The sequence below is a fragment of the Enterococcus sp. AZ063 genome, from assembly GCF_051715045.1.
In the GTDB taxonomy this organism is placed as follows: Bacteria; Bacillota; Bacilli; order Lactobacillales; family Enterococcaceae; genus Enterococcus_D; species Enterococcus_D casseliflavus.
Genome location: NZ_JBIOTA010000001.1, coordinates 3,460,001 through 3,517,671 on the forward strand (window position 1 = coordinate 3,460,001; position 57,671 = coordinate 3,517,671).

At 44.6% G+C, this 57,671-nt stretch carries 54 protein-coding genes, 1 tRNA gene and 2 rRNA genes (2 of these 57 running past the window's edge); 12 read left to right on the forward strand and 45 right to left on the reverse strand.

Annotated features, from left to right (window positions below; translation table 11 throughout):
- The 15 genes from IGK61_RS16325 to pth all read right to left on the reverse strand — a co-directional run.
- Positions 1-457: ribosomal RNA gene (locus IGK61_RS16325) — 23S ribosomal RNA — on the reverse strand (it extends 2,458 nt beyond the left edge of the window).
- 179 nt (positions 458-636) lie between these two features.
- Positions 637-709 (reverse strand) — tRNA-Ala (locus IGK61_RS16330).
- Positions 710-785: 76 nt separating this feature from the next.
- Positions 786-2,344, reverse strand: a 16S ribosomal RNA gene (locus IGK61_RS16335).
- The 16S and 23S rRNA genes sit together here with 1 tRNA gene alongside, the layout of an rRNA operon.
- 662 nt (positions 2,345-3,006) lie before the next feature.
- Positions 3,007-4,500, reverse strand: coding sequence for a lysine--tRNA ligase (gene lysS, locus IGK61_RS16340; RefSeq protein WP_034858661.1), 1,494 nt, complete (start codon positions 4,498-4,500; stop codon positions 3,007-3,009).
- A 96-nt stretch (positions 4,501-4,596) separates the two neighbouring features.
- A complete protein-coding gene (gene dusB / locus IGK61_RS16345; RefSeq protein WP_005230757.1) occupies positions 4,597-5,610 on the reverse strand; it encodes a tRNA dihydrouridine synthase DusB in 1,014 nt (337 codons plus the stop codon).
- Positions 5,611-6,492 (reverse strand): Hsp33 family molecular chaperone HslO, encoded by an 882-nt coding sequence (gene hslO, locus IGK61_RS16350; protein WP_074536494.1) that lies wholly within the window; start codon positions 6,490-6,492, stop codon positions 5,611-5,613.
- A 142-nt stretch (positions 6,493-6,634) separates the two neighbouring features.
- Positions 6,635-8,743: an ATP-dependent zinc metalloprotease FtsH gene (gene ftsH / locus IGK61_RS16355; RefSeq protein WP_010749000.1), complete on the reverse strand. Its 2,109-nt coding sequence runs from the start codon at positions 8,741-8,743 to the stop codon at positions 6,635-6,637.
- Positions 8,744-8,816: 73 nt separating this feature from the next.
- Positions 8,817-9,362: a hypoxanthine phosphoribosyltransferase gene (gene hpt, locus IGK61_RS16360; RefSeq protein WP_005230750.1), complete on the reverse strand. Its 546-nt coding sequence runs from the start codon at positions 9,360-9,362 to the stop codon at positions 8,817-8,819.
- Positions 9,363-9,381: 19 nt separating this feature from the next.
- Positions 9,382-10,782 (reverse strand): tRNA lysidine(34) synthetase TilS, encoded by a 1,401-nt coding sequence (gene tilS / locus IGK61_RS16365; RefSeq protein WP_074536493.1) that lies wholly within the window; start codon positions 10,780-10,782, stop codon positions 9,382-9,384.
- A 100-nt stretch (positions 10,783-10,882) separates the two neighbouring features.
- Positions 10,883-11,326 carry a S1 domain-containing RNA-binding protein gene (locus tag IGK61_RS16370; protein ID WP_010748998.1) on the reverse strand — a complete coding sequence of 148 codons (444 nt, stop codon included), beginning with the start codon at positions 11,324-11,326 and terminating at the stop codon, positions 10,883-10,885.
- 74 nt (positions 11,327-11,400) lie between these two features.
- Positions 11,401-11,847: an FtsB family cell division protein gene (locus IGK61_RS16375; protein WP_074536492.1), complete on the reverse strand. Its 447-nt coding sequence runs from the start codon at positions 11,845-11,847 to the stop codon at positions 11,401-11,403.
- A gap of 83 nt (positions 11,848-11,930) precedes the next feature.
- Entirely contained in the window at positions 11,931-12,197 is a 267-nt protein-coding gene (locus IGK61_RS16380; protein ID WP_005230745.1) for an RNA-binding S4 domain-containing protein, read from the reverse strand.
- Entirely contained in the window at positions 12,184-13,815 is a 1,632-nt protein-coding gene (locus tag IGK61_RS16385; protein ID WP_074536491.1) for a polysaccharide biosynthesis protein, read from the reverse strand. The genes IGK61_RS16380 and IGK61_RS16385 overlap by 14 nt, the downstream gene beginning before the upstream one ends.
- Before the next feature lie 15 nt (positions 13,816-13,830).
- Positions 13,831-17,349, reverse strand: a complete 3,519-nt coding sequence (gene mfd, locus IGK61_RS16390; protein ID WP_438844965.1) for a transcription-repair coupling factor — start codon at positions 17,347-17,349, stop codon at positions 13,831-13,833.
- Between the two features lie 11 nt (positions 17,350-17,360).
- Positions 17,361-17,921: an aminoacyl-tRNA hydrolase gene (gene pth / locus IGK61_RS16395; protein ID WP_015510502.1), complete on the reverse strand. Its 561-nt coding sequence runs from the start codon at positions 17,919-17,921 to the stop codon at positions 17,361-17,363.
- A 355-nt stretch (positions 17,922-18,276) separates the two neighbouring features.
- On the opposite strand from pth, the gene IGK61_RS16400 reads away from it, so the two are divergent.
- The 3 genes from IGK61_RS16400 to IGK61_RS16410 all read left to right on the forward strand — a co-directional run bounded on the left by IGK61_RS16400 (position 18,277) and on the right by IGK61_RS16410 (position 21,397).
- Positions 18,277-19,260, forward strand: a complete 984-nt coding sequence (locus tag IGK61_RS16400; RefSeq protein WP_005230720.1) for an L-lactate dehydrogenase — start codon at positions 18,277-18,279, stop codon at positions 19,258-19,260.
- Positions 19,261-19,544: 284 nt separating this feature from the next.
- Positions 19,545-20,942 (forward strand): L,D-transpeptidase family protein, encoded by a 1,398-nt coding sequence (locus IGK61_RS16405; protein WP_074536490.1) that lies wholly within the window; start codon positions 19,545-19,547, stop codon positions 20,940-20,942.
- 155 nt (positions 20,943-21,097) lie between these two features.
- Positions 21,098-21,397 (forward strand): hypothetical protein, encoded by a 300-nt coding sequence (locus IGK61_RS16410; RefSeq protein WP_010748994.1) that lies wholly within the window; start codon positions 21,098-21,100, stop codon positions 21,395-21,397.
- Positions 21,398-21,459: 62 nt separating this feature from the next.
- Here IGK61_RS16410 and IGK61_RS16415 read toward each other — a convergent pair whose 3' ends face one another.
- Positions 21,460-21,828 (reverse strand): winged helix-turn-helix transcriptional regulator, encoded by a 369-nt coding sequence (locus IGK61_RS16415; RefSeq protein WP_016608452.1) that lies wholly within the window; start codon positions 21,826-21,828, stop codon positions 21,460-21,462.
- 97 nt (positions 21,829-21,925) lie between these two features.
- Between IGK61_RS16415 and IGK61_RS16420 the strand changes: the two genes are divergently transcribed.
- The 3 genes from IGK61_RS16420 to IGK61_RS16430 all read left to right on the forward strand — a co-directional run bounded on the left by IGK61_RS16420 (position 21,926) and on the right by IGK61_RS16430 (position 23,816).
- A complete protein-coding gene (locus IGK61_RS16420; RefSeq protein ID WP_420911907.1) occupies positions 21,926-22,804 on the forward strand; it encodes an aldo/keto reductase in 879 nt (292 codons plus the stop codon).
- A gap of 66 nt (positions 22,805-22,870) precedes the next feature.
- On the forward strand, positions 22,871-23,326 hold the full coding sequence (locus IGK61_RS16425; RefSeq protein WP_074536497.1) for a VOC family protein: 456 nt from the start codon (positions 22,871-22,873) through the stop codon (positions 23,324-23,326).
- Between the two features lie 160 nt (positions 23,327-23,486).
- On the forward strand, positions 23,487-23,816 hold the full coding sequence (locus IGK61_RS16430; protein WP_016608455.1) for an SdpI family protein: 330 nt from the start codon (positions 23,487-23,489) through the stop codon (positions 23,814-23,816).
- A gap of 33 nt (positions 23,817-23,849) precedes the next feature.
- On the opposite strand, the gene IGK61_RS16435 is transcribed toward IGK61_RS16430, so the two are convergent.
- From IGK61_RS16435 to arcA, 8 genes are all read right to left on the reverse strand, one after another.
- Positions 23,850-24,545, reverse strand: coding sequence for a YoaK family protein (locus tag IGK61_RS16435; protein WP_074536488.1), 696 nt, complete (start codon positions 24,543-24,545; stop codon positions 23,850-23,852).
- Positions 24,546-24,608: 63 nt separating this feature from the next.
- Positions 24,609-25,124, reverse strand: a complete 516-nt coding sequence (locus IGK61_RS16440) for a VanZ family protein (protein WP_074536487.1) — start codon at positions 25,122-25,124, stop codon at positions 24,609-24,611.
- Positions 25,125-25,338: 214 nt separating this feature from the next.
- Entirely contained in the window at positions 25,339-25,845 is a 507-nt protein-coding gene (locus IGK61_RS16445; protein ID WP_005230706.1) for an arginine repressor, read from the reverse strand.
- Positions 25,846-25,922: 77 nt separating this feature from the next.
- A complete protein-coding gene (locus tag IGK61_RS16450) occupies positions 25,923-27,374 on the reverse strand; it encodes a YfcC family protein (RefSeq protein WP_010748979.1) in 1,452 nt (483 codons plus the stop codon).
- Positions 27,375-27,437: 63 nt separating this feature from the next.
- Positions 27,438-28,127, reverse strand: a complete 690-nt coding sequence (locus IGK61_RS16455) for a Crp/Fnr family transcriptional regulator (protein ID WP_005230704.1) — start codon at positions 28,125-28,127, stop codon at positions 27,438-27,440.
- A gap of 41 nt (positions 28,128-28,168) precedes the next feature.
- Positions 28,169-29,104: a carbamate kinase gene (arcC, locus tag IGK61_RS16460; RefSeq protein WP_005230702.1), complete on the reverse strand. Its 936-nt coding sequence runs from the start codon at positions 29,102-29,104 to the stop codon at positions 28,169-28,171.
- A 17-nt stretch (positions 29,105-29,121) separates the two neighbouring features.
- Positions 29,122-30,141: an ornithine carbamoyltransferase gene (gene argF, locus IGK61_RS16465; protein WP_005230693.1), complete on the reverse strand. Its 1,020-nt coding sequence runs from the start codon at positions 30,139-30,141 to the stop codon at positions 29,122-29,124.
- A 19-nt stretch (positions 30,142-30,160) separates the two neighbouring features.
- On the reverse strand, positions 30,161-31,384 hold the full coding sequence (arcA, locus tag IGK61_RS16470) for an arginine deiminase (RefSeq protein WP_010748983.1): 1,224 nt from the start codon (positions 31,382-31,384) through the stop codon (positions 30,161-30,163).
- 399 nt (positions 31,385-31,783) lie between these two features.
- On the opposite strand from arcA, the gene IGK61_RS16475 reads away from it, so the two are divergent.
- Positions 31,784-33,589, forward strand: a complete 1,806-nt coding sequence (locus tag IGK61_RS16475; RefSeq protein WP_074536486.1) for a M3 family oligoendopeptidase — start codon at positions 31,784-31,786, stop codon at positions 33,587-33,589.
- A gap of 47 nt (positions 33,590-33,636) precedes the next feature.
- Here IGK61_RS16475 and IGK61_RS16480 read toward each other — a convergent pair whose 3' ends face one another.
- From IGK61_RS16480 to IGK61_RS16520, 9 genes are all read right to left on the reverse strand, one after another.
- Entirely contained in the window at positions 33,637-34,104 is a 468-nt protein-coding gene (locus IGK61_RS16480; protein WP_438844966.1) for a TspO/MBR family protein, read from the reverse strand.
- A gap of 126 nt (positions 34,105-34,230) precedes the next feature.
- Positions 34,231-35,586, reverse strand: coding sequence for a PTS cellobiose transporter subunit IIC (celB, locus tag IGK61_RS16485; RefSeq protein WP_015510511.1), 1,356 nt, complete (start codon positions 35,584-35,586; stop codon positions 34,231-34,233).
- A 7-nt stretch (positions 35,587-35,593) separates the two neighbouring features.
- Positions 35,594-36,097, reverse strand: coding sequence for a hypothetical protein (locus IGK61_RS16490; protein WP_074536485.1), 504 nt, complete (start codon positions 36,095-36,097; stop codon positions 35,594-35,596).
- A 15-nt stretch (positions 36,098-36,112) separates the two neighbouring features.
- Positions 36,113-36,427 carry a PTS cellobiose transporter subunit IIA gene (locus IGK61_RS16495; protein ID WP_074536484.1) on the reverse strand — a complete coding sequence of 105 codons (315 nt, stop codon included), beginning with the start codon at positions 36,425-36,427 and terminating at the stop codon, positions 36,113-36,115.
- Positions 36,428-36,449: 22 nt separating this feature from the next.
- A complete protein-coding gene (locus IGK61_RS16500) occupies positions 36,450-38,474 on the reverse strand; it encodes a BglG family transcription antiterminator (RefSeq protein ID WP_074536483.1) in 2,025 nt (674 codons plus the stop codon).
- Positions 38,475-38,538: 64 nt separating this feature from the next.
- Positions 38,539-38,856: a PTS cellobiose transporter subunit IIB gene (locus IGK61_RS16505; RefSeq protein ID WP_008380187.1), complete on the reverse strand. Its 318-nt coding sequence runs from the start codon at positions 38,854-38,856 to the stop codon at positions 38,539-38,541.
- A 287-nt stretch (positions 38,857-39,143) separates the two neighbouring features.
- A complete protein-coding gene (locus IGK61_RS16510; protein WP_074536482.1) occupies positions 39,144-39,983 on the reverse strand; it encodes a glycosyltransferase family 8 protein in 840 nt (279 codons plus the stop codon).
- 224 nt (positions 39,984-40,207) lie between these two features.
- Entirely contained in the window at positions 40,208-40,729 is a 522-nt protein-coding gene (locus tag IGK61_RS16515; protein ID WP_005233313.1) for an NADPH-dependent FMN reductase, read from the reverse strand.
- 36 nt (positions 40,730-40,765) lie between these two features.
- Entirely contained in the window at positions 40,766-41,371 is a 606-nt protein-coding gene (locus IGK61_RS16520) for an NADPH-dependent FMN reductase (protein WP_074536481.1), read from the reverse strand.
- 201 nt (positions 41,372-41,572) lie between these two features.
- Here IGK61_RS16520 and IGK61_RS16525 point away from each other — a divergent pair, with 201 nt between their 5' ends.
- Positions 41,573-42,427, forward strand: a complete 855-nt coding sequence (locus IGK61_RS16525; RefSeq protein WP_074536480.1) for a MarR family transcriptional regulator — start codon at positions 41,573-41,575, stop codon at positions 42,425-42,427.
- A gap of 59 nt (positions 42,428-42,486) precedes the next feature.
- Entirely contained in the window at positions 42,487-44,238 is a 1,752-nt protein-coding gene (locus tag IGK61_RS16530; protein ID WP_016608470.1) for an ABC transporter ATP-binding protein, read from the forward strand.
- 42 nt (positions 44,239-44,280) lie between these two features.
- Here IGK61_RS16530 and IGK61_RS16535 read toward each other — a convergent pair whose 3' ends face one another.
- Entirely contained in the window at positions 44,281-44,646 is a 366-nt protein-coding gene (locus tag IGK61_RS16535; RefSeq protein ID WP_074536479.1) for a hypothetical protein, read from the reverse strand.
- Between the two features lie 163 nt (positions 44,647-44,809).
- On the opposite strand from IGK61_RS16535, the gene IGK61_RS16540 reads away from it, so the two are divergent.
- Positions 44,810-45,142 carry a helix-turn-helix domain-containing protein gene (locus tag IGK61_RS16540; RefSeq protein ID WP_005230670.1) on the forward strand — a complete coding sequence of 111 codons (333 nt, stop codon included), beginning with the start codon at positions 44,810-44,812 and terminating at the stop codon, positions 45,140-45,142.
- A 5-nt stretch (positions 45,143-45,147) separates the two neighbouring features.
- Positions 45,148-45,624, forward strand: coding sequence for an ImmA/IrrE family metallo-endopeptidase (locus IGK61_RS16545; protein ID WP_074536478.1), 477 nt, complete (start codon positions 45,148-45,150; stop codon positions 45,622-45,624).
- 69 nt (positions 45,625-45,693) lie between these two features.
- Here IGK61_RS16545 and IGK61_RS16550 read toward each other — a convergent pair whose 3' ends face one another.
- The 5 genes from IGK61_RS16550 to IGK61_RS16570 form a co-directional block, all read right to left on the reverse strand.
- Positions 45,694-46,506: a metallophosphoesterase family protein gene (locus IGK61_RS16550; protein ID WP_010748973.1), complete on the reverse strand. Its 813-nt coding sequence runs from the start codon at positions 46,504-46,506 to the stop codon at positions 45,694-45,696.
- 4 nt (positions 46,507-46,510) lie between these two features.
- Positions 46,511-47,293, reverse strand: coding sequence for a phosphonate ABC transporter, permease protein PhnE (gene phnE, locus IGK61_RS16555; protein WP_010748972.1), 783 nt, complete (start codon positions 47,291-47,293; stop codon positions 46,511-46,513).
- On the reverse strand, positions 47,290-48,069 hold the full coding sequence (phnE, locus tag IGK61_RS16560; RefSeq protein WP_010748971.1) for a phosphonate ABC transporter, permease protein PhnE: 780 nt from the start codon (positions 48,067-48,069) through the stop codon (positions 47,290-47,292). Before phnE (IGK61_RS16560) ends, phnE (IGK61_RS16555) begins: the two co-directional genes overlap by 4 nt.
- Positions 48,041-48,832 carry a phosphonate ABC transporter ATP-binding protein gene (phnC, locus tag IGK61_RS16565; protein WP_010748970.1) on the reverse strand — a complete coding sequence of 264 codons (792 nt, stop codon included), beginning with the start codon at positions 48,830-48,832 and terminating at the stop codon, positions 48,041-48,043. Before phnC ends, phnE (IGK61_RS16560) begins: the two co-directional genes overlap by 29 nt.
- Positions 48,833-48,992: 160 nt before the next feature.
- Positions 48,993-49,925 (reverse strand): phosphate/phosphite/phosphonate ABC transporter substrate-binding protein, encoded by a 933-nt coding sequence (locus IGK61_RS16570; RefSeq protein ID WP_005230658.1) that lies wholly within the window; start codon positions 49,923-49,925, stop codon positions 48,993-48,995.
- 196 nt (positions 49,926-50,121) lie between these two features.
- Between IGK61_RS16570 and IGK61_RS16575 the strand changes: the two genes are divergently transcribed.
- Positions 50,122-50,793: a cyclic nucleotide-binding domain-containing protein gene (locus tag IGK61_RS16575; protein WP_005230657.1), complete on the forward strand. Its 672-nt coding sequence runs from the start codon at positions 50,122-50,124 to the stop codon at positions 50,791-50,793.
- 187 nt (positions 50,794-50,980) lie between these two features.
- Here IGK61_RS16575 and IGK61_RS16580 read toward each other — a convergent pair whose 3' ends face one another.
- The 6 genes from IGK61_RS16580 to IGK61_RS16605 form a co-directional block, all read right to left on the reverse strand.
- On the reverse strand, positions 50,981-52,852 hold the full coding sequence (locus IGK61_RS16580; protein ID WP_074536477.1) for a beta-glucoside-specific PTS transporter subunit IIABC: 1,872 nt from the start codon (positions 52,850-52,852) through the stop codon (positions 50,981-50,983).
- Positions 52,853-52,989: 137 nt separating this feature from the next.
- Entirely contained in the window at positions 52,990-53,832 is an 843-nt protein-coding gene (licT, locus tag IGK61_RS16585) for a BglG family transcription antiterminator LicT (protein WP_074536476.1), read from the reverse strand.
- A gap of 278 nt (positions 53,833-54,110) precedes the next feature.
- Positions 54,111-55,016, reverse strand: coding sequence for an EamA family transporter RarD (gene rarD, locus IGK61_RS16590; protein WP_074536475.1), 906 nt, complete (start codon positions 55,014-55,016; stop codon positions 54,111-54,113).
- Positions 55,017-55,172: 156 nt separating this feature from the next.
- Positions 55,173-56,609: an MDR family MFS transporter gene (locus IGK61_RS16595; protein ID WP_240934909.1), complete on the reverse strand. Its 1,437-nt coding sequence runs from the start codon at positions 56,607-56,609 to the stop codon at positions 55,173-55,175.
- Positions 56,606-57,046, reverse strand: coding sequence for a MarR family winged helix-turn-helix transcriptional regulator (locus IGK61_RS16600; protein ID WP_005230651.1), 441 nt, complete (start codon positions 57,044-57,046; stop codon positions 56,606-56,608). The genes IGK61_RS16595 and IGK61_RS16600 overlap by 4 nt, the downstream gene beginning before the upstream one ends.
- Positions 57,047-57,196: 150 nt before the next feature.
- On the reverse strand, positions 57,197-57,671 hold the 3' end of the coding sequence (locus tag IGK61_RS16605) for a tRNA dihydrouridine synthase (protein ID WP_005230648.1). Its footprint extends 512 nt past the window's final position; 475 of the gene's 987 nt are visible here — the last part of the coding sequence; its start codon lies beyond the right edge, outside the window — the gene reads right to left on this strand; its stop codon occupies positions 57,197-57,199.

Consider the following 57,671-nt stretch of genomic DNA (forward strand, 5'->3'; position numbering starts at 1 on the left):
AGATGGTCCTCCCGGATTCCGACGGAATTCCTCGTGTTCCGCCGTACTCAGGATCCTCCTAGGTGTTATCCAAATTTCGCCTACGGGGTTTTTACCCTCTTTGACATACTTTTCCAAGTATTTCGACTATCTGAATAGACTACCATATCGGAGTCCTACAACCCCAACAAGCAAGCTTGTTGGTTTGGGCTTTTCCCGTTTCGCTCGCCGCTACTCAGGGAATCGAATTTTCTTTCTCTTCCTGCAGGTACTTAGATGTTTCAGTTCTCTGCGTCTACCTCGACTGCGCTATGTATTCACGCAGACGTAACATCCTATAAAAGATGCTGGGTTCCCCCATTCGGAAATCTCTGGATCATAGCTTACTTACAGCTCCCCAAAGCATATCGGTGTTAGTCCCGTCCTTCATCGGCTCCTAGTGCCAAGGCATCCACCGTGCGCCCTTATTCACTTAACCTTTGACCTTACGGTCGGTTTTGAGTACTTCTTCTAGCGATAGAAGGTTGCTCAAGAAAATAAGCGTTGAACTTATTAAAAAACTCTTTTAACATTTCAACTCGGTGTGTGTTACTTGTTTTGATTATTTCTTCGATATCCAGTTTTCAATGAACAAAGTTTAACGACCATTGTCGTTAATGGAGCCTAGCGGGATCGAACCGCTGACCTCCTGCGTGCAAAGCAGGCGCTCTCCCAGCTGAGCTAAGGCCCCGGGTATTTACTTGAGAGTAGACCTCTCAAAACTGAACAAAGGCAAACGATGTGTAGTCTTCCAAAATATTCCTTAGAAAGGAGGTGATCCAGCCGCACCTTCCGATACGGCTACCTTGTTACGACTTCACCCCAATCATCTATCCCACCTTAGGCGGCTGGCTCCAAAAGGTTACCTCACCGACTTCGGGTGTTACAAACTCTCGTGGTGTGACGGGCGGTGTGTACAAGGCCCGGGAACGTATTCACCGCGGCGTGCTGATCCGCGATTACTAGCGATTCCGGCTTCATGTAGGCGAGTTGCAGCCTACAATCCGAACTGAGAGAAGCTTTAAGAGATTAGCTTAGCCTCGCGACTTCGCAACTCGTTGTACTTCCCATTGTAGCACGTGTGTAGCCCAGGTCATAAGGGGCATGATGATTTGACGTCATCCCCACCTTCCTCCGGTTTGTCACCGGCAGTCTCGCTAGAGTGCCCAACTTAATGATGGCAACTAACAATAAGGGTTGCGCTCGTTGCGGGACTTAACCCAACATCTCACGACACGAGCTGACGACAACCATGCACCACCTGTCACTTTGCCCCCGAAGGGGAAGCTCTATCTCTAGAGTGGTCAAAGGATGTCAAGACCTGGTAAGGTTCTTCGCGTTGCTTCGAATTAAACCACATGCTCCACCGCTTGTGCGGGCCCCCGTCAATTCCTTTGAGTTTCAACCTTGCGGTCGTACTCCCCAGGCGGAGTGCTTAATGCGTTTGCTGCAGCACTGAAGGGCGGAAACCCTCCAACACTTAGCACTCATCGTTTACGGCGTGGACTACCAGGGTATCTAATCCTGTTCGCTCCCCACGCTTTCGAGCCTCAGCGTCAGTTACAGACCAGAGAGCCGCCTTCGCCACTGGTGTTCCTCCATATATCTACGCATTTCACCGCTACACATGGAATTCCACTCTCCTCTTCTGCACTCAAGTCTCCCAGTTTCCAATGACCCTCCCCGGTTGAGCCGGGGGCTTTCACATCAGACTTAAGAAACCGCCTGCGCTCGCTTTACGCCCAATAAATCCGGACAACGCTTGCCACCTACGTATTACCGCGGCTGCTGGCACGTAGTTAGCCGTGGCTTTCTGGTTAGATACCGTCAAGGGATGAACATTTTACTCTCATCCTTGTTCTTCTCTAACAACAGAGTTTTACGATCCGAAAACCTTCTTCACTCACGCGGCGTTGCTCGGTCAGACTTTCGTCCATTGCCGAAGATTCCCTACTGCTGCCTCCCGTAGGAGTCTGGGCCGTGTCTCAGTCCCAGTGTGGCCGATCACCCTCTCAGGTCGGCTATGCATCGTTGCCTTGGTGAGCCGTTACCTCACCAACTAGCTAATGCACCGCGGGTCCATCCATCAGTGACGCAAAAGCGCCTTTCAACTTTCTTCCATGCGGAAAATAGTGTTATACGGTATTAGCACCTGTTTCCAAGTGTTATCCCCTTCTGATGGGCAGGTTACCCACGTGTTACTCACCCGTTCGCCACTCTTTTTCTTTCGGTGGAGCAAGCTCCGGTGAAAGAAAAAGCGTTCGACTTGCATGTATTAGGCACGCCGCCAGCGTTCGTCCTGAGCCAGGATCAAACTCTCATAATGATTTGTTTGAATGACCATACGGTCATTAAGCTCATAAAAATTAACTTTGCTAGCTATTGCTTGCATGTATTTGTTTCAATAAATTGAAACGTCCTACACATTGGTTCGTTTGCTTGCTTTGTTCAGTTTTCAAAGGTCTACCGTGCTGTGTTAGCAACTTTTATATCATATCAGAGCGACATTTGATTGTCAACTCTTTTTTAAAAGTTTTTTTTCGCTCGTTGTTTTTCAACTTCGTAGCGGCTGTCTCAGCGACTTTATTAGATTAACAAATGATTTGTTATTTGTCAACAACTTTTTTTAATTAATTTTGTTGATGTATCAACATCAATTAACTGTTTTAAAATTGCGACTTCGTTATAATATCATCTGTCGAGCTATGCGTCAACTACTTTTTTCAATTCTTTTTAGGAATTCATTTAGTCATTTGGCACATGTAATAATATACCAACTAAATCCCTTGCGGTCAATCATTTTCTATGGCTTTTTTCAATTTTTAAAAACCCGTCTAATCGCATTGGATCCAGCTTTTATCGTTCGCATTTAATCCGTTTTCTGGCAACTATCGTGGCGTTTTCCCCTCTAATTCCTCGCTGTTTTTCTCCCTGATCCAGCAGACAAGAAAAAAAGCCGCCCATCTCTTGCGAGTGGACGGAGTTTTTTTATCTCATTGTCGGGAATAATAAAACGTCGCGAATCGATTGCGCATCTGTCAACAGCATCACTAAGCGATCGATCCCGATCCCTAATCCACCAGTTGGCGGCATACCGTATTCAAGTGCTTCTAAGAAATCTTCATCCACCCCATGGGCTTCATCATTTCCTGCTTCGCGCTCTTTTTCTTGCCCTTCAAAACGTTCTCTTTGATCGATTGGATCATTTAGTTCCGTGAAGGCATTCGCAAATTCACGACCAACGATAAATAATTCAAAGCGGTCGGTAAAGCGTTCATCTTCTGGATTCTTTTTCGCTAATGGCGAAACTTCCACTGGATGACCGAAGACAAAGGTTGGCTGCTGTAACGTTTCTTCAACAAATGTCTCAAAGAATTCATTGATGATATGACCAACAGTCATGGCATCATTGATTTCAACATGATGTTCTTTCGCTAAGCTGCGGGCTTCTTCAACGGACATTGGTTGCCAGAAATCAACACCTGTTTGATTTTTGATTGCATCGACCATATGGATTCGTGCAAAGTCGCTAGCTAGATCGACTTCTTGCCCATCGTATTGGATCGTTGCCGTGTGCAAGACTTTTTCAGCAGCATTACGAATAATGCCTTCGGTCAGATCCATCACATCTTTGAAATCTGTATATGCAGTATACGCTTCTAACATCGTAAACTCAGGATTATGGGTCGTATCGATCCCTTCATTTCGGAAAACGCGGCCGATCTCATAGACTTTTTCCATGCCACCCACGATCAATCGTTTTAAGTGAAGCTCAAGAGCGATCCGTAAATACAGATCCATGTCTAAGGCATTGTGGTGGGTAATGAAGGGACGAGCCGCTGCACCACCTGCTTGATTATGCAATACTGGCGTTTCGACTTCGATATACCCATGACCGTCAAGGTAACGACGAATTTCGCTGATGATTTGGCTTCGTTTCATGAAACGATCAAAGCTTTCTTTATTACTGATCAAATCCAAGTAACGTTGACGGTAGCGTTGTTCTACGTTCGTCAAGCCATGGTATTTGTCAGGCAATGGACGCAATGCTTTTGATAAGATCACGATTTCTTTGGCTTTGATGGTCACTTCACCGGTATCGGTCTTCATGATTTCACCAGATACGCCGAAGAAATCACCTAAGTCTGCGTGTTTGAATACTTCGTAAGGTTCATCCCCTACTTGGTCTTTACGTACATATATTTGAATACGGCCTTCGCGGTCTTGTAAATGCGCAAAACCAGCCTTACCTTTTCCACGTTTTGTAACGATTCTTCCTGCAATGCTTGCTGAAAGATTCATTTCGGCTAATTCTTCTTTGGTTCTTTGATCAAATAACTCATGTAACTCGGCAGAATTATGGGTGCGTTCGAATCGCTTGCCAAAAGGATCAATGCCTTCTTCCCGTAGTTTTTCCATCTTTTCACGGCGAACCAACATTTGATCATTCAATTCTTCTTGTGTTTGTCGTTCCTCTGTCACGAGTTTTCCTCCATTCTTAACTTGGGTTTCCTTCTTATAATGCCAATGATGACACAAAAAATCAAGCCGAACTTTCGAATCGACTTGATTTGTTTCTTATTCCTTAAGAGTTGCTAGCGGCTGTTTTTCGGTCTTTTCCACAAATGCATCTAATAAATCAAAAATCGTCTGCTTATCTTCCGCTTGGTTGATAGCTGCCTTCACTTTGGCTGCCCGCGAAATACCTTTTAAGTAGTACGCAGCATGTTGACGAAATTCTCGCGAAGCGATTTTTTCCCCTTTTAGATCAGCCAAACGTTCTAAATGAAGTTTCGCTGTCGAAATTTTTTCTCGCGGTGTTGGTTCTGGCAATAACTCGCCTGTCTCCAAGTATTGCTTGGTGCGGTGGATCATCCATGGATTGCCTAACGCTGCCCGTCCGATCATCACTGCATCTGCACCGACTTCTTCCAACATTCGCTTGGCATCTTCAGGGGTTTTGACATCACCGTTGCCCATAAAGGGAATCGTGATACTTTGCTTCACTTGTTTCAACACGTCCCAATCTGCCGATCCTTCATACATCTGTACACGGGTTCTGCCATGCATACCGATCGCTGCGGCACCCGCTGCTTCTGCGGCTTGGGCATTTTCAACCGCAAAGACGTGCTGCTCATCCCAACCGATCCGCATTTTGACGGTAACGGGCTTGTCGATCGCACTGGAAACAGCATGGACCATTTCATAAACCTTGTCGGGATCTAAAAGCCACTTCGCACCAGCTTCTGCTTTGATGATTTTGTTTACAGGACACCCCATGTTGATATCAATGATATCGGCAGTTGTGTTTTCTGCGACAAATTGCGCTGCTTCTACTAAGGATGCTTTATTCCCACCAAAAATCTGAATACTAAGAGGATGCTCGGTCTCGTCAATAAACAGCATCTCAAGGGTCTTCTTGTTCCGCAGTTGAATCCCTCGATCGCTGATCATCTCACAGACGACTAAACCCGCACCAAATTCTTTGACTGTCACACGAAACGCAGAATTGGTGATCCCTGCCATTGGCGCAACGACGACGCGGTTAGGAATCTCAACCGAGCCGATCTGCCATGTCTGTCTATCTTTCACTTACGCTTCCGCCTCTTTCTTCAATGCCGCCAATTCCGTTTCATCAAAATGATACTTGTTGCCACAAAACGAGCAGACTGCCTCTGCCCCGTGGTCTTCATCGATCATCGCTTGGATCTCATCAGCCCCCAAGGTAATGATCGCCGTCGCAAATTTTTCTTTCGTGCAATCACAATGGAACTGGACGGGCATTTTTTCTAGTACTTCGATCGTCGTATCTGGCAACAATGTCGCTAAGATCTCTTCTGGTGATTGTCCTTCATCGATCAAGGTTGATACTCGAGGCAATTCTCCCAAACGTTTTTCGATGGCATCAATGATCTCTTCATTAGCACCAGGCATGATCTGCAGCATAAACCCACCGGCTGCCCGAATCGAATCATCGGTTTCTACTAATACACTCAGACCAACAGCAGAAGGAATCTGTTCTGACACTGCTAAATAATAAGTAAAGTCTTCCCCAAGCTCCCCAGAGACGATCGGTATTTGTCCAGAGAAGGGTTCTTTTAGCCCTAAGTCTTTGATCACGGTAAAAATCCCTTGGTCACCCACTGCGCCCCGAACATCCAATTTTCCTTGAGGGTTCAACGGCAGACTGATCTGCGGATTTTTTATGTATCCTTTTACGTCCCCACGGCCATTGCTGTCTACGACGATTGCCCCAGCAGGACCATTTCCTTGAATTTTGACGGTCAATTTGTCTTCCCCTTTTAAGGTACTGCCTAATAACAAACTTCCCACCATCGCTCGCCCTAAAGCAGCGGATGCAGTATTCCATGTTTCATGGCGTCGTTGTGCTTCGGCGATCGTTTCTGTTGCCGATACGGCGTATGCTCGGACGAAGCCGTCATATGCTAGTGCTTTTACTAAATAATCCTTCATCTTGATTCTCCTTTTTATTCATTAATGAATCATACTAGGAAGCGCCGCTTTTTTCAACTGAATGTGTTTGAATTTAAGGAAAGTCTTCTTAAATAGAAACAAAAAGGCACCGAGTTTCCTCGGTGCCTTGATACGTCTTATTTTAGGCGTTATCATCTTTGTTTTCTTGATCAGTCGGTTGGCTTTCGCTATTGCGGCGAACATCTTCCAATTGTTGATCAAAATCGTTTGATGGTGCATCTTCGCTGTGTTTTTCTGCAGCTTGCTTCTCTGCATCTTTTTCTTCCAGCGCACGTTTCGCTTCTTCAAACGTTTGGGCTTTTTCGCTAGGATACTCAGAGCTTTCGGTTCCTTCAGGCATTTTGCCTTCTTCAAACAAGGATTTGATTGCTTTGGCATCTAATGTTTCATGTTCAAGCAGTTTTTCAGCGATCAATTTGTGCTGCGCACGGTGTTCTTCAATGATTTCATGGGCTTTTTGATGGGCATCCATTAAAATCTTGCGAACTTCTTGATCGATTTCAAAGGCAACTTGTTCAGAGTAAGCTTTTGTTTGACCATAATCACGACCGACAAAGACTTGATGGTTTCCTTCATATTGAACTGGACCTAATTTGTCGCTCATTCCATATTCTGTCACCATGCTTCTTGCAAGCGCAGTTGCTTGTTCAAAGTCATTAGAAGCACCCGTTGATTGTACCCCGAAGATGATTTCTTCAGCCGTACGTCCACCAAGCAACCCAACGATTTGCTCAAACATATCTTCTTTGGTCATCAAGAATTGATCTTCTTTCGGCAAGGCGATCATGTAACCACCCGCACGTCCCCGAGGAATGATCGTTACTTTGTGTACCACACGGGCACGACTCAAGACTAAACCAACAATGGTATGTCCTGCTTCATGGTAAGCAACCATTTCACGTTCGCGTTTGTTGATGACCCGATCTTTCTTCGCAGGACCAGCGATCACGCGGTCTTCTGCTTCATCGATATCTGAAGCATCGATTTTTTTCTTGTTACGACGAGCAGCAACTAAGGCCGCTTCGTTCAAGACGTTTTCCAGATCCGCACCGGCAAAGCCTGGTGTTTGTTGGGCAACGACTTTCAAATCAACATCATCTGATAATGGTTTGTTGCGGGCATGGACACGGAGGATCGCTTCACGACCTTTCACGTCTGGACGACCAACCAAAATCTGACGGTCAAAACGACCTGGACGCAGCAACGCTGGATCTAGAACATCCGAACGGTTCGTTGCGGCAATGACGATCACGCCTTCATTCCCATCAAAACCATCCATCTCAACCAATAATTGGTTCAATGTTTGTTCCCGTTCATCATGCCCGCCACCCATACCGGCACCACGTTGGCGACCGACGGCATCGATTTCATCGATAAAGATGATGGCTGGTGCATTTTTCTTCGCTGTTTCAAATAAGTCACGCACCCGGCTTGCACCGACACCGACAAACATTTCAACGAAATCTGAACCAGAGATCGAGTAAAACGGTACGCCAGCTTCACCAGCAACGGCTTTGGCTAGTAATGTTTTCCCGGTTCCTGGAGGCCCCTCAAGTAAGACACCTGCTGGGATACGAGCACCTAATTCAACGAAACGTCGAGGATCTTTCAAGAATTCCACGACTTCGACAAGCTCTTGTTTTTCTTCTTCTGCACCGGCTACGTCTGAAAAACGTACGCGATTGGCTTTTTTATCCGCTTCTTTGGCTTTTGATTTGCCAAAGTTCATCACACGGCCGCCACCGCCACCGCCGCCACCTTGTTGGCTCATCATCATGTAGAAGAAGAAAATGATGATCACAAGTGGTAAGAAGCTAACCAAAAGCGATAACCAAATGCCGCTGTTGGATTCTTCTTCGATCGTGGTTTTGACCCCTTCTGCCGAGGCCAAACTGGTGACTTCGCTTAGTGTGGAATCATTCGGTAAAATGATCGTTGAAAAGCGGGTCGAACTCGCCTGTGTATTACCTAAAACAGACAAGCTGTTGTCATTGCTGACGGTTTGTTCTTCATTGTATTCACCCACGATTCGATACACACCGTTAGCGGGTTGAACAGTAAACTGTTTGATCTTCCCGTCTTTCAGCTGCTCTGTAAACGTGGAGTACTCGATCGTTGGGGTCTGCTGATTGCCATTTCCAAAAATGAAATATACGACCATGACCATCGCCAACAAGACAAGTACATAATATAAGGTATTTTTTACCATACCGTTATTTTTCTTATTCATGCGTACCTCCCTGGCTATTTTGTTTTATCAATCCTGACCATTTAATTGTATCACAATTGATTTAGAACAGTCACTAATTTGACTGATAAACACTAGGTTTTAAGACGCCAACGTAAGGTAAGTTTCGATATTGCTCTGCATAGTCCAGTCCATATCCAACAACAAACTCATTTGGCACATCGAAGCCGACATAATCTGCATCGATCTCAACGACACGACCTTCTGGCTTATCTAATAACGTTACGATTTTCACTGATTTCGCTTTACGGTATTTGAATAGATCCACCAGATAAGCCAATGTGCGACCGCTGTCAATGATGTCTTCAACGATCAAGAGATCACGGCCCTCAACATTTGTATCTAAATCTTTGATGATCTTGACTTCCCCAGATGAAATCATGGCATTGCCATAACTTGAGACATCCATGAAGTCTAACTCCAAGTAACAATCCATCTCACGAACGATGTCTGCCATGAAAGGAACGGCACCTTTCAGCACACCTACGACTAGAGGATTTTTATCCGCATAAGCCGCCGTTAATTCTTGACCAAGTTCCACACAACGATTTTTGATTTCGTCACGGGAAATCAAAATTTTCTCAATATCTTTATCTAGCATAAAGTTCTCCTTCCAACTCTTACTCCTGGTATTTATAAAGAAGTATGTAGTGTATTTTATCAGTTTCTGGCGCAATACTCAAATAGGAAAATGTATGAGGTAGTAAGGCAATCACCTCTTTTTCAAGGTTTGTGACGACCCAACTTTTTTCTCGCACTTCATTAGGAATTTTTGAATCGATAAAAAAACGACTGATCTTTTTGGTCAGACCACGCGCCAAGCGGATTCGGTCTCCCGGCTGGCGCTTACGCACCACCAGCTCAGAGGAATAGTTTAGCGGTAAATCTTGGGAAAACTCTGACCAATTTGTGATTTTTTTGGGAATATGCTGTTCATTTATCGGGAAATACCCAATCCATTCCTTTTCAGAAAGATAGATCCCCTCCCCTAAAACCAGTCGCTGACTGACTTCTGTCAACGGCGCTGCAGGCTTTTGGGGAACAGTAACAGGTTCCAATAACAATTGGTCATAACTGCGCCGCAGCTGCCACTGTTTGTGCAACGCCAATTGCCATTGCCCTTTCTTTTCATCCAGCAAACGCAATACCTGCGGCAGCTGTTTTTGATTGAGGGGCTGCTTCGTAAAAGCCTCTGCTTGCTGTAAAAAACCCGCATAGAAAAAATAGCGTTGCGCTGGCGAAAATGTCGGCAGCTGCTGCAGATCGATCACTAAGCGAGCAGCTTGCTGTTGAACGAACGCAGACAACCATTGCTGCTGCTCTTGTTGGATCAGCTGATTGGCGAACTGTACTTCTTCAGAAAGCTGTTGAAAATGCGGCAGCAGCTGCGGATTTTCCACTTTTAAGGCTGGCACTACTTGCTGGCGTAGTCGGTTTCGCAAATACAGCGGTTCGTGATTGCTTTCGTCTTCAAAGTAGGGAATCTGCTGTGCTTGCGCATAGTCGTAAATCGCTGCCTTGCTGACAGTAAGCAGTGGACGCAACAAGATCCCTGTGTGAAAAGGCTGCTGCTGTTTCATCCCGCCAGCCGATCGCAAGCGACCTTCTCGCATCATCTTCATCAACATCGTTTCTACTTGGTCATCACTGTGGTGAGCAGTCAGCAAAACATCATAGCCTTCTTGAGACATGACGTCGGCAAAAAATGTATAGCGAAAGTTTCGAGCGCTAGCTTCTACGCCGGTTTCTGGCGGATTTTCCCAGCACCGTTCATAAAAAGGAATACCGCGTTCTTGGCAGTACTGCCGTAAAAAAGCCGCTTCCTTGGCAGATGCTGGACGCAATTGATGGTTCACATGTGCCACACCAAAACATGGCTCTTTTTGCATTTCAGGAAACAACTGACAAAAGCTCTGCAACAAGACCATCGAATCGACGCCCGTCGATACCGCCAGCAAAAAGCGGCGTTTTTTTTCAGGATCGATGGCAGTGAGTTGCCCTCGAACGGTTTGAATGACCATCGTTTGACCTCCTTCTCATTTGGTAATCCCACAAGAAAGAAAGCTGAAACAAAACGAACCAACAGTTTTGTTCCAGCTTTTTCCAACTTGCTATTCATGTTTAGTTACGGCGTCCGCCGCGGCCACCGCGTTTTCCTTCTGTATTTCGACGTAATGACGAAAGACGATCATCACTATCTTTTAGAAAAGAACTCATCAATGAATCGAAGTCTTGTTTATTTACATTCGTATTTTGATTGCGTGAAAAAGATTTTTTCGGATTTGGTCGATTGAATTCTTTTTTCGGGTATTCACGTTTTTCTTCCGGTTTATCTTCTGCTTTGCGGATCGATAGGCCGATTTTTCCATCGTTGCCGATTGCCGTAACAAGTACTGTCACTTCATCCCCAACAGACAACACGTCGTGAATGTCTTTGACGAATCCGTTTGATACTTCACTGATATGCACCAAACCAGTTTTCCCTTCACCAAGATCAATGAACGCACCAAAATTTGTAATACCAGACACTTTGCCCTTTAGTTTCGCTCCAACTTCGATTGACATATAAAAAATGTTCCTCCTAATTTTTACCCATTTAAAATAATTCAAACTACTGCGCTGAGTAGGTATGACATTGCTTAATCTTGTGACTCTGTGGATGATGATTCTTGTCCGCTTTGCGAAGAACGCTCATTGGTGTTTTGAGAATCCGTCCCGTCTGGCAAGACTGGATAGATTTTTTCGCCATCTTTTGAGTAGAAGAATCGGCTGCGGGCCAATTTTGCCACATACTCATCGTCTTGCAACAAGGCAACGTCTCGCTCCAGTGAAGCCACCTTTTGTTCTGCCTCTTTTTGTTCGGCGACTGTTTCCGTCTTATATTCCTTTAGCTTTTGCAGGCGCATTTGATCGTTGAACATTTGAATCCCTACGATCGCAAATATCGCTAATGCCGCCACGAAAAACGCCACCAGCCGACGTCGGCGAAACACGACTTGCCGCCGCTCTTTTTCAAACTTGGCAAATTGCTCTTTCGCATAATCGGTCTGCAATAGTTCTATTTTTTTATTTGATTCTTTTGCCACCTGAACTCGCTCCCGTCGCTGTCTTTGTTTTTTACATTATACCAACATCCGCAAAGCTTGTCTAACTGAAAATGCCGTAAAAATCAAGCATTTTCTGAGATTCTTTCCTCTGAAACGATCTCATACATTTTTGCAGCGTCTTCTTTTTTCGTCGATTCATGCAATTCATTGACTTTTACTTCCAAGACCTTATTCCCGAATTGAATGCGCATGGTATCGCCTACTTTGACGTCACTGCTTGACTTGGCTAATTTGCCGTTGATCTGAATGCGTCCCTTGTCTGCCACTTCTTTGGCCACAGAGCGACGCTTGATGATGCGGGAGATTTTAAGAAATTTATCTAATCTCATGTTTTTCACCTCTTCTTAATAGTTTCTTTCCAAATGGAACTAACAGCCATTCGCGAATCGTTAACAATTTGATTTTGATCGCTGCCCCGATAAAGGCTGCGCCTCCCAGACCGACACCGCCTAGGCAAAAAAGCAGTGCCTGTAGTCGATGGGTCAAAGGACCATTCAATAAGATCGCAACGAAGCTATAATATAAGAATAGCACGCTTGCCATGATCCCTAAACAAATAAATAGTTTTTTTCCATAATTTCCTTCATGCCAAAAGTGATTGATGCTGCTTTGTGCTCGACGCTGTTCGGAAACCACAAAACAGTATAAGGTCGCGCCCAACCCCAACAGTGTACTGATACTCGCTCCTGCAGTCCCATACGAAGCAGTCAGCGGCCACATCGATAGACATTTGATCAAAAGACCGATCCCCGCAGCCAGCAAGCCGAAGGTATAGGTATTGCGACTTTGTTGAATGCTTTGATAGGCTTGGATCGTCGCCATCAGAGCGATAGAAAAGACAAACAATACCAGCGCCGCATTGCCAGAACCGTCTTTGAATAAGGCAAAGTTAATATAAGGCAGCAAAATCGCTAAGCCCACGGCGGAAGCCGAAGCAATCCCGATCGTCAGGCGCAAATACATTTTTGCCGACTTTTCAAACAGCTGCTGATTTTTTACCGTCAAATACTTGGTCAACGTTGGCAAAAACGTCGAGCTTAACGCCATCGCCACCACAAGACCTAGTTGGACGAGGGGTTGTCCGCGATCATAGATCCCTTTTGAAATTCGGGCTGCTTGTGCCGTCAGCCCCCCCGCTTCTAGCGCATTGGTCAATAAAAACGAATCCGCTAACTGGAACAAGATCAAATAGCCGCTATAAATCGTCAACAGACCGCCTTCTAAGAAGAACCGTTTCTTCAACGAGGCGGATAAACCAGCGGGATTTTCTCCTGTACTGGTGACTGGTTTATGCCATAGCGATAGGCGTTTGCCGTTGATTTGTCGGCTATAATAACTTAAGATCCACCACGCCGCAAGGCCCCCGACTAAGGCACCCATCATGGCGACAGTCCCCGTTTGATAAATCGTCCAGCCCAATTGCTGGAAAGCTGCCGCAGCACCTAAAATCACACCAACTCTAAGCAGCTGCTCTACGACTTGGGAAACTGCTGTCGGCACCATTTGCAAATTTCCCTGAAACATTCCTCGATAAAAGGTCAAAGGCGGGACAAATAAGAAGGTAAAAGAAACGACTCGAATCAAGCCCGCCAGTTGGTGGTCCCCCATCACTTGTGCGATCGGACCAGCAAATAAAAAGGTCACCGCCCATAAACCGATCGCAGACCAAAGCACGAAAGGCGTCAACGCTTGCAGCCGTTCCTTGCTTTTCAAAGGATCGGGTTCTTCAGCGACGATGCGGGAGATAAACTGTGGCAACCCTGACAACGCTAACGTCATCGCCAATCCATAAATCGGATAGACTTGTTGATACACATAAAACCCTTCGTCCCCTACCAGGTTCTGAAAAGGGACCCGATAAACGGCACTTAAGATTTTTGCGATAAAGGAAGCGATCGTTAAAATAAACGCCCCTTCCATCGTACGCTTCAATTGTGATTTCGGCATCCCTCTGGTTCCTTTCTAGCCTTGGCTGGCGTATTTTTGTTCCCGTAACGCTTTGACAAAATCTTGGATTTCTAATAGCCAGGTGCTTTCCTTCATCACTGGCGGAATCTGTAATTTGATGGTCATTTGCTCATGATCAACACCCATCGTGGCTTTTAATTTAGTAGCTTTCAATGCTTCAAACAGCTGCTCCACCGAATAATTTTTCGTGCCGACTTTACTCAAAATAAACGACACCGTCTGCTGCTGCTTACGGATAGTTTCTAACAAGGCACGATCGCCGTTCATCTTGATCTCGCCCACCGTTAAGAGATGCGCCACTTCTACAGGGTATTCACCGAAACGGTCTAACAGATCATCTTGAAGTTCATCAACTGCTTCTTGGGATTCCAGCTCACGAATTCGTTTGTAGATCTCGATTTTTTGCCGTTCGTCTTCAATATACGAAGTCGGTAAGTAGGCATCGATCCCCAGATCGATCTCGACGGTCGTTTTTTCTGTTTGGGTATTTTTCCCTTGTTTCCGAGTGACTGCTTCAGACAGCATTTGCGAGTACATGTCAAACCCGACTGCATCGATAAAGCCGTGCTGCTGCGCCCCCAATAGATTACCCGCTCCACGAATCGAAAGATCTCGCATCGCGATTTTGAAACCTGACCCCAACTCGGTAAAGTCCTTAATGGCTTGCAGCCGTTTTTCACTGACTTCATTCAACACTTTTTGCTGTTCGTACATGAAATACGCATAGGCGACCCGATTGCTCCGACCGACACGGCCGCGCAGCTGATACAACGTCGAAAGCCCCATGTAATCGGCATTTTCCACAAACAACGTATTGGCATTGGGAATATCCACACCGGTTTCAATGATCGTCGTCGTCACCAACACATCGTATTGCCCTTCAATAAAGTCAAACAGGGTATTTTCCAATTGAATCTCGGTCATTTGCCCGTGGGCATACGCGATTCGTGCGTCTGGCACTAACGCCTGCAGTTCTTCGACTTTTCGCTCGATCGTATCGACACGATTATAGAGATAAAACACTTGACCTCCCCGTGCCATCTCCCGTTGGATCGCTTCTCGCACTGCTCCTGGATTCATCTCCATCACATAGGTTTGGATCGGGTAACGATTTTCTGGTGGTGTTTCGATCACAGATAGGTCCCGTACCCCCAGCATCGACATATGCAATGTTCGTGGGATCGGCGTTGCCGTCAACGTCAACACATCGACTTGCGAACGCAGTTGTTTCAAGCGCTCTTTGTGTTTGACCCCAAACCGTTGTTCTTCATCGATCACCAACAAGCCCAAATCAGCAAACTCGACATCTTTTGACAATAATCGGTGGGTCCCCACCAAAATATCGACTTGCCCTTTGCGCACTTGCTCGATCGTTTCATTCTGCTGTTTTTTCGTCCGAAAACGACTCAGTACCCCAACATTGACGGGGAATCCTTCAAAACGATCGACCATCGTTTCATAGTGCTGCTGCGCCAAGATCGTTGTCGGTACTAAGAAAGCCACTTGTTTGCTTTCTTTGATCGCTTTAAAAGCAGCCCGCAGCGCCACTTCTGTTTTCCCAAAACCAACATCCCCAACTAACAAACGGTCCATCGGCTTTTCTTTTTCCATATCCCGCTTGATCTCTGCCGTGCTGCGCAGCTGATCATCGGTTTCCGAATACGGAAAGGCATCTTCAAACTCTTTTTGATAGGCATCGTCTGGTTGAAAGGCATAGCCTTTTTCTGATTCGCGTTTGGCATACAATAAAATCAAATCATCTGCAATGTCTTCAATTTTAGCCGTCACTTTGCGCTTGGTCTTCGCCCACTCGCTGCCACCTAATTTATTGATTTTCGGTGTTTTCGATTCGGAAGCCACATATTTTTGAATCAAATTCAATTGGGTGACTGGAATAAAGAGCTTGTCTTCGTTTTGGTACAAGATCGTCATGTAATCTTGGTGGACGCCATCGACTTCTAAGGTTTCCATGCCGATGTACTTCCCAATCCCATGATTCGCATGGACGACATAATCGCCCGCTTTTAACTCATTGTAGCTTTTGAGCCGTTCCGCATTGGTGACATTTTGCCTGCGGGCTCTTTTTTTGTTCATCTTTTGGAAAATTTCTTTTTCCGTAACCACCACTAGCTTGTCTTGCGGCATTTCAAAGCCGCTTTGCAAACGTTCCACCACGATTTGGGTGCGTCCTGTAAACAGGCGGTCTTGTTGCGTCTGCACGGCATAGATATCATGATCTCGCAGATCTTGCTCTAACTTCTTGGCCCGCTCTTGGTCACTGACCAGAAAAATCACCGTCTGCTGCTGCTTCTCCCAGCGATCGATTTCAACTTTCAAGAGACCCATTTGGCTGAAAAACTGCTGCATCGGCCGGTATTGGAATTGATGGATCGCTTGGAAGCGAATGTTCCCCATTCCTTTTTGGAATAAAGAAAAGAAGCTGGTCACAAAGGTTTCTTTTTGCAGCAGCTGATGGACATCGATCCCGAATTGCTGTTCAGAAAAGACCCGCAGCTCCGCTAATTTTTGGGTATGCCACTCCGCCTCTTCCCGTTCGATCTCACGATTGGTCTCCATGATCCGAGCATAATCATCGATCATCAAAAAGGCATCTTCAGAAAAATAATCTAAGACACTCGTTTGCTGACGATACAGTAAATCCGTGTAATAACGGGCACTTTCACCAGGAATCCCCGCTTGCCATTGAGAAGCCAACTGGCCAAAATAATCTTCTAAAAAGGCGCGATCGGTTGCTTCTTTGGTGACTGCCAACCGTTTGTTCAATAATTCTTGCAGCTGCTTTTGCCCCGCAGCTAAATCTTCCGCTGAGAAAACCAATTCGGTAGTGGGTAAAATAGCCACTTGCTGCAGCGTTTCCACTGAGCGTTGCGTTTCCACGTTGAAAGAACGCATCGAGTCGATTTCTACATCGAATAACTCGATCCGTACGGGATATTCGGCGTTTAATGGATAAATATCGAGGATGCTCCCACGAATACTGAATTCGCCAGGTTTGCCAATCATTGACTGACGTTCGTAACCCATCAAGATCAATTGTTGCGGCAAACGCTCTAAATCGATCTCATCGCCGATCTGCCATTGAAATTGATTGGCTAACCAGGTTTTCTTTTCAGGCAAATACTTTCGCAAAGCCGCCACCGGCAACACATAGATCCCCGTTTTCCCTTGAGAAACAGCATTCAGCGCTGCCACGCGTTCTTCTCTGGCTTCTGGTGAAGAAAAAGCCATTTCGGCTGACAACACTTCATCCACTGGAAAAACGTAGACATCTTCCGTCACATTGCGCAGATCTTCGGCTAGTTGATTTGTATAATAGAGATTAGGTGTCACGACGATCACTTGTTTTTGAAATGCCTGATACACACCAGTGATCGCTAATGTTTTTGCCGATCCAGCTAGACCGGTCAGTAATTGCCGGGGGGCTTGTTCACGTAAACCTGTATGCCAAACCGCCACTGTCGGCACTTTATTTATTAATTCAATTAAATCCATCTCGGCCCTCCTTAGTTAAATCGATTCATTGTGGCAAGAAAGTCGCCGTTGGTCAAGTAATCACTACTTGCCTCGACCGCTTTATCAATACTTTGTAAAACGATGGGCAGATCGTCTTTTGCAAAAGGACTCAGGACATGATTGACCACGGTTTGTCCTGGACGTGGACGATCGATCCCGATTTTGATACGGTCAAAGACTGTTGAATCCAAATGAGCGATCAAACTCTTGATTCCATTGTGGCCACCTGCACTGCCTTTTTGGCGCAAACGAATTTTCCCTAACGCTAAATCGAGGTCATCATAGACCACCACTAGTTCTTCTTGGTAGATGCCAAAATAGGTCATCAACGGGCCTACCGCACGACCGGATTCATTCATGAAGGTTTGTGGTTTGACCAAAAGGATTTTTTCACCCTTCAAGAAAAACTCTGCCACCTCTGCTTCAAAAGCCGACTTTTTAAAGGTTGCTTGGTACTTTTGTGCCAACGCATCCACTACCATAAAGCCAACATTATGTTTGGTTTTTTCATATTTTTTGCCAGGATTTCCCAAGCCTACAATCATTTTCATTTTTTATTTACGCTCCATTATTTCTAGTTTCAAGCTGATTCTTCATCTATTTTATCGGTTTTCTTATCCAAACACAAAATACTGGGCACACAAATGCGCCCAGTTCTTTTGCTTAGGTAATTATAACACGAAATGGACTGTTATGGTGGCACCCTCTTGCTCAGTTTTTATCTTTCTTAACGAATCTTAATAAAACCTTGATATATCTCCTTTTTGACGTAATAACAAAGAAAGCATTTACAATTGAAACAGCGATATTTTGTGTAATATTGTTGTGCAAATCACATGACAAACATACTTGAAAATGGTAGGATGATAGCGAGTAAAACAATTATGCGGAAGGAATGATACACAGATGACTGCAAAAACGAACAAAAAAGATCACCAAAAGGTAATTCTTGTTGGAGACGGTGCGGTTGGTTCTAGTTACGCGTTTGCGCTGGTGACCCAAAACATTGCGCAAGAAGTCGGAATCATTGATATAAATACAGCAAAAACAGAAGGCGACGCAATTGACTTGTCCCATGCTTTGGCATTTACTTCCCCTAAAAAAATCTATGCCGCTTCTTATGAAGATGCACATGATGCTGATTTAGTCGTTATTACTGCTGGTGCGCCTCAAAAACCAGGCGAAACCCGTTTAGACTTAGTTCATAAAAACTTGAAAATCAACCGTGAAGTAGTTACCCAAATCGTTGATTCAGGCTTTAACGGAATTTTCTTAGTTGCAGCAAACCCAGTCGATATTTTGACTTATTCTACTTGGAAATTCTCAGGCTTCCCGAAAGAACGCGTTATCGGTTCAGGTACCTCATTAGACTCTGCCCGTTTCCGTCAAGCATTGGCTGAATTGGTCGATGTCGATGCCCGTAACGTCCATGCCTATATCTTAGGGGAACACGGCGATTCAGAATTCCCTGTTTGGTCTCATGCCAACGTAGCTGGCCTACAAATCTATGAATGGGTCAAAAACAACCCAGACATCGATGAAGAAGCAATGGTCAACATTTTCTTCAGTGTTCGTGATGCAGCCTACACCATCATCGAGAAAAAAGGTGCGACCTTCTACGGGATCGCGGTAGCCTTAGCACGGATCACTCGTGCGATCTTAGACGATGAAAATGCTGTTCTCCCATTATCTGTGTACATGAACGGCGAATACGGCTTAAACGACTTGTACATCGGTGCGCCTGCAGTCATCAATGCCCAAGGGATTCAAAAAGTAATTGAGATCCCATTAACAGATGGTGAAAAAGACCGGATGGCCGCTTCGGCAAAACAATTAAAAGATATTCTTGATGAAGCTTTTGCAAAATTAGATGCGGAAGACAATCAATAATTTCTTTTCCCTCGTGTTAAATAGTCAATTTTAGTTAGTCAATTATGCGACTGAACGAATCCTCCAGCTCACTCTTTTTCAGAATCCTTTGATCAAGATGGCTTGCTGCCGATTCGTTCAGTTTTTTTATCGTAAGAAATGCGTTTCTACAGCTTGCCTAAAGATAGTTTAAGAATTTTCTATTTTTCATGGAAGTTTCATTTGCCATATTCGCTTTCCCGTGGGAATATGGTATGATTTAAGCGTTATTATCTATTATGCCATTAGAAAAAAGGAGTAGTTGAATGACTCGTTCAAACAAACATACTGACGCCAAGAATAATACGAAGAAAATTGTTCTGATCGTTGTGGCTGCTTTACTCGTCGTGATCGCTGGCGGCTATACCTACCGAAGTACATATTATGCAAACCGTTTTCTACCAAAGACTGAAATCGATGGGATCGACATCAGCAACAAAACCGTTGCCGAGGCCAACGACCTGCTGCATGATCGCTATTCACAAGAAGACTTTACCATCAAAGATGGTGATAGCGAATGGAAAACAGTCAACCTTGCTCAATTTGGTTTGCAGACGGATTTCACCGATGAGCTGCAATCTTTAAAAGATGAACAAAATCAGTGGAGCTGGGGAATGGCTTACGTTTCGGCTGCCGAAGAAAAGAAGCTAGACAATCTCTCAGTAGACCAAGACACCTTGACTAGCGAGACCAACACGATCCAAAAAGAACTCGAAACCTTAAATGAAGATCGTACCAAATCGGCTGATGCCACGTTGGAAAAAGGCGAAGACGGCTTTTCTATCAAACCAGAAGTTGACGGCGATGCCATCGATGTTGACAAAGCAGTGGCAGACTTGCAAGAAGCCATCGTCAGCGGCGAAAAGGAATTGAATCTCGTTGATTATGTCACAAAACCAAGTGTGACCGCCGATGATCCAGACTTAACGAAAGAAATGGATTCGTTGAATAAAATCGCCAAAGTAACCGGCAATTATACGATCAACGGAAATACGTTTCAAATCCCAAGAGAAACGATCATGGATTGGCTCTCTTATAAAGACGGCAACACAACGATCGACGAAGACAAAGTACGAAGCTATGTCACATCGATCGGCGAACAATACAATACTAGCACCAATTCTTCGACCTTCCAAAGTACCAAGCAAGGTGAAGTGACAGTCCCAGCTGGTACTCTTAGCTGGACGATCCAAACCGATGCGGAAACAGAAGCATTGATCGAGGCGTTAAAAGCAGGCGAAGACTTCACCCGCACACCGATCGCTCAAGGAAGCACCGATGCAGGCAGCCCGCTGTTTGGCAACACCTATATCGAAGTTGATCTAAAAAACCAACACATGTGGTATTACAAAGATGGCGAGTTAGTGTTGGATACGAAAATTATCTCTGGGAAACCAGCCACACCAACACCAACTGGCGTCTTCTATGTCTGGAACAAAGAAGAAGATGCAACCTTGACTGGTGAAGATTATGCGTCCCCTGTTGATTACTGGATGCCCATCGATTGGACCGGTGTCGGTATCCATGATTCTGATTGGCAGACGGAATACGGTGGCGATCTTTGGAAAACCCGTGGTTCTCACGGCTGTATCAATACTCCGCCAGGCGTGATGAAAGAATTGTACAGCAAAGCCGAAGTCGGTACACCCGTGATCGTGATTTAATCAAAAAAAGAATCAAACCTTTTTATAGACGAACCAAAAGCTGCAAAAGAAAGATCTTTTGCGGCTTTTTTGTTGTCTCCCAAATGTTCCTATTTACAAAGATCTCTTTAATTAATATACTTAATTAATCACTTCAATTAATAAGGAGAATCATTTTGGAAAAAGTCGTTTTTATTGATCGTTCTACTTTGGCTGGAAGTCTGATCAAAATTTTCGCCCGCAACATCCAATTGTTGTCCGAGGATCAAATCAGCGTAACTGTTGTGACACCAGAACGTCTGGCGAATTATCGTTTTGCGCAAGAAAAACTCGTTTTGGTCGATCCCTTGCTTTCTTTAACAGATCCGATGATCAAGCAGGCCATCCCACCACGCATCAAGCGCCTTTCGTTTCCCGTCAATCATTACAGCGGGATGAATACTGAAGCCATTCTAGAATTGATCCAACAAGCATAACCTAAAAAGGCGGACGGAAACCAATGGTTTCTGCCGCCTTTTCTCATGCCACTTCCCCTTTGTTAGACAATCGCTTCTTCTTGTTCTAACAAAGTAACTTGCTCTCCTTTGTCTTGCAGTGCAGCAACGTGCATCGTGCCCCACTGGCAAAGAGTATCCAATAAGCCGCCTAAGGTTTCTCCATATTCACTCAAGGAATACTCAACTTTAGGTGGTACTTGATTATAGGACTTGCGAGTAACGATGTCAGATTCTTCTAATTCCCGCAATTGCTGGGTCAACATTTTTTGACTGATGCCAGGGATCTTCCGCCGTAAATCACTGGGACGTAATGCCCCATGGCGCAAATTACAAAGAATGATTGGTTTCCACTTCCCGCCGATGACATCCATGGTTGCTTCAACACCGATATTATAAATTTTTTCTGCCATTTTTTTCACCTCATTACGCTTGATATCACACAAAGGTTACCAAAAGGTGGGTATCAAACAAAAAAGTACGTACTATACAGTATTACCACCTCATTATATGATAATACCAGAAAAAAATAAAGGAGATGTTTTTATGATCGAAAAATTATCAGATACCGTCACCCTGAACAACGGCAGCGAAATCCCCGGGTTGGGGTTAGGTGTCTTTCAAATCCCTGAAGCTGACACAGCAGAGGTCGTGAAGCAAGCGATTATCAATGGCTATCGCTTGATTGATACAGCAGCGATTTACGGCAATGAAACAGGAACAGGGGCAGGAATCAAACAAGGCTTACAAGAAACGGGGTTGGCTCGTGAAGAACTCTTTGTCACTTCCAAACTTTGGAACGATCATTTAACTTATGATGAAACGATCCACGCCTTCAATGAAAGTCTGGCCCGCTTAAACCTCGAGTATCTCGACTTGTACTTGATCCATTGGCCAGGAAATCAAGCATTTCAAGAGTCCTGGCGTGCCTTGGAAGACCTCTATGCGGCAGGAAAAATCAAAGCGATCGGGGTCAGCAACTTCCAGATCCATCATCTGGAGCAATTATTGGCCATTGCTAAGGTCGTTCCTGTTATCAATCAGATCGAGCTGCACCCCAAACTGACGCAACAAGACCTGCGGGCTTTTTGTGGCGAAAAAGCAATTGCGATCCAAGCTTGGTCGCCATTGATGCAAGGCAAACTGCTGAAAGATGACACCGTCTTGGCGATCGCCGACGCGCAGCAAAAATCAGCGGCACAAGTGCTTTTACGCTGGGCTATTCAACAAGGGATCTTAGTCAATGTCAAATCGACACACCCCGAGCGAATGATCGCTAATGCAGCGATTTTTGATTTCCATTTATCAGAAGCTGACATAGCCCGCTTGAACGCATTAAATGAAGACTTGCGAGTGGGTCCAGATCCAGACACATTCGATTTTCATTAACCAAACGATATACTAAACAAAACCTTAGGAGGAAGTATAGTGACAAACACAAACACAGGCTTTTCAATGGTTAACCACGTGGGAATCACCGTCAGCAATCTCGAACGTTCCATCCAATTTTATGAAGCATTAACGGGAAAGAAAATCGCCAATCAAGATACGATTGGCGGCAAACGCATGGCGCAAACGCAAGGATTAGCAGATACACTGATCAAATATGCCAATCTTCATTTAGACAATCTCAACATTGATCTTTTAGAATACGTCGAACCAAGATCCAACAAAGCTAGCTATTCCAATGAGCAAATCAGCGCGATGCATCTTTGTTTTGAAGTCGAAAATATTGATGAAGCCGTTGCTCGTCTAAAAGCCATTGGCGTTGAGCCTGACGGCACCCCCATCGTTTTTGAAGCACAAGACGGTTTGAAAAGCGGCTTTGGGACAGGCGTCGCCTACTTTACAGATCCAGACGGCACCAATCTTGAATTGATTGCACCAAAAGGCCCTTTTCAACGGGGATAAAAAAATGGATGGCGCTGCAAATCGCCATCCGTTTTTTTTGCTAGAAGCACGTATTTTTCGATTGTTCCCCTTCATAGAAGCGTTCATAGCGGATACAATAAGTATGTACTCATCTTTAGCAGCTTCACTTACTTATCCAACAAATCGCACGTGAAAGGTAGTGATCTCGATCGATATTGGACTTTTGTTGTTGATTTTTACGGGTATTTTTTTCATCGTCTTCTGGTGCTTTTACCGAGAAGAACCCAATTATGTATTCGGCTTTCGCACCAAGCGCAGTACAGCCAGTGTCAGCAATTGGCGTTTTGCCCAGCAGTGGTTCTCCTTGTTAGCGATGCTCTTTCTAGGCGGGGTCGTTTTATTGCAGCGCAACGAGCTGATCGCAGAGGCTTTTTACCAAGTAGCCGTTTTTGGCAGCTATCTTCTAGCAGCGTTACTCGTAGAAACGGCACTGTATCTCAAAGATTCACGCACAAGCACCAAAAAGTAAGACAAAAAAGACATTCCAGCGAATGTCTTTTTTCTATTGTTTATTTTGATGATGGATCGTGATCCCCAACACCAAGGCTAAAATCCCTGAAACCACCCAGATAGTGCGGTGGAATAAGAAAATCCCTAGCAAGCTGCTTAAGACTGCACCAAAAAAGAAGCCGCCGATGATCAAGGAAATAGAAATAATCTTAGGTGTCACTGATCGGTCCTTTTTAAACCAGCGCATGTACACATAATCAGCCAGTGAACGTAAGTTGCCGGTGGTCATCGTGGTGGCATAGGGCATCCCTGCCAATCGACGATAGGCGGCATATTGAATCGCTGCAAAAAAAGATAACCCCGAATCGATCATGACATTGGGTAATGATCGAGCAAAAAAGCCCAGAACCAAAATACCGATCGCTTCAAAGATTAATGCGGCATTTTGCCAAACGATCCAGCCCCCTGTCGGAAAATGATGCTGCAGATAATTCGTCACTACGATCCCCACTAAAAACATGAAGATTGGTGGCAGATATCGAAAGGCTTGTTCAAACTGCCCCGTTGAAAGATTGATCCCTAACAAAATGACATTCCCCGACTGCATACTTGCAAACACTTCCCCGTGAAACAAGTAGGTATACGCATCTAAAAAACCGCCCGCCATAGCAAGAAGAATCCCCACCGGTAAACTTTCATGCACGACAAACTCCGATTTGCTTTTGACACTGCTCAAACTTTTTTCCATTGGTTTCGCCTCTTGTTTTTATACTTTCTGACAGCTTACTGCTTAAAAAACGCCGACAACTCATTATGTTTTGCGGCGTTTAGGTGACTTTTTCGATAGCTGACAAATCAACCACCCCAAAAGAACGGCGGTCAGTGCTCCCGCTGAATCCAGCATGACATCTTGAAAAAGCGGCGTCCGTCCTCCCGTCAGCATTTGATGGTATTCATCGATCCCAGCGTAGCCGGTGGCTGCCAACCAAGCAAAAAAAGCGGCTAGCCAATACGGCTGTTTTCGAAAAACAAGCGTTAAGAACAAACTGCCACCTAGGACAAAATAGGTAAAGAAATGCGCACCTTTGCGAATGAAAAATTCCACAAATGAGAAATAGCCTTTTTCCGCAATACTGATCTCCGACCCAGCATAGGAAAAAGAGATCGTCTCCAACCAATCTTTCAATGGTTCGTTTTTTAAGATACGTGAAAGCAACCCGATTTGAGATTGCTGCTCATAGGTTTGTGAAGAGCTGATAAAGAGGATGACCATTACCGCAATTGCGATACAAAAGTAAAAGTTCGGTTCTTTCAGTAATTTTTTCATAGTTTTCACTCCTCATTTTCCTATCTTACCATTTTCATTTGGTGATGCAACTGTTTTTCCAGCAAACCGTGGAGACATTGCACACACAAAAAGAGTGCTTCCGTCAAGTTTAGAAGCACTCTTTCTTTTTAAAAATAGCCATCGGTATGAAAAGCCGTCACCCGTTTGGTTGTGAGATCTTTGGGCTTGTGACGTTCAGCTTCCTCAACGATTCTCAGGGCTGTTTTGCGTTTTTTTCTCCAGTAAATAATGACGAACCCATCTCGTAGCCTTCTACATAATGATTCAACCGCTCGACGACCTCTGCTGCCGCTTCTTGTGACGGCGTGATGATCAATAAAATATCAAACCCTGCAATGGTGCCGACAATTTCTGGCAGCTCCATTTCATCAAGATAATTAGCGATCACATCGGCGCCATTTTCAGCCGTATGAACGACAACTAAAAAGTCAATCTGCGTAATCTTTTTTAGATACTCATACATCGAAAACGCAATTCTGTCTTCTAGATCCTGCTCTTTGGATTCAAAGATTGAATAATACGGTCGCCCATTTTTGGCATACGTTTTAGCGATGTTCATTTCCCGCATGTCTCTAGAAATCGTGGCTTGGGTAGCTGAAACATTTTCTTTTTTTAATAAATTCATCAATTCTTCTTGAGACTCAATCCGATGTAGGACAAAAAGTTTTTTGATAATTGCTTGTCGCTCTTTTTTTTTCATTTACTTGATCCGCTCCTCTCAAGTCGCCTCGCTTACTGAAATAGTTGATCCGTCTCGTTCACTTCTTGAAACGCAGCTTACAAGAACAACATCGAGAAGATTAGAATGGCAAGATTGGAAATTCCGATAACCAGTAACGGTTTGCGCATAAAGCGAGTCCAAGTAGAATAGTTGACCCGAGCCAGCTCCAATCCGCCCATCACGACGCCAGAAGTTGGTGTGATCAAATTCACTAATCCGCAACCAGCAGTAAAGATCATGACCATGACGTTCGGATTGAGTCCGATGCTTTGCGCCAAGGCACCCATGATAGGGATCGATACATATGCCAGTCCTGAAGTCGATGGAATCAAGAACGATAAGAGCAGATACAAAATATAGGCGCCAATTACGAACAGGACAGGTGATAACCCTTCTAAAAGATGGGAAGCCCGATCCAAAATAAACAGATCCAAGTACGTCGTTTGCATAATGTAGGAAGCCCCCCGTGCCACAACGATGATCAAGACAACGGATAAAATGTCTTTGACCCCATCGATAAAGTTGGTCACGATTTCTTTTTCTGAGAATCCTTGAATCAACGCAATGATGATACTGACGTAGAAGAACCACATAGCCAAATCACCAAAATACCATTCACCAAAGCTGTTGCCGGTCAAAAAGGCGGTCCAACCGTCAAACACATGGATATCAAAGTCGCCCCAAGGAATCAAAGAAACCACCATGATCACAAAGGATAAGCCAAAAATCGTCAAAATCAGGCGATGCTTTTGCGTAAACGCCAAGGCTTCGTTCGTGTCTTTGACAAAATGCTCTTCCATTTCTTTTTGCTCTTGCAGCGATAAGATCGTGGAGCCTTTGTCGGCTTTAACTTTTTTGGCATAAGACATCACCACAAAGATACAATACGCGGTCGTGACTAGCCAAAGCAATGCGCCAACTACTAGGATCGTGCCATTATTCGGAGCAATATCGATGCTTCGTAAGGCATCCATTGCCACTCCCGTAGCAAAGGGGTTAACGGTGGAGCCGATCACACCAGCACCCGCCCCCAACATGACGGTTCCTGCTGCGACGATCGTATCAAAGCCCGATGCCACCATTGTGATTGCTAATAAGGAATAGAACGGAATCGTTTCTTCCGCCATTCCATAAGTTGAGCCACCAATTGAAAACAACACCATCAAAATCGGGATCAAAATCAACTCGTTGCCTTTGAGTTTTTTGACCAAATGCTGAATACCAGCTTCTAAAGCGCCTGTTCGTGTGACAATATTCAAAAAGCCACCCAAACAAAGAATAAACACACAGATCTCGATCGCATCACGAAATCCGTTAAAAGGCGCCATAAAGAAATCAGAAAACTTGGCACCGACGACTTGGCTGACCATCTCTTCTTGGCCTGCTGGTAATGAAGGTGCAAAGGGCTGACCGGCTAGTAGCCAAGAAGCGACCGTCAACGCAATAATGATCAGAAATAAGATACTGAAAGATGTCAGCGACTTTTTTTCTTTTTGCTTTTTTTTCATCTTCGTTCCTCCTCTATTGAATCAGTCTTAGGTGCAAATTGCCAACAGCTAGTCTGTCTGTGGTCAATTCGCAACATGGGAAAAATAATCTTTGTCATAAATAATGAGTTCTTTGTAACGATAATAAATCTTTCTTTTATGCACGAGCGCCTTGATGGTTTGACTGACCGTCTCTCGGGTCGTTCCACTGTATTTAGCAATATCATTGATAAAAACTGGAAAAGGAATGCGAATCTGCTCTCCTTGTGACTGTCCGTGCTCGATCATCAAGAGACCGATCGTATTGACGACTCTTGTCTGCGCGCTAGAGGTGACACAGTACTCCACTCGGCGTCTTTGCTTCTCCAACTGCTGGCTCATTTGCTGATTCAGCCACAGCAACTGACTTGTAGATGAAACAACCAGCGGTTCAAACAGCGACATCGCTGCAAACTGCACGACAATGTCTGTTGCAGCGAATGCCGATACATCATAGTTGTCTCTTTCAAACAAGCCAATCAAAGGAAATAACTGATCAGGCCCAACAAAATCTACATAACAATAGGAATCAGTTCCGTCGGTTTTTTCGATCCGTACGAGACCTTCGATCACGTGGAATATCCGATCTCTTACGTCGCCTTCATAAAAAAGCACTTGGCCTTTTTTGTACGTACGGCAGTAAATATGCTCCTTCAATCGCTGTTGATTTTCTTCTTCCAGCCATTGAAAGCTATTCGCTCTTGTTGACGGATCTTTTATTTGGTAGTCGATCATTTCTCTCACTCCAATGTTTTGGACTTGCTTTGCTACTTCGCTTATTTCCAGGTGATCTGTGTACCAGCGTCTTCAATTTCTGCCAGCTTATCTAAGGAAGTAATCACTGCCCGTTTCTCTGTGCCCATTTTGACAAAATTCAAAGCTGCTTGTACTTTCGGTAACATGCTTCCCGGTGAAAAATGCCCTTCATCGACATAGGTTTCCAATTCAGCGGCGGTCACATGATCCAACCACTGCTCATTTTCCTTGCCAAAGTTCAAAGCGATTTTTTCCACGCCCGTCAAAATGATCAGCTGATCCGCATCGACTAAACGAGCCAATTTTTCAGAAGCAAAATCTTTATCGATCACGGCTTCAACCCCCAGCCCATTATCTAACACGGGAATGCCCCCACCGCCTGCGCAAATAACGATCGTGTTTTGTTCAATCAGCGCCTTGATGCTGGCAACTTCTTGAATCGCTTGTGGTGCAGGACTGGCAACGACTTTCCGCCAACCACGACCAGCATCTTCCCGATAGATGGCATCTGTTGCCGCCATGGCTTCTTTGGCAGCTGTTTCCGTTAAGAAAGGACCGATCGGTTTGGTCGGATGGGCAAATGCTGGATCTTGCGCATCGACTGTAATTTCCGTAACCACTGTTACCACCGGCTTAGCCATTTGGGCTTCTTTCAACTGGATTCTCAGCTCATTTTGCAGCCAATAGCCAATACTGCCTTGCGTCATTGCCACGCAAGTATCTAAAGGCATCGCTGGGTTTTTGCTAGAATCACTGGCTTGTTGCTGCAAAACCAAATTTCCCACTTGAGGCCCATTCCCATGGGTAATGATCAAATGAACGTCTTTTTGGATCAGGGGAATTAAATACTCGACGGTCTGTTTAAGCCGTTCTTTTTGCCCTTTGGCACTAGCATCATCTGCTAGGATAGCGTTGCCGCCAAGGGCGACAACGATCGTTGGTTTCTTTTCACTCATCTGCTCACTGCTCCTTCTTACACTCTAGGAATAAAGAGATCGCCTAAGGTTACTGCCATGATTGCTTTGATCGAGTGCATTCGGTTTTCAGCCTCTTCAAATTGACGGCCCCAGTGACTGCGGAAAATGTCGTCTGTGATCTCCATTTCAGAAATGCCGAATTTTTCTTCGATCATTTTTCCATACGTCGTATTCGTATCATGGAACGCTGGCAAGCAGTGAAGCACGATCAAGCCATCGTCTTGTTTTCCAGTCGCCATTACCATTTCGCGGTTGATTTGGTAATCTTTCAACAGCTTCACCCGTTCTTCAAACTGGTCTTCTTCCCCCATTGAAACCCAAACATCGGTATACAGAACATCGGCATCTTTGACGCCTTTTTGAATATCGTCTGTTACCATCAGCTGACTGCCAGATTCTTTGGCAAATTTGTTGGCATAGTCTGTCACTTCTTCAGCTGGGAAAAGTTCTTTTGGTGCACAGATGCGAACATTGACACCTAAAATCGCCCCCGTCACTAACAAACTATTCGCCATATTGTTTCGGCCATCGCCCACATAGACTAACGTAATGTTTTCTAATGTACCGAAGTTTTCTTTGATCGTCATGAAGTCAGCGATCATTTGGGTTGGATGCCATTCATCGGTCAAGCCATTCCAAACAGGAACGCCAGAGAATTTGGCTAAATCTTCAACGACTTGTTGGCTGAACCCGCGGAACTCAATGCCATCAAACATACTGCCTAAAACTCTGGCGGTATCTTCAACGGATTCTTTTTTGCCCAGCTGGATATCATTCGCACCTAAAAATTCTGGATGGGCACCAAGATCGATGGCAGCCGTCGTAAATGCCGCCCGTGTCCGAGTCGACGTTTTTTCAAATAAGAGGGCGATGTTCTTGCCTTCCAAATAGCGATGAGAAATATTTTGCTTTTTCAACTGTTTCAAATAGATGGAAAAATCAATAAGGTATTCTAACTCGGCTTTCGTAAAATCTTTTTCTGCTAAGAAGCTTCTTCCTTTAAATACTTGTTTCATTAGTAATTCCTCCTCTAGATTAAATATCTTCTCTGATAAATGGCATGCTCATGCAGCGAGGGCCGCCACGGCCGCGAACCAATTCACTGCCGGAGATTTTATGCAATTTGATGCCGGCTTCAGTTAATTTTTGATTGGTGATCGTGTTACGGTCATAGACCACGACTTCGCCAGGTGCGATCGTCAAGGTATTGGAACCGTCATTCCATTGTTCCCGAGCTGCAGCGACCAAATCGTTCCCCCCACAGCGAATCAATTCCACTGCATCTAATTCTAAGTAGCGGCACAAAATGTTTTCTAACGTATCTTTTTCTTCTTTGATGGTTACGCCATCCCCGTCACGTGAGATTGAATAAACGGTCAGTTCTCCTTCAATTTCTGGATGGATCGTAAATTTGTCATAATCAACCATTGTAAATACCGTATCTAAATGCATGAATTTGCGTTCTTGACCAATATCAAAAGCTAAGACGTACTCAAAACTTGGTTCATGTTGGAACACATTACGAGCCAACTGTTCAATGGAAGTGGCATCTGTTCGTTGGGAGATCCCGATCGCTAACACTCGTTTTGACAGAACCAATTCATCGCCACCTTCAATTCGTGTTGGCTGATCACGGTCATAAAGCAAGTGCGGTGGCTGTTGTTGGAACATTGGATGATGAGCAAAAATGTATTTGCCATACAACGTTTCACGACGTCTTGTTTCTGAATACATGCGATTCAAGGAAACCCCGTTACCGATCGTCGCAAACGGATCGCGAGTGAAATACAAATTCGGCATTGGATCGATCAAAAACGGATACTGGTCATCCACAGCACCAGCTAGGCTTTGACTATGGGGCAATTTCAATTCATTTTTCGCTAGACCTGCCATCGTTTTATCGATGAATTGACGGTTATCTTCAAAAGATAAGAAATAATCGGTAATTTCAGCAATGATTTCTGGGCTTTGTAACGTTGTTTCTTCTAAATATTCCTTGATAAACTGCTCTTTGATTTCTTGACTAGTTAACGCTTCTGCTGCTAAATCTTCTAAATACAACACCTCCACATTATTATTACGCAATACATCGGCAAATTGATCATGTTCAGCCCTTGCTTGTTCCAAAAAGGGAATATCATCAAATAACAAGCGATTTAAATGATCCGGAACGAGGTTTTCTAATTCTCGACCAGGGCGATGGAGCATGACTTGCTTCAAGCGGCCGATTTCTGAAAAAACATGAATAGCATTTGACATTTCTTTACATCCTCCTTTGTTTTGATTACGCCTACATAGTACAAGAATGTATGCGCTTACCAAGCGACGTATTTCGCCTTCATTATGCAAAGAATTTGTCATTATGCAATAAAGAGTGAATATCTTCTTGCGAGCGTTTTTTTACTCGTTGTTATTTTTTTTTATGTAATATTTATTCAGCAATTTTTAAATAAGAATTTGATGAGAATGAAAAAATGATCGATTTTGTTCTTTTCTTTAATTTTGACGTCCCCGACCAATGCAGGAAAAGTTTACGAAAGAAAAGAACTTTTTCAACCAACAGCTTTCCTTTTTGATTAAAAAAATCCGATGGTTGCGACTAAACGTGGCTATGCTATACTTAATAAGATCGTAGGAAAAGAAAGGGGTTTGATAGGAATGACCTATTCAATCAATTGGGATCTAGAAACAATTTTTCCAGGAGGCAGTGATTCTGTTCAATTAAAAGAACGCATGAGCCAGCTGGAAGAAGAAATCAAAACTTACCGTGAAAAAGTTGACGCTTGGGTACCAAACGCTACAGACAATGCGACAAAATTAGAGGAATTAATCGAACTTTCTGGCACAATCAATCAAGGATTTTCACAATGTGGCAGCTTTATCAATGCCTTGCTTTCAGCGAATGTCAACGACAGCAAAGCCAAAATCCTGACTGGCGACCTCTACGCAAAACTGCCAGCACTGCAAGCAGCACAAACCGTTTTCTCGAAAAAATTGACAGAAATTTCTGAGGATGATTGGACTGCGTTACTTACAGCGGAAAACTTAGCACCAATCGCCTTTCGTCTAAGCGAAATTCGTCGCGACGGCAAAGAATTGTTATCTGAAGCAGAAGAAACCATCATCAACACGTTAAATTTAGATGGCTTAAATGCTTGGAGCCAACATTATGATACGATCGTTGCCTCGATCGAAATTCCTTTCCTTCAAGAAGACGGCACGACGATCAACTTGTCCGCTGGTCAAGCCTTCAATAAAATGATGGGTGATCCAGATCCAGAAGTTCGTGCACGTTTATTTGACACTTGGGAAAAGACTTGGGCAGAAAAAGAAGACCTCTTTGCAGATACCTTGAACCATTTAGACGGCTTCCGCCTTTCTACCTTCAAGCTTCACGGGGTCACTGATTACTTGAAAGAACCATTAGAATACAATCGTCTGCAAAAAGCGACATTGGATGCTATGTGGGGCACGATCCAAAAGAACAAACAGCCGATCGTTGATTTCTTGACCCGCAAAGCCCAGCTTTTCGGCAAAGAAAAAATGGAATGGCAAGATCAAGATGCGCCGATCATCCTTGGGGACATGGAAGAAAGAACCTACACCTTTGATGAAGCAGCTGACTTTATTTTGACCAACTTCCGTAAGTTCAGTCCGAAAATGGCTGACTTTGCCCAAGTTGCTTTTGAAAAAAGCTGGATCGAAGCAGAAGATCGTCCTGGCAAACGTCCTGGCGGCTATTGCACCAGCTTGCCAGAAACCAAAGAGTCACGTATTTTCATGACCTACAGCAATTCAGTCAACGAAGTAGCGACGCTTGCCCATGAGTTAGGTCACGCGTTTCACAGCAGCGTTCTTTGGGAGCTACCAGAATTAAACCGCAACTATGCCATGAATGTTGCCGAAACAGCAAGTACCTTTGCTGAATTGATCGTTGCTGATGCAACCCTCAAAGAAGCGACAACGAAGGAAGAAAAAATCAATCTATTGGATGCCAAAATGCAAAATGCGATCGCGATGTTCATGAACATCCACGCACGCTTTATTTTTGAAAACAGCTTCTATCAAGCTCGTCAAAAGGGCTTGGTTTCAGCGGAACAAATTACGGAAATGATGACAGCGGCGCAAAAAGAAAGCTATGCGGATGGGTTAGCGACTTATCACCCGCATTTCTGGGCAGCCAAATTGCACTTCTTTATTGATGATGTGCCATTCTACAACTTCCCTTACACCTTTGGTTACCTCTTTAGCATGGGGATCTACGCGTATGCCAATGAAAAAGGGTCTAGCTTTGAAGAAGAATACATTGCTTTATTGCAAGATACTGCTTCAATGACGACGGAAGAACTGGCGCAAAAGCACCTTGGTGTTGATTTAACAAAACCAGACTTCTGGCAAGCAGGGATCGACATGGTCCTAAAAGATGTTGCCAGCTTTATGGAATTGACTGAAGACTATATCTAAAAGAAAAAACCCTCTTCCAACACGACGTTTGGAAGAGGGTTTTTCTATCAGGCATTCAATAAAGTTAAGCCAATCGTTAAGTAGCCTGCGTACAGACACCAAATCAAATAAGGAATAAACAAGTACATTGCTTTTTTGTTGATGCGAGCAAAGAGGATCATACAAATAATCACTGATAGGACTAACAAGACAATAATGACCGTTCCTGCCCAGTAAGCATTCCAGCCAAAGAAAACGATACTCCACAAGAAGTTTAGTACTTGCTGGATCGCAAAGAAGATATAGGCATTCTTTTTAAGCGCTGGATTGACTTTGGCTACGATCAACAGATACAACGCTGTTCCCATAAAGGCATACAAAATCGTCCAAACGATCCCAATGATCCCACCAGGAGGGGCTAAAAAGGGTTTTTCCATTTGCGCATACGTTCCAGCGATGTCTCCTGCAAACAAACTCGAGATGATTCCTGTTGCTTCGATGCCGATCACACAGACCAGCCAAATCAAAAATTTCATGTTCTCCACTCCTTCTTTTTTTCATGACTCTCTCATTTAATCGTACCATCGAATCGAAAAAAAGCAGAATAGAACGCTTAAAAAAAGAAACGCCCGTGTGGACGTTTCTTTCTTGTTCCTTTCAATTTATGCTGCTTGCTCCCCTTCTTGGGCTTCTTGCTTGACTAGGCCTGCATCATAAGAACGAGCGAATGGGAAGTAGATCAAAAAGGCAACCCCTGCACATAAGAACGCACAAACTGCGGCTTTCCAATCGCCTCCACTTCCAATGAATGCGCCGATGCCGATTGGAGAAGGCCATGGCATTTGGGCGATCATCGGTCGAATGATCTCCAATTCGATCGCAAAATAGGCAATCGATGCGGATGCCATCGGTGCTAAGAAAAAGGGAATCGCTAAGAAAGGATTATAAATCAAAGGAATCCCGAAAATCAACGGCTCGTTAATATTGAATAATGCTGGAATGATCGAAGCTTTTCCTAACACTCTCAATTGTTTTGATTTTGCCAGATAAACCAAGAATAAAGCAAGTCCTAATGTTGCCCCAGAACCGCCAACAGTCACATACGCATTGTTAAACTCGCCTGCTAATGCAAAGTTGGCGCCTTCGGCATTCGCTGTCAAATTTCCTAAGGTGATCGGTGTCAAGACAGAGAAAATGATATTTGCACCATGAATCCCTACTAACCATAATGCACTGACTAAAAAGTAAATCACCATCAACCCTAACCAACTGTTGGTCAAATTGGTAACAAACCCAAAAGGTACCGCAATGATTTGGAAAATATCCGTTCCTGCTGCAACTAATGCGCCATTGATGATAAGGACCGTGAAGGCCACAACAAAAGCGGGAATCAATGCTGTAAAGGCACGGGCAACACCTAATGGGACTTCTTCAGGCATTTTGATGACCCATTTTTTCGTTACACACAAGCGGTACAACTGAACAGCCAACACCGCCATGATAATACCGGTAAATATCCCGGTCGTTCCTAAACGCTCCACCCCGTCGCCACCGATCGCCCAGCCATTGATGATGGCATTTTCTTGATCGGTGATTCGTGACATGCTGCCATCCACGATCATCAATTGTGGGATCGACATGAAAAAGGCAAACATCGATAGTAACGCCCCACTCATAGGGGCAAGATCCAGCTCTTCTTCTTCCGCATAGATCTTGGTGTATTCATAGCCGAGGACGATACAAAAATATAAGGCCAAAAGTCCCATTGTCGTGCTGTTTGCCAGCATATACAAATCACTGACTCTGAAAAAAGTATTATTGAAGAAATCTTCTAAAAAGGTAAAGGTCTGCGGCAGCACATTGATAACTAAAAACATCGAGCCAACGATCGTAAAAGGAATCGAAGCCATCCCAGCAGCCATGATGGCACGTACGATTTTGAACTGTGCCACTTTTCCTAACGGACCCATGACAGCCGTTTCTAAGAGACTGAACAACTTGCTATTTGATTGTTCCATATTGTAACTACTTCCCTTCAATGAGTTTTTTGTATTCTTTGATATATCCGTAATACGTATCTTTTTTGCGGCGGATCTTATTGACACGTTGCAAACATAACGCAGCTAATGTCAATCCCACACCCAGCCAGAGCGCAAGAACCCCTCGATTGATCAGTGTATTATCAAGAAAAGGAAAAACGAATGAAAACAGAGGAGAAAAGAAACAAACGACGTATAAAAGGAGATTCATCGTCAGTTGACAAAGATAAAACAAGCACGTCCATCGTAGGTTTTCTGCTATTTGCTCTGAGTGGTTGCCATAAAGACGCACGTATTCTCCAATTGCCAAAATAGCCAAAACCAACAGCGACAGCGGAAGAATCAAGAGTAGGGCATTGCTGGCAATCGCAGCCAATAACCAATAAAGATTTGCAAAGAAAAACACTGCTAATACATACCTTAGAAATAAAAAGCGATTAAACCGAAAATTTTTTTCTGCCATTTTTTTCTGTTGTTCTTGATTGGTCATTTGTTCCCTTCCTTTCTACCGCTCTCGCTGGTATAACGCCAGCATTTCAATCGCCACTTCTCGTAAAGTCATCGTTGTCATCAAGTGATCTTGTGCATGGACCATGATGATCTCCATGTCGATTTTTTCACCGCTGGCGTATTCTTGTAATAAGCCAGTCTGTGCCTTATGGGCCTCTACTAACGCTTCATTTGCTTGATCCAGTTTTGCTTGTGCTGTATCAAAAGTCCCTTGGCGCATCGCTTGAAAGGCTTCATGAACGATCGTCCGGGCATCCCCGCTGCTAAGAATGATTTGAAAAGCGGTCTCTTGTAATTTTTCTGATTCCATTGTTCTTTCTCCCTTACATGTGCTATATATGTGCTTCTAGGTGATACCCAATAAAACATTTCATAAAATGTTCAAAATCACCACTTGCTATGAGTGCATCTCTAAATGACTCATTTTCAATAATGGGTACTAACAGTTGACTGATTTTATTCAATTCCACTTGCCCCAATCGATCTGGAGAAAGCAAGAAAATCAGCTGGATCTGGTCATGCTCGTCATCCCATTTTATGCCATTTTTCACAATAGCAACGGCGGCATACGCATCATTGGTAATTGGTTCAATGGGGTGTGCCACCGCCAAATGATCAGAAAAAGCGACTGAACTATAGGCTTCCCGCAAAGCAAGCTGCTTACCTAGCGCTTCTTTCACTGAGCGTTTTTCCAAGTCTTCAATTTTTGTCAGCAACTGATCCATAACAGTCGCTTTGTCAGTCTCTTCCTCTATCCGCAGAAAAAGTTCTGAGTGAAAGCTGGTCTCAATCAATTCCCGCTCTTTGTCAGATAAAGATTTCGGCTGTTGTTTCAGTATGCTGCCATACTGTTTTTTGATTTTATATTGCTGCAACTGGCGATTGATTTTTTGGATATCTTTTTTATCTAAAAAGACACTGACGGTGACGATGGGGATATTTAAAACCACATCTGGTACTTTGATGGACGAGATGATCAAATCGATCCCTGCTAGTTTTTGTTCACTGATTTCGTAATAACTGATCATATCTTCAATCACGATTTTTGAACCAAGTTCGTGTTCCAAACGATTTTTTAACATTTGCGAACTACCGATTCCTGTTGCACAGATCACTAAGACCTTGGCTTTTTGTTGATTCGCTAAGCGTTCCATCGCAGCAGTTAAATGGATCGTCAAGTAGGCGAGCTCTCCTTCGGTCACTTTATAGGAGGCAAAGAAGGGAACATCAGAAAAATGCCGAATCGTTAGCTGAAAAAAGTCACTGTAATCTTTTTTGATGGTCTCTAACAAAGGATTTTCCATACTCGTACCGTTATTCAATCGTTGCAATAAGGGGGTGATATGCATCATCAGCCCTTCTATCAACAATGGATCTTCGGCTAAGCAAAAGCCGGTTTCTTGATCGATTTTATGCAAAACAGCTAAGAGCTGCTGTTTGACCTCGTTGTCATCTAAATCGATTTGTTCACGGATAGTTTCGGAAACTAGTTTGTTTTTTAAGTGAATGGCGATATAAAAAGCCTCTTCTGGCGGCAAAGCAATGCCCATCTGTTGGCGGATCTTCTCAACGATCTCTATAGCCGACTGGTATTCTGCTTCTTGTTCCAATTCAGGATCCTGCGGATGCAGCTGGATCTCAAAGCCCGCCTGCAGCCGTTTTATCGCTAAGCCTATATGCAGGACGATCGTATAGATCATAAAATCAGAGAGTTTCAAAAAGTATTTACGACAGGTGTCCAAAACGATGATCACGATTTCCTCGATCGCTATCCCCTCTAATAGATGTTTGTACATTGAGAATGCATACAGATTGTCTTGCAGGCGATTCATGAAAAAGTAATTCATGATGAAATGCCGCAGACTGTTTTCAGATCCTTCAACATAAATGCCTTGACTGGTTCGATGTTTCAACTCGATCGTATAAGGCTTTAATAATTGCTTGATTTCAACGATGTCGTTGGAAATCGTTGAACGAGAAACACATAGATCCGCCGCCAAGTCATCAACAAAAACAGGCTTTTGCCCAAATAACAATTGATTTAACACAAAATATTGGCGGTCATTGGCTTCATTGATCGTCGTAAGGTCGGCAGCTGTTGGTCTGGTGTTGGTTTTCTCTGTATAAAAACGATCAAAGGAACGCTGGTCGGTGATGTTCAGCCGATAGCCCTGCCCTTGCTTGGCACAAATTTGACCAACCTTATGGTTCTTCAGGATAAGGCCCAGACCTTGAACGTACTTACGAGCAGTCCGATCCGAGACCCCCAGTTGCTTTGCGATCTGTTTGCTGCTAGTGTATGTGTTGCGGTTTTGATAGAGCATCTTTAGCATGATGATTTCTTTTTTACTCAACATTATTCATCAACCTTTTTCATCAACCTATTTTCATCTAGCTACTTATTTGAACTGCTTTGAACTGCTATTTGATATTTTGTTCTACTACAGCAGCTAATTTTTCAATGCCCATTGGTATCGGTACATAGGCTTGGGGCGGAATATTTACGATGGGTCGCTGGTACTTGATGGCAGCTTTTTCAAGATTCGCAAAGTACATTTTGGTTTGCGGGCTGACTAAGTATAAGTCGTATTCATCTTTGGCGATCGTGGCTGCTCCTTGAGAGGCAGACGTTGCATCTAGTTCAATTTCTTTTCCTCGCTCTTTAAAATATTCCGTCGTTTTTTTGGCAATGACCGATGAAGACATACCGCCTGCACAGATGATTAATGCTTTTTTCATATAGTTTTCCTCCTTAACGATTACACTCAATTTCACTATCTATGTTCAGTAGCTGCTAAATGTTGGTGTAGAACTGATTTGAATAAAACAGTTGCTAACCTGATTTAGCATGGCAATGGGTTGATAATGCCATCATAATAGATAGCGCTTTCTTTTTGAACACAAGGTGTTTCCTTATCGATGCGGAAACAAACTAGATGCGTCTACTTGATTTTACAAGAATTCCCTTCAAAAAATGATCGAAAAAAAAGCTTTACTTGTCTTTTGTCCAAGTAAAGCTTTTTTAATCATACGCTCTTTGATTGTTCCTCTTCAAACTTCCGGCGTTCATTTTCTACATATTTGTATAGCGCCCCGTAGCGGCTGCGATAGCCTTTTTTCCATGGTTTCTCTTTGCCGCAAAAATGCAGCAGAACGGTATGTTCGATGACCCAATCCAAACTCCATTCCCCTAGGCTAATCGTCTCATACGTACGGTTTTTCCGTACATCATAGTTATAGAGCTGATCAGGAATCGCCAGCACCCGATCGCCATATAACCCATTCAAAATGTCTTGATCTGGCAAAAAGAGGTTCAAATGATTTTTCTCAATGAACGCAGCGATCTCTGTTTCTTTGACCTCTTGCCGCAGCTGTTGCACGTTCATCAGCAAAACGCCTGAATTATAGTAGCCTTCCGACTCATAATTGCGCAACCGGACTTTATTGATGACCGTCGTCACTTCTGTCAGCTTAGAATGGCTGGCGGCGGCATACAGAAAATTCCCTAACGTCAGCTCATACAAGGGGCGCAAATCATTGATGCACAAAATATCCGCATCCAGATACAGGATTTTTTCCACTTGCTGCGGCAAGTAATTTTGTGCCAATAATCGATAGTAGATCGACTCTGGATAGCGGTCACTGACTGGCGCCGTTTTAAAAATCGAGCCAGAACCGATGATGACGGGATGATAGGTCATCGCCAATTTTTGACAAAAGGCCTCCAGCTCTACACCTTGTTTCAATTCTTTTTCTTGTAAGACATAGACATCGAAAGATGCTGCTGTCGTATGACGTTTGATTGAATATAACGTTGTTTTTAATTGTTCGCTGAATCGATCATCAATCGCAAAAAGTAGATTCATGCTCTTGTTCACTCCTCTGTTACTGGTTGCGTGCTCGTTTTTGGAAAAATCGAACGCAGTTGCCCGCATCTTCTGTTCTTCTAGTATACCCGATTTTTGGTCTTTCTTTCAGTGAAACACCCTTGCCAATCGAACCCTTGATTGGCAGACGCCAAAAAAGCTGTTCCATCCATGGGATGAAACAGCAAAGGATCGCTTATAAATGATTGTGTCTTGAAAACAGATCAGCGAATCGTGGCAAAAGCTTTTGACCACAACAACAATTCATCTAGCATATCATTGACACCCGCAGCCATGTGCGCACCGGGTTTGAAGGTACTGAAATTTTCAAAATCAGTAAATAAGTTGAAGGCTGGGTTGGTCCGCACGGTGGCAACTTTTTGTTCAGCTAATACGTTGCGCAATTGTTCAGCGGCCCGAATCCCACCGCCAGAACCGTAGCTGACGATCCCAGCAGCTTTATCAAACCATTCTTCCCGGGCAGAATCTACGGCATTTTTCAAGGAAGCCGCAAAACCGTGGTTGTATTCTTGTACGATGAAGATATAGCCATCTAACTCAGCGATTTTTTTGTTCCACGCCATGTTTGGCTCAGCCGTTCCCATAAACGGTAAATCAAATGCCTTTACATCAACGATCTCAAACTGATGCTCTGACCGTTGAGTAGCAATTTCTTGAATATATGCTCCGACTTGCGGACTTACGCGTCCTTCTCTTGTACTGCCTAAAATAATACCAAATTTCATGATAGGTTCCTCCTAAGATTGTTTTCGTTTGTTTTTTTAACGATTGGCAAATGTGTCTGCCCAGTCCAATAATTCCGTCAACATGTCGTTCATTCCTGCAGTCATATGCTCGCCAGGGGTAAAGGTGGTAAAGTTTTCAAAATCAGTAAATAAGTTGAAGGCAGGATTGGTGCGCACCGTGGCTACTTTTTGTTCCGCCAAAATCAAGCGAACTTGCTCAGCGGCACGAATCCCTCCTGCCGAACCATAGCTGACGATCGCTGCTGCTTTGTTGAACCATTCCTCTCGAGCGCTGTCCAACGCATTTTTCAAGGAAGCTGATATGCCATGATTGTATTCTTGTACGATGAAGAGGTAGCCGTCTAACTCAGCGATTTTTTCGTTCCACGCTTGGTTCACTTCACCTGTACCCATAAATGGCAAGTCATAGTCTTTGATATCAATGATTTCAAACGAGCGGTCGCTATGCGCGCGTGCTGTTTGTAAAACATAATTGGCTACTTGCGGACTCACGCGGCCTTCTCTCGTACTGCCAACGATGATCCCGATTTTTTGCGCTTTTTTCTTTTCAGGGGTGCGATACACCTCTTTAATTACTTCTTTTTCAATTATTTGTTCTTTTTTCCCAAATCCAAAGACCATTCTTTTGTACTCCTTTTGTTGTGGTTTCTTTAACGATGGACTCAGCATACCAAACTTACTTTTAGTAAGTCAATCATTCTGCTTACTTTTTGTTAGAAAAAAATCTCAGCTGCTTCTTATTGACATTCGTTCGGTACCGAACTATAATCAACTCATCGATATCGTTAGGTACCGAACGATGAACCAAAAGGAGTGTACACCATGAGTACAATGACCGACCACTTAATGAAACAGCTTCGTTTTATCAGCGAAGCCAGCAATGCCTTTATGAGTCAAAACAACCAGCGCCTTTCTGGACAGCAACGTGTCCTGGCCGTTTTAAATTTAGAAGACGGCTTGGTGCAAAGTTATCTTGCAGAAGTCTTAGACCTGCGGCCAAGCTCTCTAGCGGAACTATTGAAGAAAATGGAAAATAGTGGCGATATTCAGCGCAAAGAAGATGCTGCTGACAAACGGATCAAACGAATCTACCTGACAGAAACTGGAAGAAAAAAAGCGGAAAAATTACTAGCACAAAAAGAAGCCACCAGCAGTCAGTCGTTTTTTGCTGGGCTCTCAGAGGAGGATCAAACCGAGTTTGCTCGTCTGCTTGAAAACATCGCCGCTGGGTGGGAGACGGACTTCCAACAGCAGGCACAACGCTTTATTGACCCAATGGATCGTTTGCAAGCCATGCAAGAGATTCGGGAAGAAATGATGAAGCAATGGGGCGGAAATTGGCAGGAAATGACGAATGACGAGCGTCGAAAAATGAGGCAACAAATGAAAGATACTTGGCAAGAAATGGGCGTTGACGAGCGGCGCCAAATGAAAAAACAGATCAAGGAAGCCATGCGGCAAATGCCGTTTACTGGACATCGCGGCATGTTTGGCAATCGACCATTTGAGCCGTTTGGGCCGTTTGGGCCGTTTGATAGTAGCGAGGCGAATGATCCACGGTACACATGGGTAAAAGGCAATTTTTTTGATGCCTACGGGTTTGGACAAGGCCGCAAAGCAAGACCGACTTCCACTTCTAAAGACGAAGCAGCCGAAGATGATTGGCAGGATTTCTAATAGCACCCAATTAAAAAGAAAAAGCGGTGAGTAATCTTGCTTGCTGCGGAGGAAAACGAATGGAAACAACGACACCAACAGTGAACAAAAACAAATTTAAAATGAAAGACTTTATCCACCTGATCGTCAGTGTCAATCCTAAGAAAGGCTTGTTTCTTTTAGGGATGCTCTTTAGCCTGATCACAAGTGCCGCCAGTTTGGTCGTGCCGCAGCTGACGAAAACACTGGTCGATGCCAGCGGCACCCCCACGTTCAGCACCTCCATGCTGGTCGTTTTGATTCTAGCCTTTGTGCTGCAATTAGGCGTAGGGACTTTAGGCGGCTTTCTCTTGCGCTATGTGGGAGAAAGTGCAGTGAAAACGTTGCGGGAACGTCTTTGGAAACATCTGCTGCATTTGCCAGTCAGCTATTTTGATGACCACAAGTCGGGGGAAAGCAGTTCGCGACTCGTCAATGATACTTCCGTGATCAAAGAACTAGTCACCTCGCAATTTCCCAGCTTTGTCACTGGCTTGATCCAATTGATCGGTTCGATGATCATCTTGTTTTTGATGGACTGGAAGATGGCTGCGATCATGTTCAGTGCGGTGCCTTTGATCACCTTGATCATGTGGCCAATCGGCAAGATCATGTCGAAACTAGGACGCCAGTTGCAAGCAGCGACCGCCGATTTCAATGCGGATGCCAGCGAAAAACTCTCAGAGATCCGTTTGATCAAAGCCAGCAACGGAGAAGCCAGTGAACAAGAAAACGGTCGGCGCAACATTGGGGCAATTTTTACCCTCGGGGTCAAGGATGCGAAAGTCAGTGCGATTTTGCAGCCAATCATGACGACGGCCATGCTGGGCTTACTCGTAGGAATCCTCGGTTATGGCGCGATCCGTGTGCAAGCCGGCACCTTGACGAGTGGCGCATTGATCGCTTTTCTACTGTATCTCTTTAATATTATTGCGCCTGTGACGACGTTTGCGATGTTCTTTTCGCAAGTCCAAAAAGCGATGGGTGCTACGGAACGGATCCAAGAAATTTTGGATACGCCGCTAGAACCAATTCAAGCAGCACCCAAAGCCGCCATCGATGGAGCAGTCTTACGGGCAGAACAGATCGATTTCAGTTACGATCCCAAACGGCCGATTTTGCAAAACATTTCTTTTGAAGCCAAACCTAACACCGTGATTGCTTTTGCGGGACCAAGCGGCGGCGGAAAATCCACGATTTTTGCTTTACTGGAACGCTTTTATGAACCCACCAGCGGGCGCTTGCTGATTGGAGATCAGCCGATAGCTGATATTGATCTGCAAAACTGGCGGGCACAGATCGGCTATGTTTCCCAAGACAGTGCGGTCTTTGCTGGTACGATTCGGGAAAACTTGCAATACGGATTGGGCCGAACACTGTCAGAGGAGGAATTGTGGCAAGGACTGGCATTGGCTTATGCCGATCAGTTCGTCCAAGAGTTCCCCGAAAAACTAGAAACACAAATCGGCGAACGCGGCGTCAAACTATCTGGCGGGCAAAAACAACGGATCGCCATCGCTCGAGCATTCTTGCGAGACCCCAAGCTGCTGATGCTAGATGAAGCGACCGCCAGCCTAGATTCTCAGTCAGAAGAAAAAGTCCAGCGGGCGTTGGATCATTTAATGGAAGGGCGCACGACATTAGTGATCGCTCATCGCTTATCGACCATCGTGGATGCTGACCAAATCTACTTTATAGAAAAAGGCACCATTACTGGTCAAGGTACCCATGCACAATTAATCAACAACCACCCGCTTTATGCCGCCTATGTCAATGAACAAATGATCAATTAAAGAATAAAAACTGCTTATTGACGGATAAGCAGTTTTTTTCTATTAGCCAACGGCTGAATGTTGCTTTTCTTCACGCGTTACAGGCACTTGATTTACTCGCTGTAATTCTTTCAGCACCTGATTTTCTGCCCGCAAAAAATCCCGCTCGCTTTGGGCAGTAGCAAGCTTTCCTTGATAGACTAAGACTTCTTCTTGGTAGGTTTTGGCGGTCTTTTGGACTTCTTCTTCTAACTGGTCGATTTTATGGGTCAATTCTTGATTGATCTGTTCATATTTTAGGTAAAGCTTTTGGGCATTTTCGATATTCGTTTGTTCCAAATTCGCTTTGCTGGATACTCGGGTAGCCAAATAAGTAAGTACACCAGTAATGAGTGACGGCAAGACAACTGTTACGATCGATGTATCCATGATCCTCCCCCATTCTTTTTGATACGATTCATATCATCTGTTTCCAGTATAAAAGATACGATTCGTATCGTCAACTGATGTGATATTTTTTATATCAAATAATACAAAAATAGATACAAATTATATCTAACGTGCTATACTACAAAAAAGGAGGCGATCACTCATGCTTGGCGAACGGCTAAGAACACTCAGACTACGAACCAACCAAACACAACAGCAGATCGCAGATCAGCTAGGGATCACCCGCGCAGCGTATTCGCATTTCGAAAATGATCGTAACGAACCCGATGGCGAGACCATCGTCAAACTCGCGGAGATTTTTCAAGTATCCACCGATTTTTTATTAGGCAGACAAGTCCCGGCAGGCTTCACGCCGCCCTCTGCAAAAGTTCAAACCGTTGCGGCCCATATTGATGATGACGTCACCGATGAGCAGATGGAAGACATCCTCAGCTATATTGAATTTATAAAACAGCGGCACGCCCAAAAGGAATGATGGAAATGGATAAAGTAGAAGAACTGATGGCCGCCTACCCAGACTTGCACTTTATTTTCGATAAAAATATGCCTGATGGTCAGCAAGGATTGTACATCGATCACCATATTTACTTGAACCCTGACCAATCACAAGAAGACCTCTTGAGCACCATCGGTGAAGAAATCGGTCATTATCTGACCAGTGCTGGCGACATTACCGCCCAAGACACCAACGAAAAACGCAAACAAGAACGCAAAGCCCGCGACATTGGTTCTGCGATCGTGGTCACGCCCTATGATATCATCGCTTGTTTTGAAGAAGGCTGCAAAACATTGGCGGCATGCGCTGATTATTTAGGGGTTCCCCCACAAACCTTCAAAGACGCGGTCACGTATTATGCTCGCCGCTTTGACGGTATCAAAACCGAAGAGAACTATACCTTGTTTTTCCATATCGACGGCACGATTGAAGTTGTCAAAACCTTTGGCAATCAAAGTTAAGCCTTTTTCACACAAAAACAGACGTTCCTTTCCTGCTGCTAAGTGCAGCGTTGACGGAACGTCTGTTTTTTATCCTTGCATGTTGACCCGCATCAATACACGGTTCGGTCGATAGTTTTCTGAGGATTGATGAACCAGCGCACCTTCCTCGAAACGATACAAATTGTATCCATAGCGTTCTTCAAAACGGACCATTCCATCACCTTCATCTTCCCCGACAAACGACATACTTGCCACAGTATAGTAAGGAATCCCTGCGATCGTTCCCGTAAACGCATGATGGGTATGTCCACTGAGAATACAAGAGATTTGATACTGCTGCAATAATGCCACCAAACGATTGGCACCGGCCCATGCCGGCGTGCTTGCTTGGTCGGGCAACAAATGATGGTGCGTCACAAAAACGATCTTTTTCTCTTTGAGCTGCGCCAGCGTGGCTTGCAGCCATTCAAACTGTCGCTCATCTACGATACCGTCGGCATAGCCATAGCAGGAATTATCGAAAGTCACGATCGCCAATGTCTCCGTTTCATAGACTTGATTAAAAGGCGTATCACTGGCGGTTTCTACTGACTTGCCTTGCCAGCCTTGGCGAAAATGCCGTTTGATATCATGATTACCTAGCGTTACTACGATGGGCACTGAGCCAAAGGCTTTTTCTAAATATTGCTTCAAAGAGGCATAATCGGCAGGCGCGCCATCTTCGGTCAAATCGCCGCTGATCACCACCAAATCGATCGCTGCTCGCGCCTTGGCATCTTGGATACACTCTTCAAGAGGAATCAAGGGATTTTGCATGGCTGCCAGCATTCCTTGATACCCTTCTTCACAAGGCAGGTAACTTTCTCGAAAATGGATATCTGATATATGCAATACATTCATAGGTTTATCTCAATTTCTTTCTGATGATTCCAGTCAACTGGTCTAATAAGAAGACGGTCACAACGACGCCCAACAAAATAATACTTACCTTGCTCCAGGTTCTGGTTTGAATAGCAAAAATCAATGGTGCACCGATCCCACCAGCACCGACTAACCCTAACGTTGCCGCACTGCGGACCGCAATTTCAAAATGATTCAATGCAAAAGAACTATAGATGGGTGCTAAGTAAGGGACTCGCACGAAAAACATCGTCTGCCAAAAGTTGGCACCGACTGCTTGCATCTCTTCCGTCAAGCGCTCATCCATGGCTTCCATTTCTTCGGTAAACAACTTGCCCAGCATACCGATCTGGTGGACACCGATCGCCATAACTCCAGCAAAAGGTCCTGGACCTACCACACGGACAAAAATAATCGCATAAACCAGCTCGGGAAATGCCCGCAAGATATTGCAGATCATTTTGCCGATTTTTGCGACCCAGGGTGTCGAGGTCCATAGGTTGGCGGCACTCAGCAAGGTCACTGGAATCGCGCAGACTGTTGCGATCATCGTTCCTAGACAAGCGATCCCGATCGTCAGTAACAACAAGCTCCACAGATCTTCCCCACTGCCGTCATAAAAGAAGGACCAGTCTGGCTGACTCAGCCCTTGCAAGACATCTCTTCCCATTGCTAAGGAAAAAGTACTCAATCCGGAATAATCCAGCGTCGCAGCGGATAAAACTAGTAAAACAGCAAAGAGTCCCCATAACAGCCAAGTCGTTTTCTTCACTTCTCTGATCATCATAGGAAAGACCTCCTTACCCGCTCACTGAGAAAATCAACGATCGCTACCGTCAGCAAAATCGTCAAGATAATGATCGAGACCCGCTCATAATTCAACAATGCCAATGAGGCGTTCAAGATGACCCCGATCCCGCCGGCACCCACATACCCTAACACCGTCGAAGCTCGAACATTGACTTCAAAGGCATAAAAAGTATAGCTGGCAAACTGGCTGATGACTTGGGGAATGATCGCCCAAACGGTCACTTGAAATTTATTCGCTCCTACCGCTGCTGCTGCTTCGATCGGCGCAAAATCAATGGTTTCGATCGCTTGGAACATCAACTGTGAAACCATACCAAAGGTAAAGACCGCAATGGTCAAAACACCAGTGGCTTCACCGATCCCAAAAATCGCTACGAACAATGCCGCCAACAATAGATTGGGGATCGTCCGCACCAGCCCTAAGAGAAAACGCATCGGCACCGAGACCCAACGGCTTTCTGTCACGACTGTTGTCGCCAACAGACTCACCGGTATCGCTGCGACTACTCCTAAAACGGTGCCTAAAAAGGACATCTGCAATGTCTTGATCAAGGGCATCATCAGTTGCGGTAGATAACTAAAGTCTGGGTGCAAAAAGCGAGCCATGAAAGCCGTCATCTGGCTGCGATTCGACCACACTTGTGCAAAATCAGCCCCTGTGATCCAGGCACTACTTTGAAAAAAGAGCAGCAATAAAAGAACCAGCAGCAGGTGTTTGTACCAATTAAAATGAACTGTTTCTTTCAGTTTCATCGATTTCTCCTGCCTTTTCTTCAAAAATTGCTTTGCCATAGATTTGTTCTAAACGCTGATCTGTCAAAGCGGCTGCGTTGCCGTCAAAAACGATCGCACCTGCTTTTAAGGCAATGATCCTTGTCGCATACTGACGAGCCAAGGGAATCGAATGCAGATTGATGACAATCGTTTTGCCCATTTCTTGATTGATCTTCTTCAGATCCTCCATCACTTTCTCTGTCGTGATGGGATCTAGTGATGCCACAGGTTCATCTGCTAAAATCACCGGCGCTTGTTGGACCAAGGCACGGGCGATGGATACCCGCTGCTGTTGCCCCCCACTCAACTGGTCACTTCTCGTTTGCAGTTTGTCTGACAAGCCGACAGTCGCTAGCGCTTCTTTCGTTCTTTCGTAGTCTTCTTTCGTAAACAACCCTAAAATACTTTTCCAGGTCCCGTAATACCCCAAGCGCCCAGACAAAACATTTTTTTGAACGGTACTGCGTTTGACCAAATTGAAGCTTTGCGAGATCAATCCGATTTGTCGACGAATCAAGCGCAATTCTTTTTTATTGGCTTTCGTGACTGATTTGCCGTCTATCCGGATATCTCCTTCAGTGATTGGCACTAAGCGATTGATCGAGCGCAAAAAGGTACTCTTACCAGCACCGCTCAAGCCAATGATGGCCACAAATTCACCTTGCTCAATCGTTACATCTATGTTCTGTAATCCTTTGACCCCATTTGGGTAGACTTTGGATACATTCTCAAAAGTTATCATCTGTTTTCTCCATTATGTAGGGACCGCGGCAAAGTTTCCCCAATCGGTCACGGTCTATTTCACTAAAAAATGCACTGGTACTGCGTATTCCACCTATTCCCCTAGTAAATCGCTGCACATCTCCGTGTCCTGTTATCCTTCTACCGCAATCCCTGATTTTTTACTCTGCTGCTCGTTGTGTATAATCGCGAATGGTATCGTAAGCAGAATCAGCTGCTTCTTCATACCCTTGGTGTCCCCACAAGCTCATTGCTTCGGCGCCTTCTTCATCATCTGCCATGTTCAAGAACACTTCTTTGATCTGCTCTTTTAGTTCAGCATCCATTGATGGTTGAACGGCAATGGCGTCATTTGGAATATCCCCTTCAGTCAAGTAAAGGACTTTTAGGTCTTTGAATAAGTCGTTGTCTGGAAAGCTTGACGCAAAGACATTTCGTGCCCCTTGGAACACAAAGGCGGCGTCCATCTGACCATTCAAGACTGCAGTGATCTCACTTGGAATATCATTCACCGTCGTTAATGTAGCATCCGTCGTTGGATCAACTCCTGCATCTTTCAACTCGGCAACTGGATAAATATAGCCGCTGGCAGAGTTTGGACTCAATGTGGCGATTTTTTTCCCTTTTAAGTCCGTCAATTCTGTCATGTCGCTATCCGCACGGACCAAGATTTCCCCTTTGAAGGTATTGGTTTTTTCCCCTTCTAATGGCAAACCCGTCTCTGGATCATAAGCACCTAATTGAGAAGTCAAAATCGCTTCAGCTGCATCCATGTCTTTGGCTTGAACATAAGCGGCTGGCGGCATGATCCCTAAATCAACTTGTCCAGAAGCCATCGCTTCTACGATCGTCGAATAATCCGTTGCTAACGTTACTTCTACTTCACGGTCTAATTTTTTTGATAAATACTCAGCAAACGGTTTTGCTTTGGCTTGCATCGAGCCGTCATTATTGGTCGGTACGAATTGTACCACCAGCTTTTCTTTTTCGGCTGCGGCACTGCTGTCGCTGCTGCTGCTCCCATTCCCACAGCCGGTCAATGCGGCAACTAACGCAATTCCTAACATTCCTTTAACAATTCGTTTCAATGGCATTTTTTCTCCTCCTAATGGTTTGAAGCTTTCTTACATTCAAATCATACCAAGTATCCCGTCAAAATGAAGTGACACATGTCCTATTTTACCTTATTTTTACATACAATTTACATTAGATTTTATTTATCGTTCGTGTTGAGTCAAAAGGGGAACTAAGCTATACTTAAAGAAAACCATTCAGGAGTGGCTGATTTCCATGAAAAAAATCGATGATACCGCACGCCTCAGTAATTACATTGACACATACGATCTGCAATCTTATATGGACAATGATTTGTTAGCGATGGCCACTTTGCATTCCTTTGAAAAAGAAGAGCACCTGATTCGAACAGGCACGCCTTCTGAATACTTGTATTTTCTCGTAGAAGGAACGGTGATGGTCTATTCCTTCTCTTCGGATACCCAAACGATTTGTATTGATTACGCCAAGCCAGCTGCACCATTAGGAGAAGCTTCCTCTTTATGGGAACTCTTGCCGAAAAGCAGTGTCAAAGCCGCTTCTGCTTGCGTCTGTGTCTGCATCCCTTTGAATCGCTACCGCAACACCTTGCAACAAGACGTCCGCTTTTTGCAAACCATCTGTCAGTTGCTCAGTTCCCGCTTGAATTCGGGGATCAACTTAGCGAATTCATTGACGGAACCTGTAGAGACACGGTTGGCCAAATTCATTCTTGCGCATCAAGAAAATCAACACTTCTCCTTTCAGTTGACCACCTGTGCGGCGATCTTGAATGTCAGCTATCGCCACCTGCTGCGAACCTTTACCAGCTTTCGGGAAGACAAGCTGATTGAAAAACAAAAACAGGGCTATGCGATTCTCGATTTCCCCGCTTTAGAGTCGCTTGCCGAAAATTTAAGCCATGTGTAAGGAGCAGTCCCCAAGAATGTTCGGGTTTTCCCTGAGTAAGCGTTCCTGATGTTGGTCTTGCTCTTAACTCGCGCTGTGACAAGCATTTTCTACCGTGTCAGGCAAGCGAGAAGGGCAACTGCGCCTTATTTTCTTACAAAAAACCCGATCCTTGCTGATATTCAGTCGAGGATCGGGTTTCTTTTGCTTATTTTACGATGGCTAAGAAGTCTTCTCCTTGCAAGACATCGGTTTGGTTCATATCCATCACATCTAAATATTGCGGGGTGTTCGTCACAACGATCGGTGTGATCGTGGATAAGCCAGCTGCTTTGATCGTATCTAGATCAAACTTCACTAACAAATCACCGCGTTTGACTTGATCGTCTTGTTTAACAAAGACCTCAAAGCCTTTGCCCTCTAGTTCCACAGTATCCATACCAATATGCATCAGAACTTCTGCTCCATCCGTGGTGGTCAAACCAACGGCATGGCCAGTAGGAAAGAGCGTCGTGATGGTGCCATCTGCTGGCGCATATAAAGCCCCGACAGTTGGTTCGATAGCGATACCTTTTCCTAATGCACCAGAAGAAAAGACTTGGTCTTTGACTTCTGCTAAGGGAACCACTTTGCCTTCTAACGGACTGCTGAGGATCACTCGTTCTTTAGACGAACTCTCTGTGGGTGCTGCTGGCTCTTTTGCTGGTGCTGCACTGGCATCAGTTGCTGGCTGATCTTCAAAACGTAAGAAGAAGGTCAAGACAAACGCTGCGCCAAAAGCGATAGCCGTGCCGATCGAAGCTGCGATCAGACCACTTAAATCTTTCGTATCTTGTGGGATAAAGGACGGCAGACTTAGTAAGCTGACTAACCCAAAGGTATAGTTTTCGACTTGGCTGAAGCCAATAAAGGCACCACCGAGGGCACCACTGATACACGCGGCGATAAATGGTTTTTTCAATGGCAAAGTCACCCCGTACACCGTCGGTTCTGTGATCCCAAAAATTGAGGTGATCGTTGAAGAAAGGGCCAAGCCTTTCAATTTCACATTTTTTGTCATAAAGAACACTGCTAGCGCTGCACCCCCTTGAGAAAGGACAGCTGGCAATAGCATTGGTACCATGGTATCGACACCGGTTTGGCTGAGATTCAACATGATGATCGGTACAAAGCCCCAGTGCATGCCAAACATCACAAAGACTTGCCATAAACCACCCATGACAGCGCCAGCGATCAGTGGGCTGAAGTGGTAAATGCTGTCATAGGCACTACCTAACAAGTTTCCTAAAATCGTTCCTAGTGGACCGACGACAATAAAGGTCAATGGCGCCATGATCAAGAAGACCGCTAAAGGCACACAGATGATCTGTAAGAAGCTAGGAATGACTTTTTTAAAGAAACGCTCCACATAGCTTTGTAAAAAGACCGCTAATATAATCGGAATGACGGAAGACGTATAAGCACTCGCACCAATAATGACCGGAAGGCCTAAGAAACTCAACGTTTGCCCAGCCAAAGCGGTAATGTCTGGATGAACCAACGCCATCGCTAAGGAAACCGCTAGAAATTCATTGGTACGAAACTTCTTCGCTGCAGTAAAAGCCAACATCACTGGTAAATAAGTAAACAGCCCATCAGCAATCGCATACAATACGGTGTAGACCCCAGAATCAGCTGCTAACCAATTCAAGGTGACTGCCAGCGTCAAGAATCCTTTTAAGACCCCAGCACCTGCCATTGCGCCTAAAAATGGCGTAAAAATCGACGAAATAATATCCACCAGTTGATTCAAGAGGTTGCCTTTGTCGCCTTTGCTGTCTGCTTCGCCGTCGAAGTTCGCTACCCCATTCAATTCACGATAGACATCGCTGACATGACTGCCGATCACCACTTGGTATTGTCCGCCGCTTTGAACGACTTGGATCACGTCGTCGTCTTGATTCAAGCGTGCCGTATCCGCTTTGTTCTCATCTTTTAATTTGAAACGCAAGCGGGTCGCACAATGCACCACGCTGTTGACATTTTCTTTGCCGCCCACCGCATCGAGGACGCGAACTGCAATTTCTTTATTTGAACTCATTTTTTCAACACTCCTTTTTTAATAAAAAAACCCAGATTGAAAAAACGACCGTCCAACGAGTCTTTTCCTCGCTGACTGTTGTCTTTTCAATCTGGGTATTGCCTGCCTGACAGTAACAATCCGTTAATGATTGAATGTTAATTGGTTTGATCATTGACGACACGTTCGATATGGATCGTTAAGTAGATCATTTCTGATTCACCGATCGATTTGTCGTAGGTTTTGATCAAGTACTCGTTGATCCGTTGGACCGTTTGAAACGCTTTAGGGTACTTCGATTGCACAAGGGCAAATAAAAACTCATCTTTTTCCCCTGAAAGTTCATCGCTTAAATAACGCTGCGCAAAATACTGCAAATGCGTGGTAATCCGTTGATAATTCAAGGAATCTGGGTTAAAGACCCGTCCATAAAAGCGACTGATGATCGCCAGTACGTCACGTACGATTTCTACCGCTTGCATCGTGGTTTCCATCGTGCCATTGGCTTGTTCGCTATTGACGATATGAAAGGCGATAAAGCCGATCTCCGATTCTGGCAATGTAATCCCGAAGACTTTTTCAAAATAAGCAACGGCATCTGCTGCAACCGCATACTCTTTCGGATAAAACTTGCGGGTCTCAAACAACAATGGATTCGGCAGCTCAATGCCTTCATGTGCCCGAACCAGCGCATAATGGATATGGTCGGTCAGGGTCAAATAAATATTTGGCGACAGCTCGATCCCCAAGGATGCTTCCGCATCATCCACCACTTGCTTGACGGCTTCGACTTCTTCCACAGGAATGTCTGAAAACAATTGCTGAAACTGATTTGCAGTAAAGGTATCCTTTAACACAAATTCTTTTTCGACAAAGGCTTCATCCACTGGATCGCCGACTTTTTTCTTAAACGCAATGCCGCGACCCATATAGATCACTTCCTGACCGGCATCATTGGTCGAGATGACGACATTATTATTTAAAATTTTTCCAATAACCATCGCTTTCCCTCACTCCAAAATAAAAAAACCTAGAATCTCCCCGTTAGCGCGCTACGGTCAATTCTGGTTTTGCCTGCCGAACAGTAACAATCCTTGTAACTGAAAGAATAATAACACACCCCTGTGGCAGATGCAACCCTTTTCAAATAAAATTTCTGCAACGGGTTTTTCCTTTGTTATACCATTGAAGGGTTCTCCTTGCAACATCCTTCACTACCTAAAATGCTTTGTTTTTTAATAAAAAAAGGAACGGCCCAGCTGCAGCCATTCCTGATGTATCAGAGTTGCTTTCTTTGCTGTCCCATGCGCCGCTCTTTCATCGCCGTCCCTAACGTACCATAGGTGAAGACAGCGATCCCTAGCCAAATAAACGCAAAGGCGGAAAATTGGGCCAGTGAATAGGTTTCGTGAAACAAAAAGATGGCTAACAAAAGCATGATCGTCGGGTTGACGTATTGAATAAACCCAAGCGTAATGTAAGAAACATTTTTCGCCGCTTCCGCAAACAGTAACAGCGGAATAGCCGTCACGATCCCAGCACCCATCAATAAGAGATTGGTTTGCAAGGGATAGTTCATAAAGCCGACGGTTGAAAATCCTAAAATATACACGAGGGCAAAGGGGAAAATCACCATCGTTTCGATCGTTAACCCAGTAACCGAACTAATGGGGATTCTTTTTTTGATCAAGCCATACGTACTAAAGGAAAAGGCCATGATCAGTGAGGCATAAGGAATCGTTCCTGTTTGGATCGATAATAAGATCACCCCGATACTTGCCAGCAGACACGCCAGCATGCCAGTACGACTAAGACGTTCCTTCAAAAAAACGGTCGCTAACAAGACATTGACTAGCGGATTGATGTAATAGCCTAAGCTGGCTTGCATCACGTGGCCCGCACTCACCGCGAAGATAAAGGTGAACCAGTTGATGGAGATCAGCACAGACGCTAAAACGATCAGTCCAGCAAACACTTTGTTCTTCCACAGCAGACGCGCTTCTTGTAAAAATTGCGTTTTCTTCCCGGAAAGCAAAATAAACAGCACCATAAAAACAAAGGACCACACGATTCGGTAGCACATCGTTGCTAATGGCGAAACCCCAACGATTATTTTCCAATATAGTGTGACCAAGCCCCACAAGACATAGGCAGACAACCCAAAATAAACGCCTTTATTCTTCATTTTCTCCCTGATTTTTTTCCATTAAAACAAGTCTTTCCTGAAAAAAAATACTCCTCCTAAACCATAAGTTATCTTATTATATCGAATTTTTTGGCTTTTCATAGAGTTTCATGAAATAAATCAAGAAAAGCACCCTTCAAAGAAAGGTGCCCCTCTTTATTCCAGCGGTTCTTCCGCACCTTCCAGCCACACGGCTTCTGGTTTCTGATCACGAATCAAAAATAGCCCCGTTGCAAACAGCAGACCAGAAGCGATCGTCATCAATAAGAAAGAAACATTCATCCCATGAAGCAGTGCACTCGTCCCCGTTAAGGTCGTGCTGTTTTGCGCCACACTATTCATGATCCCGACAAATAATGCTGTCCCGATGGCGCCTGCCACCGTTCGCAAAGAAGTCAATAATGCTGTTCCATGCGCCGTCAACTGCGGCGGAATATTTTTATTTCCCCACGTCACGAAGGGCATCAACAAACAGCCTGTGGCGGCACAGCGCAGCATGTTCAAAACCACTGCTACCCAAATACCCGTGTGCATATGGATGAAATACATGCCGATGTTGCTCAAGACCAGTGAGCCGCCGCCGAAAATCGTCAACAGACGGATGCCGACTTTGTCATAGATTCGTCCAGCCACCGGACTTAAAAAAGCCGAGACCAAGGAACCTGGCAAAACGACTAACCCTGAGATCGTCGCTGATTTGCCTAAAATCGACTGCACGTAAAGTGGCATCAGCATCGCCGAACCCATCAAGACCAAGTAAAGCATGATACTGCCAAAGACACTGATGGCATATTCTTTTGTTTTTAAGACCCGCAGATCCAAAAATGGGGTTTTCGCTCTTAACTGACGGAAGACAAAGAAGATCCCTGCTACCAAACCGAGCCCTAAGGTTCCTAAAACGGGTAAGCTGAAAAAGCCATAGCTGCCGATATTGCCAAAGCCTAAAGTAATCCCACCAAAAGCGAAGGCACTCAAAACAAAAGAGGTCTGATCAAATTTGCTGTTGCTTACTGGCAACACATCATCAAAAACCTTTATGGCCCAAATCAGTGAAATCAAAACAATCACGGCAACGATATAAAAAATCGCATGCCAGTTCAAGCGGTCCACGATCACCCCAGCAAGAGTCGGTGCGATCACGGGTGCCGCGGTGATCGATAGTCCATACCAGCCCATCACGGCACCGATACGATTGATCGGATAGATCGATAAGAGGATCACTTGTGCCATCGCGGTCAAGATCCCGTTACCCACAGCCTGCAAAATACGAGCAAGCATCATGACTAGAAAATTGGGCGCTGTAGCACAAAGCAGCAAGCCCACCAACGCAATTCCTAAGGCAGCGAGATACAGCTTTTTGGTTGGCACACGATTCATAAGATATGCCGTCAATGGCATAACGATCGCCATCGCCAAGGAATAACCGCTAGTCAGCCATTGTCCCGTAGTGACGGAAATCTGCAGGTCAGTGACGATGGCGGGTAAAGCCGTCGTCAAGGCGGTCGCCAACATGGATACGGCAATACATGTAATCATTAAATTAATAAAAATCAGCGTCCGCTGACGTTCCGTTCGTTGGACTGTTTCACTCAATCAACGTCCGCCTCCTTCTCAAGATAAAACTGTTCGATTTTTGCTAAGGCTTGACCAAAGGCTTGTTTTTCTTCTGCCGTCAAATAGGTCAGCATTTCTTGGTGCGCCTTGCTGCGTTTTTCTTTCATTCGCTGTGCCTCTTCCTTGCCTGCTTCCGTCAGCGAAATCAGATGGCTGCGTTTATCTTTCGGATCGACTTCTTTTTGGATCAGCCCTTTTTCAGCCAGTTTTTTTAGTAGTTCGCCAGTGGATGTCGAGCGAATCGCTAAATACGCGGCGAGATCTTTTTGGGTCAACGTCCCTTTTTCGTCCAATACCAGTAGGCAATTGAACTGTCCCCGACCTGGCATAAAACGCCCATATTTTTGTTCCGCATACCGCCGATTTAATTTATACACTTCAAACAATCGTTCCACGATTTCTTGTTCGGAAACCATCGACCTTCAGCTCCTTTCGCCTCTTCACTATTTAGATAGGTACCTAATTAAAAGTCTGTTCTCCATTTTACATAGGTACCTACCTATTGTCAAGGAAGGATTGACAATGAGAGCGGGTACAGCAACCAAAAACGAAAAAAGCATTGAAACTTACGCTTCAATACTTTCCTCGTGGTTCTTTTTCTCCGCAAACTCTGCCAGCAGTTGCCGGACTTCATCCGTTGATTTGGTATTCATCAATTTTGCCCGCAAATCACTGGCTCCAGGGAAGCCTTTGACATAGATTTTAAAGAAACGATGCAATCCTGCGATCGAGCGTGGCACCATTTTGGCGTAATGGTCCTGCAGATCTAATTGCAGCTGCAACAAGCCTAATAGCTCTTCTGAGGTATGCTCTTTCGGTTCTTTTTCAAAGGCATAGGGATTCTTGAAAATACCCCGGCCGATCATGATTCCGTCTACGCCATATTTTTCTGCTAGCTCCAAACCTTTGGTACGATCAGGGATATCGCCGTTGATCGTCAGCTTCGTTTGTGGGGCGATTCTATCCCGCAAGGCAACCACTTCAGGAATCAATTCCCAATGGGCATCGACCTTGCTCATTTCTTTGCGGGTTCGCAAATGG

Excerpts from the sequence above, each read along its gene's own strand:
- hslO (WP_074536494.1), bottom strand. The coding sequence starts at position 6,492 with ATGAAGGATTATTTAGTAAAAGCACTAGCATATGACGGCTTCGTCCGA.
- ftsH (WP_010749000.1), bottom strand. The coding sequence starts at position 8,743 with ATGAATAAGAAAAATAACGGTATGGTAAAAAATACCTTATATTATGTA.
- hpt (WP_005230750.1), bottom strand. The coding sequence starts at position 9,362 with ATGCTAGATAAAGATATTGAGAAAATTTTGATTTCCCGTGACGAAATC.
- tilS (WP_074536493.1), bottom strand. The coding sequence starts at position 10,782 with ATGGTCATTCAAACCGTTCGAGGGCAACTCACTGCCATCGATCCTGAA.
- IGK61_RS16370 (WP_010748998.1), bottom strand. The coding sequence starts at position 11,326 with ATGTCAATCGAAGTTGGAGCGAAACTAAAGGGCAAAGTGTCTGGTATT.
- IGK61_RS16380 (WP_005230745.1), bottom strand. The coding sequence starts at position 12,197 with ATGAGATTAGATAAATTTCTTAAAATCTCCCGCATCATCAAGCGTCGC.
- IGK61_RS16385 (WP_074536491.1), bottom strand. The coding sequence starts at position 13,815 with ATGCCGAAATCACAATTGAAGCGTACGATGGAAGGGGCGTTTATTTTA.
- mfd (WP_438844965.1), bottom strand. The coding sequence starts at position 17,349 with ATGGATTTAATTGAATTAATAAATAAAGTGCCGACAGTGGCGGTTTGG.
- pth (WP_015510502.1), bottom strand. The coding sequence starts at position 17,921 with ATGAAAATGATTGTAGGCTTGGGAAATCCTGGCAAAAAATATGAAAAA.
- IGK61_RS16400 (WP_005230720.1), top strand. The coding sequence starts at position 18,277 with ATGACTGCAAAAACGAACAAAAAAGATCACCAAAAGGTAATTCTTGTT.
- IGK61_RS16405 (WP_074536490.1), top strand. The coding sequence starts at position 19,545 with ATGACTCGTTCAAACAAACATACTGACGCCAAGAATAATACGAAGAAA.
- IGK61_RS16415 (WP_016608452.1), bottom strand. The coding sequence starts at position 21,828 with ATGGCAGAAAAAATTTATAATATCGGTGTTGAAGCAACCATGGATGTC.
- IGK61_RS16420 (WP_420911907.1), top strand. The coding sequence starts at position 21,926 with ATGATAATACCAGAAAAAAATAAAGGAGATGTTTTTATGATCGAAAAA.
- IGK61_RS16425 (WP_074536497.1), top strand. The coding sequence starts at position 22,871 with ATGGTTAACCACGTGGGAATCACCGTCAGCAATCTCGAACGTTCCATC.
- IGK61_RS16435 (WP_074536488.1), bottom strand. The coding sequence starts at position 24,545 with ATGGAAAAAAGTTTGAGCAGTGTCAAAAGCAAATCGGAGTTTGTCGTG.
- IGK61_RS16440 (WP_074536487.1), bottom strand. The coding sequence starts at position 25,124 with ATGAAAAAATTACTGAAAGAACCGAACTTTTACTTTTGTATCGCAATT.
- IGK61_RS16445 (WP_005230706.1), bottom strand. The coding sequence starts at position 25,845 with ATGAAAAAAAAAGAGCGACAAGCAATTATCAAAAAACTTTTTGTCCTA.
- IGK61_RS16450 (WP_010748979.1), bottom strand. The coding sequence starts at position 27,374 with ATGAAAAAAAAGCAAAAAGAAAAAAAGTCGCTGACATCTTTCAGTATC.
- IGK61_RS16455 (WP_005230704.1), bottom strand. The coding sequence starts at position 28,127 with ATGATCGACTACCAAATAAAAGATCCGTCAACAAGAGCGAATAGCTTT.
- arcC (WP_005230702.1), bottom strand. The coding sequence starts at position 29,104 with ATGAGTGAAAAGAAACCAACGATCGTTGTCGCCCTTGGCGGCAACGCT.
- argF (WP_005230693.1), bottom strand. The coding sequence starts at position 30,141 with ATGAAACAAGTATTTAAAGGAAGAAGCTTCTTAGCAGAAAAAGATTTT.
- arcA (WP_010748983.1), bottom strand. The coding sequence starts at position 31,384 with ATGTCAAATGCTATTCATGTTTTTTCAGAAATCGGCCGCTTGAAGCAA.
- IGK61_RS16475 (WP_074536486.1), top strand. The coding sequence starts at position 31,784 with ATGACCTATTCAATCAATTGGGATCTAGAAACAATTTTTCCAGGAGGC.
- IGK61_RS16480 (WP_438844966.1), bottom strand. The coding sequence starts at position 34,104 with ATGAAATTTTTGATTTGGCTGGTCTGTGTGATCGGCATCGAAGCAACA.
- celB (WP_015510511.1), bottom strand. The coding sequence starts at position 35,586 with ATGGAACAATCAAATAGCAAGTTGTTCAGTCTCTTAGAAACGGCTGTC.
- IGK61_RS16490 (WP_074536485.1), bottom strand. The coding sequence starts at position 36,097 with ATGACCAATCAAGAACAACAGAAAAAAATGGCAGAAAAAAATTTTCGG.
- IGK61_RS16495 (WP_074536484.1), bottom strand. The coding sequence starts at position 36,427 with ATGGAATCAGAAAAATTACAAGAGACCGCTTTTCAAATCATTCTTAGC.
- IGK61_RS16500 (WP_074536483.1), bottom strand. The coding sequence starts at position 38,474 with ATGTTGAGTAAAAAAGAAATCATCATGCTAAAGATGCTCTATCAAAAC.
- IGK61_RS16505 (WP_008380187.1), bottom strand. The coding sequence starts at position 38,856 with ATGAAAAAAGCATTAATCATCTGTGCAGGCGGTATGTCTTCATCGGTC.
- IGK61_RS16510 (WP_074536482.1), bottom strand. The coding sequence starts at position 39,983 with ATGAATCTACTTTTTGCGATTGATGATCGATTCAGCGAACAATTAAAA.
- IGK61_RS16515 (WP_005233313.1), bottom strand. The coding sequence starts at position 40,729 with ATGAAATTTGGTATTATTTTAGGCAGTACAAGAGAAGGACGCGTAAGT.
- IGK61_RS16520 (WP_074536481.1), bottom strand. The coding sequence starts at position 41,371 with ATGGTCTTTGGATTTGGGAAAAAAGAACAAATAATTGAAAAAGAAGTA.
- IGK61_RS16525 (WP_074536480.1), top strand. The coding sequence starts at position 41,573 with ATGAGTACAATGACCGACCACTTAATGAAACAGCTTCGTTTTATCAGC.
- IGK61_RS16530 (WP_016608470.1), top strand. The coding sequence starts at position 42,487 with ATGGAAACAACGACACCAACAGTGAACAAAAACAAATTTAAAATGAAA.
- IGK61_RS16535 (WP_074536479.1), bottom strand. The coding sequence starts at position 44,646 with ATGGATACATCGATCGTAACAGTTGTCTTGCCGTCACTCATTACTGGT.
- IGK61_RS16540 (WP_005230670.1), top strand. The coding sequence starts at position 44,810 with ATGCTTGGCGAACGGCTAAGAACACTCAGACTACGAACCAACCAAACA.
- IGK61_RS16545 (WP_074536478.1), top strand. The coding sequence starts at position 45,148 with ATGGATAAAGTAGAAGAACTGATGGCCGCCTACCCAGACTTGCACTTT.
- IGK61_RS16550 (WP_010748973.1), bottom strand. The coding sequence starts at position 46,506 with ATGAATGTATTGCATATATCAGATATCCATTTTCGAGAAAGTTACCTG.
- phnE (WP_010748972.1), bottom strand. The coding sequence starts at position 47,293 with ATGATGATCAGAGAAGTGAAGAAAACGACTTGGCTGTTATGGGGACTC.
- phnE (WP_010748971.1), bottom strand. The coding sequence starts at position 48,069 with ATGAAACTGAAAGAAACAGTTCATTTTAATTGGTACAAACACCTGCTG.
- phnC (WP_010748970.1), bottom strand. The coding sequence starts at position 48,832 with ATGATAACTTTTGAGAATGTATCCAAAGTCTACCCAAATGGGGTCAAA.
- IGK61_RS16570 (WP_005230658.1), bottom strand. The coding sequence starts at position 49,925 with ATGCCATTGAAACGAATTGTTAAAGGAATGTTAGGAATTGCGTTAGTT.
- IGK61_RS16575 (WP_005230657.1), top strand. The coding sequence starts at position 50,122 with ATGAAAAAAATCGATGATACCGCACGCCTCAGTAATTACATTGACACA.
- IGK61_RS16580 (WP_074536477.1), bottom strand. The coding sequence starts at position 52,852 with ATGAGTTCAAATAAAGAAATTGCAGTTCGCGTCCTCGATGCGGTGGGC.
- licT (WP_074536476.1), bottom strand. The coding sequence starts at position 53,832 with ATGGTTATTGGAAAAATTTTAAATAATAATGTCGTCATCTCGACCAAT.
- rarD (WP_074536475.1), bottom strand. The coding sequence starts at position 55,016 with ATGAAGAATAAAGGCGTTTATTTTGGGTTGTCTGCCTATGTCTTGTGG.
- IGK61_RS16600 (WP_005230651.1), bottom strand. The coding sequence starts at position 57,046 with ATGGTTTCCGAACAAGAAATCGTGGAACGATTGTTTGAAGTGTATAAA.